This is a genomic window from Nocardia seriolae NBRC 15557 (genome assembly GCF_007990715.1).
Lineage (GTDB): Bacteria > Actinomycetota > Actinomycetes > Mycobacteriales > Mycobacteriaceae > Nocardia > Nocardia seriolae.
On the sequence record NZ_BJWY01000003.1, the window covers coordinates 57,672 to 114,697 of the forward strand.

Sequence of the window (57,026 nt, forward strand, 5' to 3'; positions counted from 1 at the left end):
GTCACCCCGCAGGTGGCCACCCAGATCACCAATCTGATGCTGGAGTCGGAGAAGAACACGCAGGGAGGGACGCAGCCGCGCTCGTACCAGATCGCGTCCAAGACGGGTACGGCCGAGCACGGCAGCGATCCGCGCAACACTCCCCCGCACGCCTGGTACATCGCGTTCGCGCCGGCGCAGAACCCGAAGATCGCGATCGCGGTCATCGTGGAGAACGGTGGCGACCGGGCGCTGGCCGCGACGGGTGGCTCGGTCGCCGCGCCCATCGCGCGCGCCGTGCTGGACGCCGGGCTGGGGGGCTGACGATATGAAGGTGCAAGAAGGCGTGAGTGGGTCAGGGCTCGGAGGAGGCAGCTTGCGTAACCACGCAGAGCCCCCACTCACGCCATGTGTATGCAGACAGGGTCTCGAATGCTGAACAACGGAGCGATGATCGCGGACCGGTACCGGCTGCAGCGGCTGATCGCCACCGGTGGCATGGGCCAGGTCTGGGAAGCGCTGGACACCCGGCTGGACCGCCGGGTCGCGGTGAAGGTACTGAAGGCGGAATTCTCGACGGATCCGACCTTCCGGCAGCGTTTCCGCACCGAAGCGCGGACCACCGCGCAGCTGAACCACCCCGGCATCGCGAGCATCTACGACTACGGCGAGACGCAGGACCCGTCCGGCGGTGAGATCGCCTATCTGGTGATGGAATTCGTGCAGGGCGAGCCGCTCAACGCGGTGCTGTCGCGGCTGAACCGGCTCTCGGTCGCGCAGGGCCTGGACATGCTCGAGCAGACCGGGCGCGCACTACAGGTCGCGCACCTGGCGGGCGTGGTGCACCGGGATGTGAAGCCGGGCAACATTCTCGTGACGCCCACCGGCCAGGTGAAGATCACCGACTTCGGCATCGCCAAGGCGGTGGACGCCTCCCCGGTCACCAAGACCGGCATGGTGATGGGCACCGCCCAGTACATCGCCCCCGAGCAGGCCACCGGCGAGGACGCCACCGCGGCCTCGGACGTGTACTCGCTGGGTGTGGTCGGCTACGAGGCGCTTTCGGGCGCGCGGCCGTTCACCGGCGACGGCGCGCTGACGGTGGCCATGAAGCACGTGCGGGAGGCCCCGCCGCCGCTGCCCGCCGATCTGCCGCCGAATGTGCGCGAGCTCATCGAGATCACCATGGCCAAGGATCCGGGCCAGCGCTATACCGACGGCGGCGAGTTCGCCGACGCGGTGGCCGCGGTCCGTTCCGGCCGCAGACCCACCCCGCCCGGCGGCCTGCCGGTCGCGCCGGCCAATATGACCGGCGCCACCCGGGTGCTGCCGCCCGGACCGACCATGATCATTCCGGGCGCGCGGGCCGACCAGGCCACCACGCGGTATCAGACCCCGCCGCAGCCCATGCGGCAACCGGCCGAGCCCCCGGCGAGCGCGACCCAGGTGATGTCCGGTCCGCGAACCCCGGTGGGCCCGATGACCTTCACCGGCCCCGCGGACCACGAGACCGGTCGCTTCACCGCCGGGCAGAAGGCCATGGCCGGGCTGGCCGTGGGCGCGCTGATCCTCATCGCGGGCGTCGGAATCGTGCTGGCCAGCAACAACTCCCACGAGACCACGCCGCCCGCCCGCACCAGCGCGGTGGTGGCGCCCCCGTTGAACCCGCCGACCACCACGACCACGCCGACCACGACCACCCGGGAACGGCCGGTGCCGCCACCCCCGGTGACCACCTACGAGCCGCCGCCGACCACCACCCCGGAGCCGACGACCACGCCGCCGCCGACCACGACGACTCCGCCGAAGACCACCACGACCACGCCGAAGACCACCACGACCACGCCGAAGACCACCACCGGTCGCTGGCCGTGGCAGCCGGGCGACATACCATCGTGGCCGGTGACTCCCGGCGCGAACCCCGGCGGCGCGAACCCGGGCGGAGCGGTGAGTCCGGGCAGTAACCGCAATCCGGTGTATCCCCAGGACGCCGACCCCTATTCGCCCTATTCATCCACGGTCCCGCAGCAAGGATTGCCATGACGACCCCGAAGAACCTGTCCTCGCGCTACGAGCTGGGCGAGATCATCGGGTTCGGCGGCATGTCCGAGGTGCACAAGGCCCGGGATCTGCGGCTCGGCCGGGATGTGGCGATCAAGGTGCTGCGCGCCGATCTGGCCCGCGACCCCACGTTCTACCTGCGCTTCAAGCGGGAGGCGCAGAACGTGGCGGCGCTGAATCATCCGGCCATCGTGGCGGTGTACGACACCGGCGAGGCCGAGATCGACGGCGGCCCGCTGCCCTACATCGTCATGGAGTACGTGGACGGCGACACCCTGCGCGACATCGTGCGCGGCAAGGGCCCGCTGCCGCCCCGGCGCGCCATGGAGGTCATCGCCGATGTGTGTGCGGCGCTGGACTTCTCGCACCGCAACGGCATCGTGCACCGGGACATGAAGCCCGCCAACATCATGATCAACCGCGCGGGCGCGGTGAAGGTGATGGACTTCGGCATCGCCCGGGCCATCGCCGACAGCTCCAACCCCATGACGCAGACGGCCGCCGTCATCGGCACCGCCCAGTACCTCTCGCCCGAGCAGGCCCGCGGCGAGCAGGTGGACGCGCGCTCGGACGTGTACTCGGTGGGCTGCGTGCTCTACGAGATCCTCACCGGCGAACCGCCTTTCACCGGTGATTCGCCGGTCGCGGTGGCCTACCAGCACGTCCGGGAGGATCCGCGGCTGCCCTCGCAGGTGCATCCGGGCGTACCACGCGAACTCGACTCGGTCGTGCTCAAGGCCATGAGCAAGAACCCGGCCAACCGGTACCAGACCGCCGCCGAGATGCGCGCGGACCTGATTCGGGTGCTGGGCGGGCAGAAGCCGACCGCGCCCATGGTCATGACCGACGAGGACCGCACCGGTTTCCTCGACGACGAACTGCCGCCGCCGCGCAGCTACCGCACCGTCGAACGCCGCGACGACACCACCGAACAGGAGATCGTCGAGGCCAATCCGCGCCGGCGCACCGCGCTGATCGCCGTGCTCGCGGCGGTCGCGGTCGCGGCGGTGGCCGGGCTACTGTTCATGCTGGTCGGTCCCGGCGCGCGGCCGGATCAGGTGGCGGTGCCGGATGTCGCCAACCAGAACTACCAACTCGCGCAACGGGATCTGGAGAAGGCCGGCTTCGTGGTCGCCATCCAGCAGAAGAACGATCCCAAGGTGGCGCAGGGCAATGTGATCGCCACCCAGCCGCTGGGCGGTTCGCGAGTGGACAAGGGCAGCACCGTCACCCTCCAGGTGTCGGCGGGCCCGCAGCAGGTGACGGTGCCGAAGCTGGCGGGCCTGACCCAGGCCCAGGCCGAGCAGTCACTCAATTCGCAAGGGTTGCGGCTGAATCCGGAGATCAAGAAGGAAGCCTCGAGCACCGACGACAAGGACAAGGTCGTCGCGCAGACGCCCGACGGGGGCCAGAAGATCGATTCCGACGGGCAGGTCACCATCACCCTGGGCTCCGGCCCGGACAAGGTGCGGGTGCCCGACGTGGTCGGCCAGACCGTCGACGTCGCGCAGTCCACGCTGGCCGACACCGCGGGCTTCAAGGTGACCGTCCAGGAGGTGCCGAACAACCAGCCCAAGGGCACGGTCATCGCGACCAATCCGGCCGCGGGCACCCAGGCCGACAAGGGCTCGAACATCACCGTCCAGGTCTCCACCGGCGACCAGTTGACCATGCCCGACCTGCGCGGCCTGACCCCGGCCCAGGCCGTGGACATGCTGCGGCAGAAGGGCTGGAACGGTCAGGTCAGCCAGAACACCATGAGCACGCTGAACGCGGGCGAGGTCGGGCGCATCCTGGCCCAGCAGCCGACCGCGGGCTCGGCGCTGGGCAAGTCGCAGACGGTGACGATCACCACCGGGGTGTTGTCGCTCGGCCCGCCGTGATCGGAATTCGACACTGAGAAAAGGGGTCCGCGGCATTGCCGCGGACCCCTTTTGTTTCATGTGAAACCTTGCCGGTTGAAAATCAAAGGCGCAGATGCCGGTTCATCGACATGGCCTCGTCGGCCAGATCGGGCAGCTCGACCACCTCGATCTTGTGCTCGCGCAGCTTCTCCACCCCGACGCAGTTCTCCACGAAGGTGCCCGGCTCCCGCCACGCGATGACCACCCGCCGGATCCCGGCCGCCAGAATGCGATCCGTGCACGGCGCGCGATCCTGGCTCGCCCGCTGCGAACACGGTTCCAGCGTGCTGTACAGCGTGGCGTACGGCAGCCGCGGGTCGTCGGCCGCCAGCTTGTTCAGCGCCGATTCCTCGGCGTGCACCTTGGCGTCGGTCTCCCGCGACCACCCGTGCTCGATCTCGACCCCGTCCGCCCCCACGATGACCGCACCCACCGCGAAGGCGGTCTCGCTGTGCGGGCACAGCCGGGCCAGGCCGATGGCGTGCCGCATCCAGCCGCGGTCCCCCCGCGTCTCATCCGACATCGGAATCCTCCTTCGGCAGATAGCGCAGCAGCGCGATATCACCGATCCGGCCCACATCGGCCAGCTGCATGCGGTGATTGGGGCCGCCCGGGAAGTCGGCGGGCCCGAGGAAGCGCGGGGCGGCCGGATCGCCGACCACCACGGGCGCGACGGCCATCCAGATCTCGTCGGCCAGCCCCGCGGACAGGAAGGCCGTGTGGATGCTGCCCCCGCCCTCGACCATGAGCCGCGCGATGCCGCGCTTGCCGAGGTCGTCCAGCAGGGCCGCGAAATCGATTGCCGGGCCCAGCGATATCACCTCGGCGAGGCCGTGCAGCCGCTCGCCGAGCCGGGTGGCTCCGGAATCGGTGGTGTAGACCAGTCTTTCGCCGCCGCTGTGCCAGAACCGCAGCCTCGGATCTAGATCGCCGCCCGCGGTGACGATCACCCGCACCGGGTAGTCGGGTTTGCCCGTGGCGACCCGGTGCAGCCGCCGGTCCATGCTGTTGACCAGCAGCCGCGGATTGTCCCGGCGCAGGGTTTGCGCACCGATGAGAATCGCGTCCGACTCCGCGCGCAGCGCGTCGACGCGGTCGAAATCGGCGGCGTTGGAAAGCAACAGCCGGTCCGGGCTCGCGTCGTCGATGTAGCCGTCGATGCTGACGGCCACCGACAGCATGACGTGCGGCCTCATGACGTGAGTGCCGCGACCTCCGCCTCCAAGGTCCGCACCAGTCCCTCCGCCGGCCGCTCGCCGCACACGCCCAGCCAGTTGGCGAGCATGCGGTGCCCGCCCTGGGTGAGCACGGATTCGGGGTGGAACTGCACACCGTGGATGGGCAGGTCGCGATGCCGCATGGCCATGACGATGCCGGATTCGGTGCGGCCCAGCACCTCCAGCTCCGGCGGCATGGTCTCCTCGAGGACGGTCAGCGAGTGGTAGCGGGTGGCGGTGAAGGGGTCGGGCAGTCCGGCCAGTACGCCCGCGCCGATGTGGAAAACGTCACTGGTCTTGCCGTGCAGGAGTTCCGGAGCACGGGTCACGGTGGCGCCGAAGGCCTCTCCGATGGCCTGATGCCCGAGGCAGACGCCGAGCAGCGGGGTGGCGTGCTTCGCGGCGGCGTGCACCAGCGGAATGCTCGCGCCCGCGCGGTCCGGGCTGCCGGGTCCGGGGCTGATCAGCACCCCGTCGAAGTCCTGCACGACCTGATCCACATCCGCGAGCCGCTCATCGTCGTTGCGCCAGACCTCGGTCTCCACACCCAGCTGTCCGAGATACTGGACAAGGTTGAACACGAAGCTGTCGTAGTTGTCGACGACCAGTACACGCATGATTCGAGAGTAGTCACCGCGGCGGCGTGCGTCGCATGCAATACCGCCGAAGCGTGTCACCACAATCGCCCGGGGCCTCCCCAACGACACTTTCCACAGGGTTGCCGGGATAATGTCTACGCAGACAGAACGCCGAATACGAGGACGTCATGCCTAAGTCAAAGGTCCGGAAGAAGACCGACTACACGATCAACCCGGCCAGCCGCACCCCCGTGCGGGTGAAGTCGGCAGGCCCGTCGCCGGTCTGGTACGTCGCCATCATGCTGGGCTTCATGCTGGCCGGGCTGGCCTGGCTGCTCGTCTACTACCTGGCGAACGAGCAGATCAAGTGGATGAGCGATCTGGGCGCCTGGAACTTCCTGATCGGATTCGGCCTGATGGTGGTCGGTCTGATCATGACCATGCGCTGGCGCTGACCGCGCCGACACGCCTGACCGCGCCGACACGCCTGACCGCGCCGACACGCCTGGCGGCGTGTGCCTTACATCATTGTTATTCATACACACCTGTGGATGAGCCTGTGGACAACTCGAGGAGGGAGTGGGGACAGTGACGAGCACCGATCCCTCCTCCCGGCTGAGCTGGTCCACACCCCCGGCGGCGCTCACGATCTGCGGCATCGGCGGCCTGGTACTGGCCGGCGCCACTTTCCTCTCGAACGACGGTCCCGGCCGCCTGCTCATCGGGCTGGCCGCGCTGGGACTGCTCTTCCTGACCGGCGTGGGCCTGCGACAGCGGCCGCGGCTGGCGATCGAACCCGGCAATCCGGTGCATGTCGTGGTGCGCGGGCTGGCCGGGGCACAGCGCTACACCCCCCAGCAGATCCTCCGCGTCCGCGTGGTGAACTACCGGCGACTGGGCCGGCGCATGCCGATGCTGGAAATGGATGTGGATCACGACGGCGACGAGAGGCTGATCATCTTCGGCCGCTGGGATCTGGGCGCGCACCCCGAGGATGTCCTCGAGGTGCTGCGGATCCACCTGTCGCGATAGCTCACACGAGACTGGGCGCGCCGAGCGCCGTCACCAGTACGGCGGCCAACGCCACCGCCACGATTGCGGCCCAGCCGATGTTCAAGGCCATGCGGGTGTCCCTGGTGCCGAGCCAGCGCGGCAGATACAGGATCCCGACGGTGGCGACCGTGCCCGCCAGCAGCCCGCCCAGGTGCGCCCAGATCGAGATGCCGGGCACCGAGAACGTGATGATCAGGTTGACCGCCAGCAGGATCGCGATCTGGGTCAGGTTCTGCCGGGTGCGCAGCATGATCACGCCCACCGCGCCGAAGATGCCGAAGATCGCGCCGGACGCGCCCGCCGAGGCGGTGAGCGGATCCGAGAGCGCGGTCACCGCCGCCGAACCGCCGAGCAGCGCGGCCAGGTAGACGGCCACGAAACGGCCGCGGCCCAGCGCCACCTCGCAGTACGGGCCGAGCACGTAGAGCGCGAACATGTTGGCCAGCAGGTGGATCGGACCGTAGTGCAGGAAGCCGGAGCCGAGCACCCGCATCCAGCCGCCGCCCTGATCGACCAGGCCCGGCACCAGCACCCAGTCGTAGAACAGCCGCGAGCGGTTGTTGTTCATCACGCTGTGCGCCTGGAAGGCGGTGGCCGCGAAGACGATCACGTTGATCGCGATCAGCGAATAGGTGACATACGGGGTCGGTATCTGCGACACCCGGGTCCCGGCCGCATTGCGGACCGGCCGGACGTCATTGCGGCCCTGCTGGACGCACTCCACGCAGTGCTGCCCGACAGCGGCCGGGGTGAGGCACTCCGGGCAGGCCGGACGCCCGCACCGGGTGCAGGCCAGACCGGTGGGCCGGTCGGGGTGGCGGTAGCAGGTGGGTGCGGGCGTCTGGGGTTGCATGTGAGTTCTCTTCGGCTGTGGCCTGATTCAGGAGGTATGACCGGATTCAGGAGATGGTGATGTTGTTGATCACGATCTCGTCCTTGGGCCGGTCTTCGCGATCGGTGGGGGTGGTGGCGATGGCGTCGACCACCTTGCGGGAGTCCGGGTCGAGGACCTCGCCGAAAATGGTGTGTTTGCGGTTCAGGTGCGGCTGCGGGCCGAGCGTGATGAAGAACTGGGAACCGTTGGTGCCCGGCCCGGAATTGGCCATGGCCAGCAGGTATCCGCGGTCGAAGCGCAGTTCCGGGTGGAACTCGTCCTTGAATTCGTAGCCCGGGCCGCCGCGACTGGTGCCGAGCGGGTCGCCGGTCTGGATCATGAATCCGTCGATCACCCGGTGGAAGGTGACGCCGTCGTAGAAGGGCCCGGAGTCGGTGCCCGACGCGTTCTCGGTGGTGTACGGCGCGGAACCGTCGGCCAGGCCGAGGAAGTTGGCGACCGTGCGGGGAGCGTGGTTACCGAAGAGCGAGATCTTGATGTCGCCGAGGTTGGTGTGCAACGTCGCGACGGCGGTCTGGTTCGGTGAGGTCACGACCGCCAGCCTAAATGCAGGTCCTGAGCAGCCCCTGAATCGGCACACTCCCAGCAGGGAAAATCGCGGCAATGTGTGATTCCCTGCCCGAATTCGGGCAGAAAAGTGGCGGAAGCGGGCGCGGCATGGCAAGTTCGTTCGGGTGAATGACGGGGATCCGGTCGATCTGGTGCGCCACGTGGCGGCCTCCACCGGCCTGCCGCCCGCCGTCGCGGCCCGTGTGGTCGCCGACGTCGTCGGATACTTCGACGAGACCGCCGAGCAGTTCGTGCGCCGCAGACATGCCGAACTACAGGGCCGCCAGGTCCGCAATGCCGAGATCTGGCAGCGCTTGGCGGACGAGCTGGCGGGGCGCCCGGTGGCCGCCCCCGACTTCACCGAACGACAACTGCGTCGCATCGTCTACGGGTAGGAGTCCGTCGCGCAATGTGTGGAATCGTCGGTTACATCGGGCACCGTGAGGCCGTCCCGGTCCTGTTGGAGGGCCTGCACCGGCTCGAATACCGGGGTTACGACTCCGCGGGCCTGGCCGTGCCGCACCGGGGTCGGTTGCGCGTCACCAAGACCCAGGGCCGGGTCCAGGACCTGCGCGACCGGGTCGACGCCGAGGGGGCGCGGCTCAAGGGCAGCGTCGGCATCGCCCACACCCGCTGGGCCACCCACGGCGAGCCCTCCGACGTGAACGCGCACCCGCACCTGGACGGCTCCGGCCGGATCGCGGTGGTGCACAACGGCATTGTGGAGAACGCCGAGGAACTGCGCGCGGTGCTCGGCGCCGAGGGCGTGGAATTCGTCTCCGACACCGACACCGAGGCCATCGCGCATCTGGTGGCCGCCGCGCTGGATCAGACCGACAGCCTCGAGGACGCCGTCCGCACCGCCATGCGCCGGGTCGAGGGCACCTTCGGCCTGCTGGTGCTCGACGCCCGCCGCCCCGACGAACTGGTGGTGGCCCGCAACGGCTCCCCCATCGTGCTCGGCGTCGGCGACGGCGAGATGTTCGTGGCCTCCGACGTGGCCGCCCTGGTGCATCACACCCAGCGCGTGGTATTCCTCGACGACGGCGAGCTGGCCACCGTGCGCGCCGGCGAATTCCGCACCAGCACACTGGGTCTCGAGGCGCGCCGCACCGACAAGATTCCGACCACCATCGATATGGCGGCCGAGGACTACGCGCTGGGCGGGTACCCCGACTTCATGCGCAAAGAAATGGCCGAACAGCCCGACGCCGTGCGCCGGGCACTGCGCGGCCGCTTGGACGAACGGTTCGCCACCGCCCATCTGGGTGGGCTCAATATGGACGCGCGGGAGCTGCGCGGCATCAGCAAGGTGGTGTTCCTGGGCTGCGGCTCGGCCTACTACGCGGGCCAGCTGGGCGCGCAGCTGGTCGAGGAGCTGGCCCGGATTCCGGCCACCGCCGAACCCGCCTCGGAGTTCCGCTACCGCAATCCGGTGGTGGATCCGGACGCGCTGTACGTCGCCATCAGCCAGTCCGGCGAGACCATCGATACCCTTGCGGCCGTTCAGGAATTGCAGCGCAAGGGCGGGCGGGTGATCGGCGCGGTGAATGTGGTCGGCAGCGCCATCGCCCGGGAATGCGGTGCGGGCGTGTTCCTGCACGCGGGCCCGGAGGTGTCGGTGGCCTCCACCAAGGCGCTGACCAATATGACGGTCTCCTTCGCCATGCTGGCGCTGCTGCTGGGCCGGGTGCGGGATCTGTCCGCGGCCGGCGGCGAGCGCATCGTGAACGGCCTGCGCGCGCTGCCCGAGGCCATCGACGCGGTGCTGGCCGCCGATGCCGCCATCGCCGATATCGCGGCCCGCTACGCCAAGGCGCGCAGCATGTTCTTCATCGGCCGGGTGCGGGCCTGGCCGGTGGCGCGCGAGGGCGCGCAGAAGCTCAAGGAGATCTCCTACATTCACGCCGAGGCGTACCAGGGCTCCGAGCTCAAGCACGGCCCGCTGGCGCTGATCGACGCGGAGATGCCGAGCATCGTGCTGGTGCCCGGCGACGAGCTGCTGGCCAAGAACATCACCACCATCGAGCAGATCAAGGCGCGCGGCGGCCCGGTCATCGCGGTCACCAATACCGATCTGCCGGATGGTCTGGCGGACGCGGTGATTCGGGTTCCGGCCGTGTGCCCGGAACTGGACCCGATCATCCTGACGATTCCGCTGCAACTGCTGGCCTATCACACGGCCATGGCCCTGGGGCGCGACGTCGACAAGCCCCGCAACCTCGCCAAGAGCGTCACCGTCGAATGAGAACCGGGGTGTGGGCACCGCGCCCACACCCCGTCCGTGCGCGAATTCCTTTGCTGTGCCAGCATGGTCGGATGGAGCTGGGGAGCGTTCGTAACAAGGTCATCGTGGCCGCCCTTTTCGCGATTGCGGGCGGCGTCATCGCATTCTTCGTGAGCAAGCGCCCGCAGCCGCAGGCCCCGGCCGCGGAGCCGCCGCGCCTGGGTTATTCGCGCAACGGCTCCGCGCCCACCGCGGATCTGTCAGCGGCTCACTGACCGCCGGTACCGATTCAGCGCCAGCGGCACGAAGACCGCCAGGATCGCGACCACCCACATCAGGGTCGTCGCGACCGGATGCCGCATGGGCCACACATCGGCCGCCGGGCCCAGCGGACTGGTGTTCCCGAACAGGTCGCGAGTCGCCTGCGTCACCGCCGACACCGGATTCCATTCCGCCACAACGCGAAGCACCGTGGGCAGGTTCTGCGACGGCACGAAGGTATTGGCGATGAAGGTGAGCGGGAAGATCACCATGAAGTTGGCGTTGTTGTACAACTCCGGCGTCCGCACCAGCAGGCCGATCACGGCCAGGATCCACGACACCGCGTAGGCGAACAACAGCAGCAGGACATACGCCAGCACCGCGTCGAAGAACGACCCGCGGATGCGCCACCCCACCACCAGTCCGGTCAGCGACATCACCAGCAGGCTGACCACATTCATCACCATGTCGGCCACGGTGCGCCCGATCAGCACCGCGGACGGCGCCATGGGCAGCGAGCGGAACCGGTCGATGATGCCCTTCTGCATGTCCTCGGCCAGGCTCAGACCGGTGTAGGTGGCGCCGAACACCACGGTCTGGGCGAAGATGCCCGCGATCAGGAATTCGCGATAGGACGTGCCCGGCAGCGTGATCGCCGAACCGAAGACGTAGGCGAACAACAGCACGAACATGATCGGCGACAGCGTGGAGAAGACGAGCACGTCGGGCACGCGCCGGATCTTGATGACATTGCGCTTGGTGATGGTGATGCTGTCGGCGACCAGCATGGCGAGTCGCTGTGCGAGCGAGGGACTTTCGGCGACGGCGAGGGCGGAACTCATCGGGCCCCACCCCCGACCTTCGCGTCGGCGTCCCGGTTCCCGTTGATCAGCTCCTCGGCCTCGTGACCGGTCAGGGATAGGAAGACGTCATCGAGGGAGGGCCTGCGCAGCCCGACATCGTGGATCTTCACCTCGTATTCGGTGAGCTGCCCGATGGCGTCCACCAGGGCCTGCGACCCGTCCTCGACCGGGACGATGATCCGGCGCATCCCCGGCTCCAGCCGAATCTCGCCGTGCGCCAAGCCTTCCAGCGCCTGCTGCGCGAGGGCGAGATTGTCGGCGTGGTCCACCACCAGCTCGATGCGGTCACCGCCGACCATGGCCTTGAGCTCGTCGGAGGTGCCCTCGGCGATGACGCGGCCGTGGTCGATGACCGCGATGGAATCGGCCAGCCGATCGGCCTCCTCCAGGTACTGGGTGGTCAGCAGCAGGGTGGTGCCACCCGCCACCAGTTCCTCGATCACATCCCAGAGGTCAAGGCGCGCACGGGGATCCAGTCCGGTGGTGGGCTCGTCCAGGAACAGCACCGGCGGATTGGCCACCAGCGCGCCCGCCAGGTCGAGGCGGCGGCGCATACCGCCGGAATAGCCCTTGACCGGCCGGTCGGCGGCGTCGGCGAGACGGAAGCGCTCCAGCAGCTCGCGGGCGCGCTCCTTACTGCGCTGCACGCCCATGTGATAGAGCCGCCCGAACATCTCGAGATTCTCGAAACCCGTGAGGTATTCGTCAACGGCCGCGTACTGGCCGGAGGTGCCGATGCGGGAGCGCAGCAGCTGCGGATCCTTCAATACGTCCACCCCGGCGACGGTGGCGTGGCCCGAATCCGGGACCAGCAGGGTAGTGAGAACGCGCACGGTGGTGGTCTTGCCCGCGCCATTGGGGCCGAGCAATGCGGTTACGGTGCCTTCGGGTACGGAAAGGTCCAGACCATCGAGCGCGATCAGATGGCCGTATTTCTTGACCAGACCCTCGGCGACAATGGCGTCGGCCATGATTCTCCTCACTGCAGACCGGTTCTGAACTGCACGGATAGGGACGAACAAGACCAAACGCTCTCGGTCAGTATGGCCGGGCACGCGAAAGGCCGCATCCCATTGGGGGTCCGGCGGTGCTCGGGGGTGCCGGTATGGGATGCGGCCGATTCGATGATCCGCCCGGCCACCGGCCTCGATCGCGAGTAGCGAGCTACTCGAATCGAATTCGGCGAAGGACGCAATTCGGTCACGGAGTCATGCTGCCACTCGGGTACGACACTTTTTCCTCGAAAAAATCTTGGAACGCGGTGCCCCGATACCCACACAATCCGAATTCGTCGCGTAGGATCGTTCCCGTCGGCCCCTCCCCCCCCGGGCCGACCTTACGCGGGCCTCGGCTAACTCCCCCCCTTCGCCGAGGCCCGCCCCTATGCCCGGGGTCGGTTACTTCTCACAGGTCGGTTACTGCTCACACCAGTGGCCGAATGACATTGCGGCGCAGCACATGGCCGTGCAGCCGATTGATGCCCTTCACCCGCACGGTGGCCAGATGCCGCAGCGTGAATTCCGGTTCGTCCGTGATCGCCTCCGCCGCACCGTCATCCACCAGCACGGTGCCCGGCCGCGCCACACCGGTCAGGCGCGCCGCGGTATTCACCACCGACCCGTACAGATCGCCGAAGCGTTGCAGCACTTCGCCATACGCCAGCCCCACCCGCAATTCCTGGGTGACGCCGTGCGAGGCGATGGCGGCCTCCTGCACCGCGAGCGCGATGCGCGCGCCGTCGGCGGCGGTATCGGCCGCGAACATGACTTCATCGCCGACGTTCTTGATCACCCAGCCGCCGTTCGCCACGATCGCATTACTGGTGGCCGTCTCGAACGCCTCCAGCAATGCGGACAATTCGTCCGGCTCCAAATGGCGGGTCAATCGGGTGTACCCGACCATGTCGGCGAATCCGATGGCCAGCTCCCGCAGCGTGTCCCCCGCGACCGCGCCCCCGTCCAGCGACCGGGCCAGCGCGGCGTCCAGGTGCCGGCGGAAGGCGTAGCGCTGCAAGGTCTCGAATTCGGTGACCACCTCGTCGGTGGCGATCCGCGCGGCCTGCTTCGGATCGGTGTCCGGGGCCTCGCGGGTGATGGTCGCGATCCGGTCCAGGATCTCCTCGGTCACCAGGTCGACCTGCCATTCGGCCAGCCGCGCCATGGACCGCCCCAGCGTGCGCGCCGCGGTGGTCTGCCGGTGAATGTCCGCACCGGAGAGCACGTGCAGCTTGGCGAAGGTCTTGGCGGCCTCGACATCGGAGTCGCTGTACTCCACGGCCTTGTCGTCCGGGTCGGCCGGGAAGCCCAGCGCCACCCACAGCCGCCGGGTGACATGGTTGGGCAGGCCGGTCAGATCCGCGACCTGTTCGCGGTCATACTTGCGCGGCCCGCTCAGCAGGTACGGCTCCACCACGGACTGCACCAGGTCGGAGATCTCAGTGGACGCCATGCCTCGACGATACGGCGTGAATCGGGCCGCAAACCGCCGCTTGTTCCGTGTCACAGTGCGGAAGTTTCCGGCCCCGCGGCGGCGGTCCACCGATGATTTGCGGGGACGCCGGAATCAGCGCCCCCGCAGCGACTTTCAGCGGGTGGTGACCTCGTGCCAGAGGTCTGCGTCATTGCGCTGACGCAGCTTGCTGATTCCGAAGACCACGGCGGCGACCAGGACCAGGGTGAGCACAAATTTCATGTCCCCCACCCTACTTGGCGGAGTCTTGACGGACAAACATAGGACTCCTATCGTTCTCGGCATGACCAGCACCATACCCGCCGGATACCGCTACGACGATCCGGCGCTCGCGCCCTCGCCCCTGTCCCTCGACGATCTCGCCGAACTCCAGCGCTCGGTGCTGTGGAGCGAGGCCGACGCCGCCGCCCTGCGCCGCGCCGGGGAAATCCTTGTGCCGCAAACCGATCGGATCCTCGACGTCTGGTACGGATTCGTCGGGGCCAACCCCCATCTGGTGGCCGCCTTCGCCGGGAGCGACGGGCAACCCGACGCGGCGTACCTGGCCGCGGTGCGCGGGCGATTCGGGCAGTGGATCTCGGACGTGTGCACGCGCGAGTACGACGCGAAATGGCTGGCCTACCAAGAGGAGATCGCGCGGCGGCACCACACCTCCGGCAAAAACCGCACGGACGGCGTGGATTCGCCCTCGACCCACATCCCCATGCGGCACCTGCTTGCACTCATCGTGCCGATCACCGTGACCGTCCGGGACTTCCTGGGCGCGACCGGAGCACCCGCGGCCGAGGTCGACGTCATGTATCACGCCTGGTTCAAGGCGATCACCCTGTCGGCGGCGCTGTGGGCCAGGCCGTACAGTCCTGACCTGTGGTGAATGCGGGAAACGAGCACGAGGTCGCGGACAAGGTGGTCGCGGCGCTGGACCGGATCGCCCGCGGCGTCCGCGCCCACCGCCAGGCCATCGCCTCCCGCACCGGTCTGACGCCCCTGCAACTGGAACTGCTGCGCACCCTGGCCGAGGGTCCGCCGCCCGAACCCCTCACCGGGCTGCTGGCCACCGAACTCGGGGTCAGCCAGCCCACGGTGTCGGATTCGCTGCTGGCACTGGAACGCAAGGGCCACGTGGCCCGGCAGCCCGCCCCCGGCGACCGCCGCCGCAGCGCCATCGTGCTCACCCCGGACGGCAGCGCAGTGGCCGCCGAGATCCGCGCCGCGGACGAGGTCCTGCGCGCCTGCGTCGCGGAGCTGCCGAGCGATCGGCAGGACCAGACCCTGCACACGCTGCTCGAGCTCATCGGCGGCCTGCTGCACGCCGGCGTGGTGCAGGTGGCCCGCACCTGCACCACCTGCCGCTTCTACCGGACCGACGACTCCACCACCGCCCACTGCGAGCTGCTCGGGCAGCCGCTCCCCCCGCGCGACCTCCGCGTGAACTGCCCCGAACACCAACCGGCAGCCGACTGAGCACGGGGTTTGACCTGGGCCAACTCCGACATGTACCTTCGTGCAGGTCTGGGGCCTTAGCTCAATTGGCAGAGCACTGCCTTTGCAAGGCAGGGGTTAGGGGTTCGATTCCCCTAGGCTCCACAACGAAAAGCCGCGAGTTGCAATGCAACCCGCGGCTTTTTTCGCAGCTACGTCCGGTACGGGTCCGGATATGAAAAAAGCCCCCCGGGATTCCCGTAAGGCGTTTTCGATCTTATGGAGTGGGCCTAGGAGGACTTGAACCTCCGACCTCTTCGTTATCAGCGAAGCGCTCTAACCGCCTGAGCTATAGGCCCTTAGTGGGTGTTCGAAGTGTGTCACTCGAACGAGGCAGAAGATTACCGCACCGAAGCGCCGATAACCAAAACGGCCGGTCAGCGGGCTGCACGAGGCAGACCCGGACCGGCCGTCACGGGGATCGAAAGAGCGGTTTCCTAGTCGGGATCGGCCAGGGTGACCTGGATGCCGCCGACCAGATCGGTGCACTGGTTGTAGACGAAGACGCCCACGGTGGACAGCGCTGTCAGCAACACCACATTGATGAGGCCGATCACGCCGGCGTAGCCGAAGACCGTGCCCGCGTCGATGAGCGACGAGGACGAGTTGTCCGAGACCATGTCGGTGAAGGTGGAGTTCAGGCGCTCCCACACGCCCATGCCCTCCAGCACCAGGTACAGCAGGCCGACCGCCAGCATCCACACGAAGAACATGGCCACGCTGATCACCAGCGAGACCTTCAGCGTGGACCACGGATCGATGTGGCGCAGCTGCACGGTGGCGCGCAGCGGCTCACCGGTGGCCGCGGCCTGCGCCACCGCCGCGGGGGCGGACGGCGCGACCGGACCGGCCGGTGCGATCGGCTCCGGCGGCGGCAGCGGGTGCCGCAGCTCGGACAGATCCTGCAGATCCTTGACCAGTTCCGGACGGGAAATGCTGCGGGTGGGCCCGTCGATGCCGACGGACTTCACCATGGCCGCCTCCTTGCGCGCCGCCTTGGCCGCCAGGTCGGCGGTGGTGCGCGCATTGGAGACACCGGCGTTCAGGCCGCCGCCCTGGAGGCCGCCGCCACCCTGCAGCCCGCCACCCTTGAGGCTGGCGGTGCTGCCCGGCGTCGGGGCCTGGCCCGGGCGGTACAGGTTGGACTGCGGCTCCCGCTGCGGCAGCTGCGACCAGCCATCCTGGAAGGGCGAACCGCCCTGCTCGGCCGCGGAATCCGCAGCCGCCTCTGCCGAATTGTTACCTTCCGGCCCGAATTCGCCGGACTGGTCCGACAATTCGGGTGCTTGCGGCGCGCCGCCGTCGTTCCCGCCGGTCCGCGGAATGGGCCGCGGCGGAATCGGGGACGGGGCGATTCTCTCGGTCACGCCATTGGCATGACCGCGCTGGTCATTCGGCTGATTCGTGGTCAATGGTGAATCCTTCGATCCGTGTGTGCCGCCGCTGCTGTGGTGAAACTACTGCTTCGCCGAACCGCTGGTGTCATCTTCGGCAACCTGGTCGGGCTCATCCGCGTTCCGAGCGATCGCGAGCAAAGTATCGCCCTCGCCGAGGTTCATCAACCGCACGCCCTTGGTTTGACGGCCGGCCTTGCGAACCTGGTGTGCGAGCGTGCGAATGACACCGCCGCCCGACGTGATCGCATACAGCTCATCATCGTCATTGACGATGAGCGCTCCGACAAGACTGCCACGCTTCTCGTCGTACTGAATCGTCAGCACGCCCTTGCCGCCACGACCCTGCGCGGTGTACTCCTCGATGGCCGTGCGCTTGGAGTACCCACCCGCGGTCGCGACAAGCAGATAGATGCCCTCCTCGTCGCGAACCACATTGAGCGACAACAGTTCATCGTCGGCATTGAAGCGCATGCCCTGCACGCCGGAGGTGGCCCGGCCCATGGGGCGCAGCACCTCGTCATTGGCGGAGAAGCGGATGGACTGGCCGTGCGCCGAGACGAGCAGCAGGTCGTCCTCGGCCGAACACAGTGCCGCGCCGACCAATTCGTCCTCGTCGCGCAGATTGACCGCCACGATGCCGCCGGTGCGGTTGGAGTCGAAGTCGGTCAGCTTGGACTTCTTCACCAGGCCCTTGCGGGTGGCCAGCACCAGGTAGGGCGCGTCCTCGTAGGACTTGATCTGGATGACCTGGGCGATCTTCTCGTCCGGCTGGAAGGCCAACAGGTTGGCCACGTGCTGGCCGCGCGCGGTGCGGTTGGCCTCGGGCAGCTCGTACGCCTTGGCCCGGTAGACCCGGCCCTTGTTGGTGAAGAAGAGCAGCCAGTCGTGGGTCGAGGTGATGAAGAAGTGCTTGACGATGTCGTCCTGCTTGAGGCCCGCGCCCTGCACGCCCTTGCCGCCGCGCTTCTGCGAACGGTAGAGGTCGGTCTTGGTGCGCTTGGCGTAGCCGGTCTCGGTGATCGTCACGACCACGTCCTCGCGGGCGATCAGATCCTCGTCCTGCACGTCGCCGTCGGCCGCGATGATCTTGGTGCGGCGCTCGTCGCCGTACTTGTCGACGATCTCGGCCAATTCGGCACGGACGATCGAGCGCTGGCGCTCCGGCTTGGCCAGAATGTCGTTCAAATCGGCGATCTCGGCCTCGATCTGGGCCAACTCGTCGAGGATCTTCTGCCGCTCCAGGGCCGACAGGCGGCGCAGCTGCATGTCGAGGATCGCGGTCGCCTGGACCTCGTCGATCTCCAGCAGCTGCATCAGGCCGGTGCGGGCGGTCTCGGTGTCGGCCGAGCGGCGGATCAAGGCGATGACCGCGTCCAGCTGATCGAGCGCCTTCACCAAACCGCGCAGGATGTGGGCCCGCTGCTCCGCCTTGCGCAGCAGGTAGCGGGTACGCCGGACGATCACTTCCAACTGGTGATTCACATACAGCCGGATCATCTGATCCAGGCGCAGCGTGCGCGGCACCTTGTCGACGATCGAGAGCATGTTGCAGCCGAAGGAGGTCTGCAGCTGGGTGTGCTTGTAGAGGTTGTTCAGCACCACCTTGGCGATGGCGTCGCGCTTCACCGTGACGACGATGCGCAGACCCACGCGGTCGGAGGACTCGTCGTGGATGTCGGAGACGCCCGCGATCTTGCCGTCCTTCACCTGCTCGGCGATCGCGTTGATGAAGTTGTCGGTATTGACCTGGTACGGCAGCTCGGTGATGACGATCGTGGTGCGACCCCGGTTGTCCTCCTCGATCTCCACCACACCGCGCATGCGGACCGAACCGCGACCGGTGGTGTAGGCGTCGATGATGCCCTGGGTGCCCACGATCAGGCCCGCGGTCGGGAAGTCCGGGCCCTTCACGCGCTCGATGCACGCGGCGAGGGTGGCCTCCTCGTCGGCGTCGTGATTGTCCAGCGCCCAGTAGATGGCCTCGGCCAGCTCGTTCAGGTTGTGCGGCGGGATGTTCGTCGCCATACCGACGGCAATACCGTTGGAGCCGTTCATGAGCAGGGCGGGCACCCGGCTCGGCAGAACGGTCGGCTCCTGGGTCTTGCCGTCGTAGTTCGGGATGAAATCGACCGTCTCGTGGTCGATTTCGCGCAGCATCTCCATCGCCAGCGGGGTCAGGCGGCACTCGGTGTAGCGCATGGCGGCCGCGCCGTCGTTGCCGCGGGAACCGAAGTTGCCCTGGCCGTCGACCAGCGGGTAGCGCAGCGCCCACGGCTGCGCCATGCGCACCAGGGTGTCGTAGATCGCGGTGTCACCGTGCGGGTGGTAGTTACCCATGGTGTCGGCGACCGGGCGCGCGGACTTCACGTAGCCGCGGTCCGGGCGGTAGCCGTTGTCGTACATCGCGTACAGGATTCGCCGGTGCACCGGCTTGAGGCCGTCGCGCACCTCGGGCAGCGCGCGGCCCACGATCACGCTCATGGCGTAGTCGATGTAGGAGTTCTGCATCTCCTGCTGGATGTCGACCGGCTCGATGCGGTCGCCACCCGAAGGCGGAAGCGAAGTCTCAGTCATGAATTGTCTCCGTCAGAAGTTGTGGATGGTCCTCGCGGCGCGCACGCAGCAACCCGAAAGGCCGCTGCCAGCGCGAATTACACGTCGAGGAACCGGACGTCCTTGGCGTTCCGAGTGATGAAGCTGCGGCGAGCTTCGACGTCCTCACCCATGAGGATGGAGAACAGCTCGTCGGCCGCGGCGGCGTCGTCCAGAGTCACGAGCCGCAGCACGCGCACGCTCGGATCCATGGTGGTCTCCCACAGCTCCTTCGGGTTCATCTCGCCGAGACCCTTGTAGCGCTGGATGCCGTCGTCCTTGTTGATCTTCTTGCCGGCGGACAGGCCGCGCTCGAGCAGACCGTCGCGCTCCTTGTCGGAGTAGGCGAACTCCGGCTCGGAACGCTGCCACTTCAGCTTGTACAGCGGCGGCATGGCCAAATACACGTGACCGTGCTCGACCAGCGGACGCATGAAGCGGAACAGCAGGGTGAGCAGCAGCGTCGAGATGTGCTGGCCGTCCACATCGGCGTCGGCCATCAGCACGATCTTGTGATAGCGCAGCTTGGCGATATCGAACTCGTCGTGGATGCCGGTGCCGAAGGCCGTGATGATGGACTGGACTTCGGTGTTCTTCAGCACGCGGTCGATGCGCGCCTTCTCCACATTGATGATCTTGCCGCGCAGCGGCAGGATCGCCTGGTACATGGAGTCGCGGCCGGACTTGGCCGAGCCACCGGCGGAGTCGCCCTCCACGATGTAGATCTCGGACTTGCTCGGATCCTTGGACCGGCAGTCGGCCAGCTTGCCCGGCAGGCCACCCAGATCGGTAGCGGACTTGCGGCGCACCAGCTCTCGCGCCTTGCGCGCGGCCACGCGGGCCTGAGCCGAAGAAACCGCCTTCTGCACAATGGTCTTCGCATCGGCCGGGTTGGCCTCGAACCAGTGCGAGATGTGCTCGTTGCAGGTGCGCTGGACGAAAGACTTCACCTCGGTATTGCCGAGCTTGGTCTTGGTCTGGCCCTCGAACTGCGGGTCGGCGATCTTCACGCTCACGATGGCGGCGAGACCCTCGCGGATGTCATCACCGGTGAGGTTGCCTTCTTTCTCCTTGAGGAGCTTCTTGTCCTTCGCGTACTTGTTCACCACCGTGGTGAGCGCCGCGCGGAAGCCCTCCTCGTGGGTGCCGCCCTCGTGGGTGTTGATGGTGTTGGCGAAGGTGTGGACCGACTCGGAGTAGCCCGAGTTCCACTGCATCGCGACCTCGACCTCGTGGCCGGTGCCCTTGCCGGTGAACGCCACGATCGAGTTGTGGATCGGCGTCTTGGTCCGGTTGATGTGCTTGACGAAGTCCTCGAGCCCGCCCGGGTAGTGGTAGGTGCGGGTCTTGATCTTCGGCGCCGCGACCGCAGCGTTCTCGTCGAGATGCTTGGGGGCCTCGGCGGTTTCGCTCACCACCTCGTCGATCACGTCGCCCTCGGCCACCCGCTGATCGGTCAGCGTGATGGTCAGGCCCTTGTTCAGGAACGCCATCTCCTGCAGACGCCGCGCGACCGTCTCGAAGCTGAAGGTGGTGGTCTCGAAGATCTCCGGATCCGGCCAGAACTTGATGGTGGTGCCGGTGCGCTTGGTCGGACCGCCCTGCACCAGCTTGCCCGGCTTGGAGTCCTTGTACTCCTGCGTCCAGTGGAATCCGTCGGTGTCCACATCGGCCTGGAGCCGGGTCGACAGCGCGTTCACCACGGAGATGCCGACACCGTGCAGACCACCCGACACCGCATACGACTCGCCGTCGAACTTGCCGCCCGCGTGCAGCTGGGTCATGACCACCTCGATGGTGGGCACACCCTGCGCGTGCATGGCGACCGGGATGCCACGGCCGTCGTCGACGACCTCGACACCGCCGTCGGCCAGCAGCGTGACGTCGACGCGCGAGGCGTACCCGGCCATCGCCTCGTCGACCGAGTTGTCGACGACCTCCCAGATCAGGTGGTGCAGGCCGCGCTCACCGGTGGAACCGATGTACATGCCGGGGCGTTTGCGTACCGCCTCGAGGCCCTCGAGCACGGTGATGGATTCGGCACCGTAGTTCGACGGCTTGCCGTTCTTGGGCGGGGTCGAGCCTTCTGCGTTGGAGTCCATGGCAGCCACTGGTGGGTAGCTCTCCTTACTTGCTGATCCTCCCGGCACAGTGCAGTGGCACGCGTGGAGCCCTCAGACACAGTCTGCTCGAGCAATCAGACAGTGTCTGCTCGAGAATTACGGGGGCTCACGCGCAGGCGCTGCGGAACGCGCCGGGAGGTATCGCCGCTAGTTACTCCCCCATCCTACTGGTACGACCGACAGAGAACGCACCTATGACACCCCTGAGTGGGCCGTACGGTCATGAAATCGACCAGCGATATGACCCGTTATGGGCACAGGGGGTTCCGAGGGCGCCAGCGGGCGATGCGAGCGTGCCCGCGAGATCGTTTGCGCGAGGGTTCGCGGCGATCTTCCGAAGGTTCCACGTGAAACCGAAAACTATCCGTACGTGTCTCGCGGACCTCTGCCTTTGACGTGGCGGTCGCCGTGCCGCCAACTCGGCGCGGTCGGGCCGTTGATCTTCAGCTGTTTGACCACGCCGTTGCCCACCGCGGCGGCGATCTTGGCCAGGATCTGCGACTGGAACATGCGCAGCTGGGTCGCCCAGGCCGTGGACTCGGCCTGAATGCTCAGAATTCCGTTCTCCAGCGAGATGGGGGTGGCATGCGAGGCGATGTCCTCACCGACCACGCTGGCCCAGCGGCCGAAGACCGTGCCCTCGGCGACCTTGCCCGACCAGCCGCGCCCCTTCGCCAACTGCATGGCCAGGGACGAAAGAGTCTGGGGATCGCGATCATCCGGGTGCGCACCCGACCAGCCGGAGCGGCGACGCAGCGAGCGGATGCCGCCCTTGCGCGGCGAGGCCCGGCCCTGACCGACCGATTTACCGGCCGCCCGGGCTGCCGCGCGAGCCTCCTCGAGGGCGCGGCGCGCGAGGTCGACACCGCGCAATTCGGGCTCGGGACCGGCCGCGGAATTCGGCTCGGAACTCATGCGGTCGTCGGCTTCCGGCTGGTCGGCCATCCACAGTTCCTTCCACATCTGGGAATCCCGATGATCACTCTCGGTTCGTCACGTGATCTCTGGGTTCGTCAGGTGATTCTGCCTCATGGCACCGACGGACTCGCCGCATCGGCGATCCGCGACGCGCGATGATCGGCCTCGCCCGTGGTTTCCACGCGCAGCGGCGCGGCCTCCAATTCGGCGGGGACGTCCTCGGGCACCGCGGCCGTGATCAAGACCTGCTCGGCCCCGGCCGCCACCGCGGCCAGTGCGGCGCGGCGGCGGCGGTCGAGTTCGGCGAACACGTCGTCGAGGATCAGCACCGGATCGGATCCGGCCGTGCGCAGCAGTTCGAACGCGCCGAGCCGCAGCGCCAGCGCGAAGGACCAGGATTCGCCGTGACTCGCGAAGCCCTTGGCGGGGGCCGAGCCCAGCATCAGCTCCAGATCATCGCGATGCGGGCCGACCAGGCAGACCCCGCGCTCCAATTCCTTGGAACGTGCGGCGGCCAACTCCCGCAACAGGATCGCTTCCAGTTCCGATTCGTCCTCAGGCTGTGGAGAACGGGCGGGATCCAGCAGCTCCGGCGGCAAACTCGCACTTCGGTAACCGATTGTGGCGGGCCGGGATTCGGGAGCGATACCTGAATAAGCCTGTGCAAGATGTGGATAAAGCTCGTGCACCAACCGCAGCCGCTGCGCCAGCAACACCGCCCCGTGCGCGGCCAGGTGCCCGTCCCACACGTCGAGAGTGCTCAGCTCCGAGCCGGATTCCGAGCCGGCCCGGAGGCCGCGCGACCCCGAACGGGCATTGCGCCCAGCGGTTTTCAACAGTGCCGAGCGCTGCCGCAGCACCTTGTCGTAATCCGCGCGCACCCCGGCCAGCCGGGGCAGCCGGGCGGTGGCCAGCTCGTCCAGGAAGCGCCGCCGCTCCCCCGGATCCCCGCGCACCAGCGATAGATCCTCCGGGGCGAACAGGACCGTCTGCAGGATCCCCAGGATCTCCCGTGGCCGCCGCACCGGGGAGCGATTGATCTGAGCGCGATTGGCCGTGCCCTGATTCAGCTCCATGTCCACCCGGAGCTCGCGGCCGGTATTGACGACCGTCGCACCGATGCGCGCCTTCGGCGCACCGATGCGGATCAGCGGGGCATCGGCCGCCACCCGGTTTGAACCGAGTGTGGACAGATAGCCGATGGCCTCGATCAGGTTGGTCTTGCCGTTCCCGTTCGACCCCAGGAAAACCGTTCTACCGGGTGAAAGTTCGAGCTCGGCGGCTTCCCAGGAGCGGAAATCGCGCAGCGACAGCGCACGCACGTGCATCCGGTCAGTCCATGTTTTTCACAGGTTTGTCAACACTGTGCACAGGTGAGTCGCCTGATCAGCCCGGCAACCGCACCGGCATCAGCAGGTAGATGTAGTTGCCGGACAGCGCGGAGAACGCACCGGACTCCAGCTGCGCGGGCTCCTCCTCCGGAGCCGGCAGGAACACCGCCGGACGGCTGGGAGTCGTGAATCCGAAGGTCACCCGGTCCGAATGCGCGGCGGACAGGCCGTCGAGCAGGTAGCCCGGGTTGAAGGCGATGGTCAGCGGCTCACCGCGGAAGTCGGCCTCCAGCCACTCCTCGGCGCGGCCGGCGTCGTCGCCACCGGCGGAGAGCAGCAGGCCCTCCTCCGAGAACTCCAGCCGCACCTGGGCGCCGCGCTCGGCCACCAGGGCCACGCGCTTGATGGCCTCGGTCAGCGTGCTCACCGCGAGGGTGGCGATGGAGGTGTGCTCCTTGGGGAGCAACTGGCGGAACTTGGGGAATTCCGCGTCGAGCAGGCGGGTGGTGGTGCGGCGGCCGCCGTTCACGATGCCGAGCAGGCCGTCGGTGCCGGTTCCGAAGGCCAGCTGCACCGGCTGATCGGACGCACCGAGGGTTTTCGCGGACTCGGACAGGGTGCGGGCCGGGATCAGCACCGCGGTCTCCACATCGGCGCGGCCCGGCTGCCATTCCAGCTCGCGCACGGCCAGACGGAAACGGTCGGTCGCGGCCAGGACCACCTTGGGGCCCTCGATCTCGACACGGATGCCGGTGAGCATGGGGAGCGTGTCATCGCGCCCGGCGGCCACGGCCACCTGGGAGACCGCCGCGGAGAACAGGTCCACCGCGAGCTCGCCCGTCTGGGGAGGAAGCTCGGGAAGCTGGGGGTAATCCTCGACCGGCATGGTCGGCAGCGAGAACTTCGCACTGCCGCAGGCGATCAGCACGCGGGTGCCGTCCACCGACACATCGACGGGCTTGTTGGAAAGCGCCTTGGTGATGTCGGCCAGCAGGCGGCCCGACACCAGCACCTGACCCGGACCGGCGACCTCGGCGGCCACGCGCATCTGCGCGGAGACCTCGTAGTCGAAGCCGGAGACCGTCAGGCCGTCCTCGTCAGCCACGAGGAGCACACCACCGAGCACAGGGACCGGAGGCCGCGACGGCAGGCTGCGGGCCACCCAGGCTACGGATTCGGCGAAGTCCTCGCGGGCGACCCGAAACTTCATGCTTGCAAGCTCCATCGCCCGGTCTGTCCTCTCCCAGTGGATTTCGTGAACTCTGCTGATGCTGAATCAGCCGCCTACGCAGTCTCGCACAGGGGACTGACAGTGAACCGTACCCGCGTGAGCCTCGAACGCCTACGCCGACCCTCCGGGCCATCCGATGCGCCGGGATCGACTCCCCTCCTTACTCCCTGCCTCCCGATCGAGTGTGGAGGAGCTGCCCATCGAACCGTGCTCTCCCAACCCTTGTTTCCACACACCCTGTTTTAGAAAGACCTTCTCTAGATGAAGAACTGAAGTAGTAGTAGGTCCTGTTAGTTCTGTGGACTGCGGCCGTTTTCGCAGGTCCGGCGGTGCGGCGGCGTGGGGATGTCGTTTGGGTGGCTCGAGGATGAACAGCGGATGGCTGTGGAGTTGATCCGCTGTTCCACATTCATCCTCGAGCCATCCTCGAGTTGCTCCCCCATTCGAGGCCCGGTAGCCAACATCAGGATGAAACCGGGGACTACCTCGAGGATTCCTCGAGGAGCTGACAAGGACTCCTCGAGGAATCCACAGGGCACAACTGCCATCCGGCCTGCTCAGGCCTCGAGGATGAATTCACCTGTTAGTTCTGTGGACTACCACCTGTGCACCACTGTGAGTGGCGACCTGGGGGCAACCCCGTGGACAACAGTGGGAATCCTCGAGGAGTCCACAACCTTTCCTCGAGGACTCCTTGAGGAATCCACAACCCCGGAAAACAAAGAACCCCACGTCAGACGACGTGGGGCCCTGTGGACTGTGGATCAGCGCGAACGCTGTTTAATTCGGGCTGTGAGTTCCTGAACCTGGTCGTACACGCGGCGGCGCTCGGTCATCTCCTTGCGCACCTTCTTCTCCGCGTACATGACCGTCGTGTGGTCGCGGCCGAAGGCCTGACCGATCTTGGGTAGGGATAGGTCGGTGAGCTCTCGGCACAGGTACATGGCGATCTGCCGGGCCTGCGCGAGCGGGCGGGCCTTGCCGGGACCGGTGAGCTCCTCGAGCGTGGTGTTGAAGTACTCCGCGGTCACGGCCATGATCGTGGCCGCCGTGATCTCCAGCGTCGCGGTATCCGGCATGAGATCGCGCAGAACCACCTCTGCCAGTGACAGATCCAGCGGCTGCCCGTTCAAGGACGCGAACGCCGTGACCCGGATCAGCGCACCTTCCAGCTCGCGGATATTGCGTTCCACCCGGCTGGCGATCAGCTCGAGCACGTCGTGCGGCACGTCCAGGCGGTCCATGCGCGCCTTCTTGCGCAGGATCGCGATGCGGGTCTCGAGCTCCGGTGGCTGCACATCGGTGATCAGGCCCCACTCGAAGCGGGTGCGCAGCCGCTCCTCCAGCGTCGCCAGCTGCTTGGGCGGGCGGTCCGAGGACACCACGATCTGCTTGTTGGCGTTGTGCAGGGTGTTGAAGGTGTGGAAGAACTCCTCCTGGATGCCTTCCTTGCCCTCGATGAACTGGATGTCGTCCACCAGCAGGATGTCGGTCTCGCGGTAGCGGCGCTTGAACGCCACCTTCCGGTCGTCACGCAGCGAGTTGATGAAGTCGTTGGTGAATTCCTCGGTCGAGACGTACTTCACCCGCATGCCCGGGAACAGCCGCTGGGCGTAGTGACCGGCCGCGTGCAGCAGGTGGGTCTTGCCCAAACCCGAGGCGCCCCAGACGAACAGCGGGTTGTAGGCGCGCGCCGGGGCCTCCGCGATGGCCACCGCCGCGGCGTGCGCGAAGCGGTTGGAGGCGCCGATGACGAAGGTGTCGAAGGTGTACTTGGCGTTCAGGCTGGCCGAGGCGGACGCGGCGGGTGCGGGCTCGCGCTCGGGCGTCCGGTTGAAATAGGTCGGCCACGAGTTGCGGACATTGACCACCGGCTCGTCGTCGTGCGCCTCGTCCACCGGGCGGCGCGCGGGCTCGTCCGAATAGCGCGGCGGGGCCGGTTCATCGGAATAGCGCTGGGGAGCGGGTTCGTCCGAGTAGCGCTGGGGTGCGGGCTCATCGGCGTAGCGCTGCGGTGCGGGCCGGGCCGGTTCGTCGTCGGGGTCCGGCGAGAACAGCGACTCCTGTCCCGGCGGCATGGGCGCGCTGCGGTGATTCTCGCGGCGCCGGGGCGGCGCGGCCGGCTCGCCGACCGGCATCGGCCGCTCCTGCCCGGCCATCTGACGCTCCGGCGCGGACATCGGCAACTCTTCGGCCATCGGCGGCTGCCCGTAATCCACAGGTGGATAAGCATCGCGCTCGTCGTACTCGGCCGGATAGTCCTGTGGAGGCAGGTAACGGGGTGCCGCGTACTCCTGGGGCGCCTGGTACATGGGCTGTGGACGCTCGGCGGCCTGCGGCTCCGGCGGGTACGCGGCGGGTTCGGGCTCGCGCGGACGTTCCGGGCGGGAGGTCATGCGGGCGTGCCGGGGCGTATTTCCGGAGCGCCCCGCGGGCGGATTCTGCTGCGCGCGAATGCGCACGCCCAGGCCCTCGACCTGGAGTCCGCGCCGGGCCAGGGAGCGCAGAATGAGTTCCCGCAGATCGCGTTCGACGGTGACCTGCGCCATCGTGCCCGGCACCGAGAGCAGGGCGAATCCCTGCGCGAAGGTGATCGGTTCGATAGTGTTCAGCCACGCCTTGTGCGCCTTGCTGACCGGCTGGATCTCCCCATCCGAGGAGCCGCTCGCCAGTTCGGCGATCACCTCCGGCCAGACAGCGGTCAGCACATTCTGCTCGTCGTCCACGAACGTAGTCCTCCCCGGATGTAGGTCGATAGAAGCAGACGGTCTCGCTGCTCGGCTCCCCCAGTCACCGGGCGTCGGCGAGGCACCGTCGGCCCTACGAATATGCCACTCCAGGGGTCTTTCCACACAATTATCCACAGATGTGGAAAACCTGGGGATACACGTGTCCGCGTGTCTGATTCCCCGAATCGGGCGCGTACCTGCGGGTTCACAGCTATCAGCTGGCAAAGTCAACCGCGGCGCGCAGTGGCAGCGTCTCCAAGGACTGGAAAGGACCGTACACGACCACCGCCCCGCGACACGAACCCCCAGCAAGCGCCACGCGGAACGATCGATCCAGCTTCGAAATCGGTCGCCTACCCCCGAGTTTGACCCTCGTCCAGGGGGTAAGTACCCTTCTACAGTCACCCTATGGTGCGGTGGCGGCTGTCTGCTGCCCGTGCCGACAAGGGTATTGCGCCGAGGGACGCCCGTCCGTCGAGAGCACCGTTTCACCGAACAGCTTCGGGCGTCAACCGACGCCCACCACCTAGAGGAGTGTTGACCGTGGCCAAGGGCAAGCGGACGTTCCAGCCGAACAACCGTCGTCGGGCGCGCGTCCACGGCTTCCGTCTCCGGATGCGCACCCGTGCGGGTCGCGCCATCGTGTCGGCGCGCCGTGGCAAGGGCCGCGCCAAGCTGACCGCCTGATTCGGCTATCCCGGATGCGGCGTCGTATGTGCGCCTCGCCGTCCGGTCTCCGGTCCCCCATCCGCCCGCAATCCGCTGGATGCTCAGGTGCTGCCTGAGCCCTACCGGCTGCACCGGCGCACCGACTTTTCCCGGACGGTGCGCCAGGGCCGGCGGATCGGGAGACGGGACCTCGTTGTGCACGTACTGCTACACGACGACCAAGCCAGCGGACCGACCCCGGCCATCCGGGTGGGCGGTCCGCATTTCGGCTTGATCGTCAGCAAGGCGGTGGGTCCGGCGGTGGTACGCCACCGGGTGGCCCGCCGCCTGCGTCATATCTGCGCGACCCTGACCGACGAATTGCCCGGGGGCGCAGACGTTGTCATTCGCGCCCTGCCGGGTGCCGCCGACGCGCCCTCCGAAGAACTGCTGCGGCAGCTGCGGAGCGGCCTGCGCAAGCTCGGCACCCTCCCGTCGGCAGCGAATCATGAAGTGTGAGAACGACTCCATGGACGCACTGCGCGCCGCTGCCCGGATACCGGCCAAAGCTCTGATATTCCTCATCGAGCTGTATCGGACCTATATCTCCCCCACCCGTATGCCGGTGTGCCGCTTCACTCCTACCTGTAGCGAGTACGCGGTGACGGCGTTGCGCACCCGCGGACTGTTCGTCGGGCTCGGAGTGACGGCCGTCCGATTGGCGAAATGTGCGCCCTGGCACCCTGGTGGGTGGGACCCCGTGCCGGAGCGTAAGCACCGGCACGCGGCATCGACTTACGAAGGGTCATCGCCCGCGGTGACCGGCGACACGAACGACGGGAGTGCATAGCGCCGTGCTCGACTTCATCTATTACCCGGTGTCGGCCATTCTGTGGTTCTGGCACCAGGCATTCGGGTATGTGCTGGGCAAGAACAGCGGATTCGCCTGGGCCTTGGCCGTGGTGTTCCTGGTGTTCACACTGCGGCTGGTGCTCTACAAGCCGTTCGTGAAGCAGGTCCGGACCACCCGGCAGATGCAGGAACTGCAGCCGCAGATCAAGGAACTGCAGAAGAAGTACAAGAACGACCGGCAGCAGATGACGGTCGAGATGCAGAAGCTGCAGAAGGAACACGGCTTCAACCCGCTCATGGGCTGCCTGCCCGTGCTGCTGCAGGTGCCGGTGTTCATCGGTCTGTTCCACGTGCTGCGCTCGTTCAACCGCGTCGGTTCCGGTGGTTTCGGTGGCTTCGGCAGCAGCAACGGCATGACGGCGGAGCAGAACGCGAACACCGCGAACTACATCTTCAGCCCGGCCGACGTCCAGTCCTTCCTGTCCGCACGGCTTTTCGGCGCTCCGCTGTCGTCGTACATCACCCAGCCCATGGCGCAGCTGCAGTCCTTCGCCGAGTGGGGCGGTGTGCCGAGCAAGGTTGCCATCGCCGCGGTGTCGATTCCGTTGATGATCATCGCCGGTGTCGCGACCCACATGAACGCGCGCGCTTCGGTGGCCCGCCAGTCGGCGGAGGCCGCGGCCAACCCGCAGGCCGCCATGATGAACAAGCTGGCGCTGTACGTGTTCCCGCTCGGCGTGCTCGTCGGTGGTCCATTCCTGCCCGTCGCCATCCTGCTCTACTGGGTGTCCAACAACATCTGGACCTACGGTCAGCAGCACCTCGTCTTCGGCAAGATCGAGAAAGAGGAAGAGGAGAAGAAGCAGGCGGCCCTCGAGCGCCGCGCGCAGAACGCTCCGAAGCCGGGCGCGAAGCCGGTCGACGTACGCAAGAAGCAGGCGGCCGCCAAGGTCGAGGACGCTTCGAGCGATGCCGTCGAGGACGCGAAGACCGATGCGCCGCAGGCCTCCCAGAACGGCTCCAAGCCCGCGCCCGGCGCGAAGCCCGGCCAGGCCAAGAAGCGGTCCGGTAATCGTGGTCGCGCCAATCAGAAGCGGCGTCGCTGAGGCTTACAACTCCAGATGAAGGAAACAACCATGACTGTTGAAACCGACGGAGGGGATCCCACTGTGACGGCTGCGACGGCGGCACCGGACGCGACCGACGCCGAGGAAGCGCTCATCGAGGAGGGTGAGATCGCGGGCGACTACCTCGAGCAGTTGCTGGACGTGCTCGACTTCGACGGTGATATCGACCTCGACGTCGAGGGCGACCGCGCCGTGGTGAGCATCGACGGCGGCAAGGATCTGGCGAAGCTGGTCGGCCGTCGCGGCGAGGTCCTGGACGCGCTCCAGGAGCTGACCCGGCTGGCCGTGCAGCAAGCGACCGGCGTGCGCAGCCGGCTCATGCTCGACGTCGCGGGCTGGCGCGCCAAGCGTCGCTCCGAGCTGAGCGCGCTCGGCACCGAGGCGGCCAAGCGCGTGCTGGAAACCGGTGAGCGCGAGGCCCTCTCCCCCATGACCCCGTTCGAGCGCAAGATCGTCCACGATGCCGTGGCCGCGCTGGACGGCGTGGTGAGCGAGAGTGAGGGCGTGGAGCCGAACCGCCGCGTGGTGGTGCTTCCCGCCTGACACGCGGAACACTCGAGGCAGGGCCCCCGGATCGAAATGACCGGGGGCCTACTCTTATCCGGGGACAGGTTCGGGGGTAGTGAAGTTCGGTCGGGGGCAAGGCGTTCGGAAGGGATGTTTCACGTGGAACCAGAGACCGAGATGACCGCGCCCGGTCCGGTCGAACCTCCGGCTGCGGCCGCGGTGGTTTTCGGCGATCGGCTGGACAAGGCCCGGCTCTATTACACGGCTCTGGCGACCGCGGGCGTGGAGCGCGGATTGATCGGTCCCCGTGAGGTTCCCCGGCTCTGGGATCGCCACATCCTCAACTGTGCGGTGATCGGCGACCTCATCCCGCACGGCGTCCGCGTGGTCGATATCGGCAGCGGCGCGGGCCTGCCCGGCATTCCCCTCGCCATCGCGCGACCCGATCTCCGAATCACCTTGGTGGAGCCGCTGCTTCGCCGGACCGTCTTCCTGGCCGAGTTCGTGTCCGAGGCCGGACTCGACAATGTGCTCATCGTGCGCGGCCGGGCCGAGCAGGCGGGGGTGAAGAAGGAGGCAGGCGGCGCGGACATCGTTACCTCGCGTGCGGTCGCTCCCCTGGCGAAGCTGGCCGGCTGGTCCATGCCGCTGGTGCACGAGCACGGACGGATGCTGGCGCTCAAGGGAATCAGTGCCGCCGAGGAACTCGAGCGTGATCGCGAGGATCTGACCAAGGCGGGCGCGGGGCACGCCGAGGTCCTGGAATGCGGTGCGGGAGTGCTGGAGACACCCACCTTTGTGATCAGTGCCGAGCGACTGGCGCGCGCCGAGCGCCGTGCCGAGCGCAAGGATGCCCGACGCGGGACCAGTCACCCGAAGCGTCACTGACGAAGCTCTCCGCCCGCTAAGGTTTGCTGCACCCCTGCGGGTTCGCGATTGTTTCCCGTGAAACATGAACGGCTTTGCCCGGTTTGGGTGTGTCGTGCCGCGAAGGTGGCCGTTCAACTTCCGTATTGTGTCCCCTACTGGCAAGCTAGTGAACGTCGAGCGTGAGCGCAGACTTGCGATGCCCGGCACCGGCTCGAATCGGCTGAATGTCAGCGGAACGGCTTCGGAATGGGTATCGATCTCGCACCTCGCATCTCCTCGGTGACAACGCAGCGTCGCGGCTGCTGCTGCCAGGTGCGCGAAATTCTGCTCGGCCACGTGTCTTTGAGTTCTCGGGGTTAGGAGCCTGTATGTCCAACGGTCCGGCGAATGTTTCACGGGAAACAACGTCCAGGGTGCCCGGCATGCTCGATAGCGGTCCCTTCGACACCGACGAGTTCAGCCGCACCCCGTTCGGGAACATCTCCCCCACCGAGACTCCGATCGCCGCCGAGGCGCAGCGCGCGAGTCAGGTGCTGTCGGGCACCAAGGCCCACATTCCGCGCCCGCACGAACAGCGCATCATCACCATCGCCAATCAGAAGGGCGGCGTGGGCAAGACCACCACCGCCGTGAACCTGGCCGCCGCGCTCGCCATTCAGGGCATGCGGGTGCTCGTCATCGATCTCGACCCCCAGGGCAATGCCAGCACCGCGCTCGGCATCGAGCACCACTCGGGCATTCCCTCCAGCTACGAACTCCTCATCGGCGAGTGCTCGGTGCGCGACGCCATCCAGCAGAGCCCCCACAATGAGCGGCTGCTGTGCATCCCGGCCACTATCGATCTGGCCGGCGCCGAGATCGAACTCGTCTCCATGGTCGCCCGCGAGGGCCGGCTCAAGGCCGCCATTCAGGAGGCCAACCTCGCCGGGTACGACATCGACTACGTGATGATCGACTGCCCGCCGTCGCTGGGTCTGCTCACCGTCAATGCGCTCGTCGCCGCCAAGGAGGTGCTGATCCCCATTCAGTGCGAGTACTACGCACTCGAGGGCGTGGGTCAGCTGCTCCGCAATATCGGTCTGGTGCAGGCGCACCTGAATCCCGAATTGCACGTCTCCACCGTCGTTCTCACCATGTACGACGGCCGCACCAAGCTCGCCGACCAGGTGGCCGAGGAGGTCCGCGGGCACTTCGGCGACGCGGTGCTGCGCTCAGTCATCCCCCGCAGCGTCAAGGTGTCGGAGGCGCCCGGCTACGGCATGACCGTGCTCGATTACGATCCGGGCTCGCGGGGTGCGATGAGCTACCTCGACGCCGGACGAGAGATTGCGGCGAAGTCGGCGCGCCAGACCGCGGTTGCGCCGGTTTCCGACGCACAATCCGGTGTGTAAGTGATTTTTTCGGTGGCGGTGAACAACGGAAGGGGTCGGTAGGCCGATGAGTCAGGCGAAGAAGGGTGGACTGGGGCGCGGCCTCGCGGCATTGATCCCGACTGGTCCGGCAGCCACACCCGGCGGGCTCGGCAGTGCCGCCGCCAATGTCGTCATCGGTCTCGACCCGATCGGGCAGCAGTCCGCCGGGGCGGCGCATCTGCATCGGGTCCCCGATCCGGTAGATGCCCTCGACGCGACCACTGTCGGCTCCGCCGATGCGGGCGCGGTGTACCGGGAGATCCCGCCGGCGCAGATCGAGCCGAATCCGAAGCAGCCGCGCAGCGTCTTCGAGGAGGAGGCGCTCGCCGAACTGGTGCACTCCATCAAGGAATTCGGTCTGATGCAGCCCATCGTGGTGCGTCAGGTCGAGTCCGGTCCCCTCCCCCGCTATCAGCTCATCATGGGCGAGCGGCGCTGGCGGGCCAGCCAGGAGGCGGGCCTGGAGGCCATCCCGGCCATCGTGCGCGAGACCGCGGACGACTCCATGCTGCGGGACGCGTTGCTGGAGAACATCCATCGCGTGCAGCTGAATCCGCTCGAGGAGGCGGCCGCATATCAGCAGCTGCTCGAGGAGTTCGGCGTCACCCACGAGGAATTGGCCTCGCGCATCGGGCGCTCGCGTCCGGTCGTCACCAATATGATTCGGCTGCTGAAGCTTCCGATTCCGGTGCAGCGCCGGGTCGCCGCGGGCGTGCTGTCGGCCGGGCATGCCCGCGCCGTGCTCGCGCTGGAGGCCGGAGCCGATGCGCAGGAGGCGCTCGCGGCGCGCATTGTCGCGGAGGGCATGTCGGTCCGCGCGACCGAGGAAGCGGTGACGCTGGCCAACCGGAATCCGGACGCGGCCGCTCCCCCGGCGCCCAAGCGCAAGCCGATTCAGATGCCCGGTTTGCAGGATGTGGCGGAGCGGTTGTCGGAGTCCTTCGACACCCGCGTGACGGTCCAGCTCGGCAAGCGCAAGGGCAAGATCACTGTCGAGTTCGGCTCCATCGACGATCTGGAGCGCATCGTCAGTCTCATGGAGCAGTCCAAGCCCTAGAGTGGGTCCACTTCGAGGGTCGCAGTGGAAAAGTCACTGTGACGTTCGGGTTTATGGCCCTGGAGAGGCGTAAAGCGTTGATCGCTTATTCTTGCTGGCGAGCACTGTGTGATGCGGCGTGAGTGTGGATGAATCGGACAGCTGGAGGCTGAGCAGAGCGGTGTCGACCAGCGTGACCGCACTTACCCTCGGCGGACTCGACAAACTTCCGGTACATGCGCGGCGGTGCGTGTTCTGGGAGATCGATCCGGCGGTGGCGGCGGATTCCCATGACTTCAGCGACCCGGTCTTCGAAAAGGAGGCCTGGCTATCCACCGTGATGTTGCAGTGGGGCTCCTGCGGGCAGGTCGCCATGGTGGACGACAAATCGGCCGGGTGCGCGCTCTACGCGCCGCCCAGCGCGGTACCGCGGGCCGGACTGTTCCCCACCTCCCCCGTGAGCCCGGACGCGGTGCTGCTGACCACGCTGAGCGCCGAAACGCCCTTTGCCGGTAACGACATAGCCAATCAGCTGATTCAGGCCGTGGTGGCCGATCTGGTGCGGCGAGGCGTGCGGGCCATCGAGGCGTTCGGCATTCGCAAGGAACCGCCGACCAGTCCGATGCCCGCCGTCGGTTCCATGACGCTGCGCGAGCGGATCGGCACGCCCCTGCGCTCCCCCGCACCGGCGCCGTCCGGGTGCTCGCCGGAGAATTGCATGATCGAGGCCGACTTCCTGGAGGACGTCGGATTCAAGGTGGTCTCCTCGCATCATCGATTCCCGCGCCTGCGTCTGGAACTGGATCACGAGCACCTGTGGAAGGAAGATGTCGAGCGCGCGCTCGATCAGCTGCTCGCCGCGGCGGCGCTGACCATGCCGACTCGCATCGCCACCCGCTAGCTCCACTCCCTCGACGAAAAACCCCTCCGGCCCGAATGGGTCGGAGGGGTTTGTTTCATGTGAAACATCAGAGCCGATCGGCGGCGGCCAATTCCTCGGCGAGCAACTCGGCGAATGTGTAAGTCCCCGTGGGCTGGTCGTCCTGGCCCAGCAGATACAGCCGCTTCACCGAGATCAGGATGGCCTCGGCGATCACGTCGCGCATGCGCGGATTGGTCAGCACCGAGGAGTCGTAATCGTTGGTGAGGTAACCGATGTCGACCTGGACGGTGGGCATCTTGGTGAGCCGCAACAGGTCCCAGGTGCGGGCGTGGGTGCGGCAGTCCTGCAGGGAGGTCCGCGCCACGATCTCGCGCTGGATGAACCCGGCCAGCACCTGCCCGATCATGGAGGTCGAGCCGTGCGAATTGCCGAAGTGGAAGCTGGCGATGCCGCTGGCGGAACCGCTGTCATTGCTGGCGCAGCGCAGCGAGATCATCAGGTCGGCGTCGAAGGTGTTGGAGGTCTCGGCCCGCTCGGCGTCGGAGGGGTTGGCGCCCCACGGCCGGGACAGGAAGGTCTCCATACCCGTTGCGGCCATGCGCCCTTCGAGGCGGCTGGCCAGATCCCAGAGGATCTCCGACTCGTAGACGTCGCCGTACTCGGTGGGCACCGCGGAGCCCTTGTCCGGGCCGCCCAGGCCCGGATCGATGACGATGCGCTTGCCGGTGAGCTGCGGCCCGGCCCGGTGCACCACCTCTTCCTCGGCGATGCGGTGCGGGTTGCCGCCGGTGACGCGCGCGCCCAGCAGATCCAGCGAGCGCAGCGTGTCGGGACCGCAGATGCCGTCCGAGGACAGCCCGATCTCGCGCTGGAACGAGGTGAGCGCGTCGTGGGTGTGCGGGCCGAAATAGCCGTCCACCCGGTGCACGTAGAAGCCCAGATCCTGCAGTCGCCGCTGCAGGGTGGCGACATCGTCGCCGTACAGCGGCGCGGACAGCTGGTAGATGAGGGTGCGCGCACCCAGGCGGTAGCTGGCTTCCTTCAGCGCGCGGTAGGTGGCCGGACCGACCACGCCGTCGACCAGCAGACCGCGGTGCTGCTGAAAGGCACGCACCGCGGAGTCCAGCTGATGATCGAAGGTGGCGTCGGAATCCTTCCAGTACTCCCCCATCTGGGGGTCGCTGTTGGGATGGGAATGCAGGAACCCGAGGCTTGCCAGGGTGCTCCGAACCTCTGCTACGGCTGGTCCTGTATCGCCGTGACGAAGTCGGTGCATGCGTGAGAGCCCTTTCCTTCCGCCAACCCGGGTACCCACTCATGCGTCGGTTCACACCTACGCACGACCGGAGCGTCGAACGATTGTTTCAGACCCGGACCGATATTCGGCAACTGTCGAGTGCAGGCATCCTAACCCCGGTGCTGGGGTCAGGGGCCGAAGGCGGAAGCCTGCGTAACCACGTAGGCCCCCGCCAGCGCCGAAATTCTATCCAGCGTCGTTAAAGAACTTCTTGTAGTTCACGCAAGAGGGCCGCTTTGCCCTTTGCTCCGACGATCCGCTTGGTTTCCTTGCCCCCTTGGAACAGGACCATCGTAGGCAACGACAGGATGCCGTAGTGCTTCGAAGTCTCGGGGTTGTTGTCGGCGTCGAGCTTGGCGATGGTGATCTTGTCGCCATTGGCGGCGGCGATCTCCTCCAGCACGGGGGCGACCATCTTGCACGGGCCGCACCAGGCCGCCCAGAAGTCGACGAGAACGGGCTTCTCGCTGAGCAATACCTCGTCGGCGAAGGTGGCGTCGGTCACCGTCTTGGTGGCGCTGGTCTTGGCGTCGGACATGCCTAGCTCCTTTTAGTTGTTCACTTCGACCGGCTGACCGGCGTGATCGAGGGTGTTGGTGGTGATGTCACCCTGCTCGGCGAGCCAGCGCTCGGCGTCGATGGCCGCGCGGCAGCCGGTGCCCGCGGCGGTGATGGCCTGGCGGTAGGTGTGGTCGACCAGATCGCCGGCGGCGAAGACGCCCGGCACCGAGGTGTAGGTGCTCTGGCCCTTGACCTCCACGTAGCCCTCGCCGTCCAGATCGACCTGGCCGCGCACCAATTCGCTGCGCGGGTCGTGGCCGATGGCGACGAACAGGCCGGTGGCGGCCAGCTCGGAGGTCTCGCCGGTGCGGGTGTCACGGACGGTCAGGTGGGTGACACTCGTATCGCCGTGTACGCCAATGACTTCCGAGTTCAGCAGGAAGCGGATCTTGTCGTTGTTCTTGGCGCGCTCGAGCATGATGCGGGAGGCGCGGAACTCCTCGCGGCGATGGATGATGGTCACCGAGCTGGCGAACTTGGTGAGGAAGGTCGCCTCCTCCATGGCCGAGTCGCCGCCGCCGACCACCACGATGTCCTGGCCCTTGAAGAAGAAGCCGTCGCAGGTGGCACAGGCGCTGACGCCGCGGCCGAGCAGCTCCTGCTCGCCGGCGACGTTCAGGTAGCGGGCCGCGGAGCCCATGGCGAGGATCACGGCGTGGGCCAGGTGGACCTCGCCGCCCACGGTCACCTTCTTGATGGGACCGGACAGGTCGAGCTCGTCCACGTCCTCGGTGCGGATGTCGGTGCCGAAGCGCTTGGCCTGCTCCCGCATCTCCTCCATGAGGTCCGGGCCCATGATGCCCTCGCGGAAGCCCGGGAAGTTCTCCACCTCGGTGGTGGTCATGAGCGCGCCGCCGAACTGGGTGCCCTCGAAGAGGAGCGGTTCGAGTTCCGCGCGGGCGGCGTACACCGCAGCGGTGTAGCCGGCCGGACCGGAACCGACGATGATCAGGTCGCGAACAGGCGTGCTCAAGGGGCCCTCCGAAGCTGTGTGCAGACTGGCTCGATTTGTTCGAGCGTGAGCGTGTCGGTCAACAACAGCGTAAACGGTGTTGTTCCCGGGCCCCTTCGCCCTCGGACGTCAGCCGATATCGGCGCGTCCGAGCACCTGGGGATTGCCTGGGGCGCAGGCGGTTCCGAGGACGGCCGCGGTGATCTGCGGAGGTTTCGGTCCCGCCAGCAGGACCAGGACGCCGGGTGTGCCGGAGAACACTACGCTGCGCGAGCCGAGTATCGGGCGGTCCAGACCGGCTGCTTGTAGGCAGGCGGCCAGGGCGTTGCCGGTGGCGAGCGGGCCGGTGATGTCGTGGTGGCCCATGACGCTGAGCACGCTGGCCGGCGACAGGCTGGCGTCCAATTGGACGTCGGCCGTGGATTGGGCGGTGGGGGTCCTGGTGTGGCTGCTCAGGGCGTCCACGGCCACCACCGCGCCCGCTACCACCGCGGCTGCGGCCGCGGCGACGGTGAGCCAGCGCAGGCGGCGGGAGGGCCGCTCGTCGAGCCGGGAGGGCTCGGTGAGGTCGGCGTCCGGCTCGAGCTCCGGCACCGGTTCGAGGTCGGACTCGAGCTCGCGGGGGTCGAGGCGGCCGGTGTCGAAGATGGCGGAGCCGTTGAGGATCGGCATCGGCGCGGTGTTGGCCGGGGCCGGATGGGTGGAGCGGGTGACCGGTGGCGGCGCGACGGGGAGCCGCGTCACGGTGGCCAGTCGTTCGGGGTCGTCGGGGACGGCCAGGTCGGAAATCATGCGTTCGAGGCGGGCGGCCACCTCGGCGGGCATGGGGTGGGCGATGTGCTCGTCGCGGCCGAGGTCGCGCAGGCGCGCGTCGACGCGGTCGAGGGAGCTCAGATAGCGCATCGCCTCGGGGTCCTGTCTGACCACGGGCCAGAGCCGTTCGGATTCGTCCGGCGGCAGACTGCCGCCGTGCAGATCGGCGAGCAGTTCGGTGGAGAAGGGCGGCATGGGCAGCGTGCCCGCCATTGCTCCTCCTGTTTCCTCCATTGCCCCTCCAGGGCTTCGAGTGGGGATCGCAGACCTGTCTTTGTATCCGACGCAGCGGAACCGTACAAGGTTCCCTCGAAATCGCGCTGTTCTAGTTCATTTCACGCAGGTGTGCCTCGAGCCGACGCCGCCCGCGGGCACACCGGCTCTTGACCGTGCCCTCCGGAATTCCCAGCAGCACAGCGGCATCCGCGATGGAGTAGCCCTCCAGCTCCACCGCGACCAGGGCGGTGCGCTGGTCGGCGGGCAGCACGAACAGCGCCGCATCGACCAGCAGGGCGGCCTCGAGCGCCGCGAAATCGTCGCGGGGGCAGCGGGGTTCGTCCGCAGGGTGCTCGGACAGCGGTTCGGTGCGGCGCAGTTTGTTGCGGCGGATGCGGTCCAGGCAGGCGTTCACCACGATCCGGTGCAGCCAGCTGCGCACCTCCGCGTCACCCCGGTAGGCCCCGGTGCCCCGATGCGCCGAGAACAGCGCGTCCTGGAGCGAGTCGGCGGCGTCCTCGGGACCGTAGGAGGCGCGTAGCGCGGTCTGCCAGAGATGGTCGTAGTGGCGGCGGAGCAGTTCGGCGAAGGCGTACGGCGCGCCGCCGACGTGAGCGGCCAGCAGGTCGCGATCGCTGACCTGCCTCGCTGCCACGAGTTCGTTCGCTGACGACAATGCATCCCCTCAGACCGGCGGGCACGGCCTGAACACGGCCGAGCTTCACCGAGTTTTATGGCTGTCATCCGGGACCGCTGACGCACGACCTATGCCGGTGCCCGGGAGCTCCCCTTGCCGAGAGTACGCAAGATCATATCGAAGATAACGATTCGATAGCAACGAATCGAGAGAAAAAGTGCTGGTAGCGAGCGTTTGGTCCGAATCGCGCAATCTACTTGTGACCGGCGCTCAGAGGGCTCAACTCACGTGGTTCGCGGCCCGTCTCGTTCTGGACTGAGTGGAGCGGGGGAGCGAAGCGGAGGGAGGAGCGGAGGGAGGGAAGAACGAGACCTTCAGGGCCGCGAACCCGCCCGGAGCGAAGCGGAGGGCAAATTAAACACTGGCTTCGAAGTGGATTTCCGCGATCGAGGACTGGAACTGACCCCCGTTGTTGGCGAGCTGGGTGATCCAAATAAGTACGTACCGGGCGGGCTGGTCGGCCCGCACCGGGATCTCGGTGGTGCCGTCGCCGAGCACCGCCGACCCGATCAGCTGGGTCTGATCGAGGGTCGGCGAGGCGGTCGGCGAGCTGCGGATCTCGACCTGCGTTCCGGGCGAAGGCGATTCGATGATCACCTTGGTCAGCTTGCTGGGGCTGCCCAAGGTGGTCAGCACGCCCACGCCCTTCTTCAGGGCCGGGAACTGCTGGAAGTAGGCGTCGGTGCGCCAGGTGGTGGCCGGGTTGTTGTCCAGTACCGCCCCGACGCTGCCGACATTGTCCGGGGTGCCCTCCGGGGAGAACACCGTCGCGCCGGTGACCGGCACCGGCACGCCGCCGGTGGCCGGAGCCCCGGCGGGCGTCTGGGACGAGCCCGGGGTCGGCGGCGGCGTGGCCGAGGTGGTGAGGCCGATATTGCGCTGTTCGTTGAGCGGCGCATTGGACGAGCCGGGCGCGAAGACGCTGAGCAGCCACCAGATGATGACGCCGACCACCAGCGCGGCCAGCACGCCCAGACCGACCAGGATCCACATCATCCGCTGCGAGCGTTCCTTCTCGGCGGCGAGCAGTTCCGGATCGGCGAGCGTCTCGTCCGGTGCGCTGGGCGGCTTCTGGCCCAGTCTCAGCACCGGGATGAAGTCGGTCTTCTGGTCGACCACCGACGCCTGCTCCAGCACGTGCTGGACGGTGGCGGCGGTGCGCACGCCCTTGTTGGACTCCAGCGACCGCACCGCGACCGCGGAGATCTCGAAGGGCACCTCGGGCCGAATCGTCCTGGGCTCCACCGGGGTTCCGTCCGGCCCGAAATCGGCCGGCGGGAGTCCGCCCACGGTGGCCGCGGTGCCGGAGATGCCGGGGGTGCGGATGGGCCAGTGCGCGGTGATGAGCGCGTAGAGCATGGCGCCGAGACCACGCACATCGGACTGGGCGTCCGAGTCGGACAGCGTGCCGGGGAAGGCCAGCACGGCGTCGCCGGAGGCGCTGATGCGCACCCGATCCGGATGGTCGATGGACAGCGAACCGCCACCGCGATGCGCCATTTCGGCCGCCGCGGCCAGCGCCCGGATGGCCCGGGCCGCGCCGATCGGCGAGGGCACGGTCTCGGCCATCTCCTTGAGCGAGCGACCGGGCGTCCATTCGGCCACCACGATGCCGCCGGAGGAACCGCGCACCACGTCCAGCACGCGGGCCAGGCCGGGCGAGTTGATCCGGCCCAGGCGCAGCGTGCGGGACAGAATGGCCTGCGGCCCATCGTGTCCGGAGTTGTCGGTGGCCTGCTGGTCGGCGTCCACGAAGGTGAGCGCGACCTCGCGGTCGAGTTTCACATCCAGCGCCTGCCAGAACTTGAGTCCGCGCGCGCCGCCGTGACCGGCCAGCAGCCGGTACCGGCCGCCCGCCACGGACGCGCCGGGGGTCAGCTTGGGGCCGCGCTGGATGCGCTTGCTCGGCGATTCCACCCGCATGGGCGGCATCTGCGGCGAGACGGCCTCGTACACACCGGTTTCGGGACCGGGATGGTCCCCTTCCTCCGGTAGGTTGTCGGGTTCCGCCTGGTCGCCGCCGCCGGTGCGGGCCTGGGATTCGGGGCGCGCCCCGGATTCCGCACGGCCACCGGACTTTCCGCCGGACTTGCCGGGTGGAGGGGTGTCCGTGGAGAGCCCGCCGCCCGCGGCCGTCGTTGATTCGGCGGCCGGGACACCGCCCGCCGCGTCGTCGCTCACCCTGGTTCCTCCTTCGCCGTGGTGTGTCGAAGACCGATGTGTCGGACCCGGAACCGCCGCGCCGGTATCCGAAGTGGTGCGGATGCCGGAGTCCGGCCTGCCGCGGGGGCTGTCCGCGGGCACGCCGGATCGGGCAGTTGCGTTTGCCTGCGGAACAGGGTACGGGAACTCGCCCGTGCCGGTGATGTCAACCGCATCGGGCCGGATGACGGGCAGCACCATGGTCTGCGCGTCGAGGTACGGGTCGAAGCGGTAGTAGTACGGCGCGGCGCGCAGATCCGGCTTGGGCAGCAGCGTGGTCTCGTGGATGTCCTCGAGCGGCGTGCCGTCGAGGTCGAGATCCGGTGCGGGCGGCGTGATGCCGAGCCGCCGCGAGATGGCCACGGTGATGGCAACGATCTCGGGGATGCCGAGCAGGCGCATCAGGCCGAAGGCCACGCCGAACATGACGATCGCGGTGAGACCGACCCGGACCAGCGAGCCGACGCCGCCGAAGGAGTCGGTAAGCCGTTGCAGCCGCAGCACTTTGTCCACGATGAGCATGACCGCGCCGCCGGCCAGCGAGGTCAGCACGACCCGGGTGATGGTGCGCCCGACATTGGTCATGTGCAGATCGCCCAGGCTGCGGTGCAGCAGCCAGCCGCCGATGATGGCTCCCGCCAGGAAGCCGAGGCCGTTGGCGACGCCGAGCGCGATGACCACGTGCCGGTCGTCGACGACGTAGGGCGCGAGCGCGGACAGCACGATCTTGACGCTGGTGATGCCGAGGATGATCCAGGTCGGCGTCCAGGCCTGTTCACGCGCGTAGAACACGCGCAGGTGAATCAGCACCAGCGCGTACGGGATCAGCGTGAAGGCCGACCACGACACGGCCTCGCCGAGCCGTCCGGCGTCGCCGCCGAAACGGCCGTATCCGTAGAGGGCAGTGCCGATCTGGGGCCCGGCGAAGGTCAGGAAGGTGACGATCGGGACCAGCGCGATCATGGTGAGTCGCGTCGCCGCGCCGAGATCGTCGACCACGGCGGGCGTGTCGTCGGCGGCGGCATTGCGGCTCAGCCGCGGCATGATCGCGGTCAGCAGCGTCACACCGATCACGCCGTACGGCAATTGCAGCAGCAGCCAGGCATTTTGGTAGATGGCCGGGCCGCCGACATCGGCGTGCGAGGAGATGCGGGTGGCGAAGGTCCAGCCGAGCTGGCTGATGAAGACATAGAGCAGGATGGCCGCGCCCATGCCCGCGAACTGCTTGAGCCGCGCGTCCACTCCCCACAGTGGCCGCAGATCGATGCCCGCCCGGCGGATGGCCGGCACCAGGCTCGCCATCTGCACGATGACGCCGAGCGTGACGCCGATGCCGAGCAGCAGCAGCTTCGGTTCGCCCATGCGAACCGGGTCCAGGGTGATCTCGCCCGGTGTCAGCGCGTAGAGGCCGAGCACCACCAGCACCACCAGGTTGTTCAGCACCGGTGCCCACGCGCCGGGCCGGAATATCTGATGGGTGTTGAGGATCGCCATCAGCAACGCCGACAGGCCGTAGAACAGCAGCGCCGGCAGCAGCAGATAGGTGAGTGCCGTGGTGAGACCGGTGTTGACCTTGCCGTCGTTGGAGAGGAAGACGTGCGTGGTCAGCACGGGCGCCAGCGCGGTGGTGACGATCGTGCCGGTGGCCAGGATGGTGAAGGCCGCGGTGACGAGTTGCCGCACGAAGGCCGCGCCCCCGTCGGCGTCCTCCTTCTCCGCGCGCACCAGGGTGGGCACCACGATGGCGGTGAGTACCGCGCCGAGCAGCAGCTCGGAGATCATGGTCGGAATGGTGCTGGCGACGGTGAAGGCCGAGGCGATGGCCGGGCCCAGCACGGTCAGCAGCATCAGCTGCTTGGCGAATCCGGTGATGCGGCTGATCAGAGTCGCGATGGCGATCGATCCGGAGTCGCGGACCAGCCGGGCGTTGGAGCTTTCGGCCTTCTCCTCGACCCGCTGCCCGACCGGCGTTCCACGTGAAACCACTTGGCGCTGCTGGCCGCTCGGCGGGCCCGGGCGCGGGTTCGACATCGGGGGTGTCGGATAGCGCTGGGGGCCGGGGGCGGGTTGGCGATTGCCCTCATTGCCCGGGTGACCCCAGTGGTAGCGCTCTTCGGCCGGAACGCGCCCGGCCGCAGCGGGATCGGGGCGGCCCTGCGGCTGCCGGGGCCGGTGCATGATGGGCCCGGATTCGGGTCCGGGCGGCACCGGGCGCGGACGGCCCTGACCGCCTTGCGGATTCGGTCCCCCGTACTGGTTCGGCGGCACTTGCCGCTGTGCTCCGGAGGGCGGCGGACCCTGCGGCGGTACCCGGTATTGCTGGCCCGAGGCGGGCCCCTGCGGTCCGCGCGGTCCGGGTCGAGGCGGGACGCCGCGTTCCCAAGGTGCCGAGGGCGCGCGCCGCGGCGGCGGCCCGTCGGGTCCCTCTGGTCGGCCGGATGAGCGCGGCCCGCCGTACTCGCTCACCGTGACTCCTGTCGTTTCAAATCCCGCTTACCCGCGCGCCCCTGCTGTGTGCCCGGATCGAACCCTTCGTCGGCCGGGTCCGGCTTCCCGCGGAAGCGGTGCCACAGTCGGCGACCGACCAGCAGGAGCAACAGCGCACAGGCGCACGCGGTAATTATTGCCAACACCTGACCGTAAGCGTTGGACCGCACCGATACCGATACCGCATTGCCGAGCGGCACCCCGTCGGGTGTGGTAAGCGCGATGGGAATGACCAGGTTTCGGCTGTCGGAGACCTCGGTGGGGATCTGGAAGGACCGATTTCCCTTGGCGGGCAGCTGCTGTTCGCCGATATCGGTGATGTTCGTCTCGGCCGGCTGGTCGATCTTGAACTTCACCCGGATGGCCACCGGCAGGTCGTTGCGGGCCACCAGCAGCAGCGGACTCTGTTCGGAGGCCAGGGTGTAGACGCCGCCCGGCGGCAGCACCGTGACCGATCCGAACAGGTTGTCCATGGTTTTGGTGGTCTGGTCCAGCCGGCGCTGGGCACTGGTGTCCGCGGCCGCGGTGGACGCCCAGCGATCCGAGAGCGACAGCACCCGGATCAGGTCGTCGCGCAGCGGGGTGAGGAAGGCGCGCGGGCTGAGTTCCTGCTGCGGCACGTCCACCAGCGCGCTCATCAGTTCGGTGATGCGCTGGGCCTGCTGGCGCACCGGTTCGGCGAAGTGCGCGGGCACCGCCTCGTCGGCCGCGTCGGCGAGGTAGTCGAGTTCGTAGGGCTGGGAATCCGGCTGCTGCGCAACCAGTTCGGTGAAGGGCCGCGCGGTGGCGAGATTGTTGTGCAGCAGCAGGTCCAGCTGGGTGAGCACGGCGGAGGCCTCGTCGCGATTGGCTCCCCACTGCTGCGGCGGCACGAGCAGCGCCGAGCGGGCCCGTCCGGGTTGCGGATTCAGCGCGGTCCAGGCGATCGCGCCCAGCGCGTCCTGCAACCGGGCGGCGCGGGAGTCGACGGTGACGTCGTAGCGGACCTTGTCCGGGGTGAAAGGCGGTGTGGGCGGATTGGATCCGATGGCGGCCAGCGCGGTCGCGGCCCAGATGTCGAAGGTGGTGGCACGCAGCGCGGCGGGCGCGGGCGGCGGTGGCGTGCCCGCGGCGGGCGGCACGGTGACGTCGGCGAGGTTCACCACGTCCGGTGTCCCCGGCTCGGTACCTCCGGCGGGTGCGCCGGGGGTCTTGGCGGCGGTGAGGTTGCTCCGGCCGTCGACCGGTGCGACCGCGTTGTCGGCGAGCACGGTGCCGGTGAATCCGTGGTGCGCGAACAGGGTGGCCGCCTCGGTGTCCACCGCGCCCGCGTCCGGAATGGCCACGCCGCGCACCGATTTCACCGAGAGCAGGTTGTCCACCAGGTCGGCGGGTGCGTTGAGCGCCCGGTCGGCCAGGGTGACGTCGCCCGCGGCGGCCAGGGCGGTGGCGTCGACCTGCGCGAACGGCAGTGCCACCACGCACATTCCGGGCGCCAGCGCGCGCAGTCGTTCCAGCCATGCCTTGGCGGCGTGGCTGCCGCTCCCGGCGCGGGTGGGCCCTTCCGGATCCGACGGGCTGGCCAGCACCAGGTAGTCCCTGGTCATATCGGACACGGTGAGCAGCAGGTCGGGGTCGACGGCCAGACAGATGGCGTTGATCAGCCCGCGGTCGCGGCCGCTGTCGGGTTTGACCACGCTCTCCAGCGCCGAGAGCAGTTGGTCGAGTCGTCCGCCCTGGGCCAGCGAGGCGGCCAGGTCGTCATCGGTGAGCAGGGCCGGGCCGTCGGGCGAGCCGGGGCGTCCGGCCACCAGGCGGGGGCGGTCGGCCAGCGGCCACAGCATGGTGGTGGCCACCGGCGCGGCGTCGGCGGGCGGGGCGACCGGATGTTTGGGGTCGCCGCCGGGCACGCCGAGCACGGGCAGCAGGAAGCGGGCGTCGTCGAGGCGGGCCTGGCCGCCGTAGGCGGGCTGGCCGTTCACATTGAGCAGCAAGGGGTAGACGCCCGGCGCGGTGATGTCGACCGACGAGATCCCGCTGGGCAGTTCGGTTCCGGAGTGCAGGGCGACGGTGAGGCTGAACTGCTTGCGCTGCCCGGAGGTCAATCGGTCGGCGACATCCTGGAATTCGCCGTTGATGTCGTAGTTGATCTGGTCCAGGCGCAGCGTGGAGCGCAGTCCGCTCGGACTGGTGACCGCGGCGCCGCGCTGGATGCGGACGCTGACCTCGTCGACGGGCCGGTCGCCGATATTGGTGACGGTCCCGGACACCACGAAATACGGATCACTGGTGGCGGTGATGGCGGTGGGCGTGACCGAATCCAGCGACAGTTTCAGGAATTTCGGCCCGCTGGGCTGGCCGTTGCCATTGCCGCTCCCATTGCCGTTGCCGCTGCCGGTGGGTTCGGCGGCGGCAACGGGCGTGCCGATCCCGGGTCCGATTCCCAGTGTCGTGAGCACCGCCAGCATTACCGCGACGAGTGAAAGCAGCGTGCGCTGCGATCCCGCACGCGTCATTGTCTGCCGTTCTCCATCCGGTCGATCAGCCGGTTGGCGACCTCGGCCAGCCTGCGCTCGTCAGCGTAGGCGAGCCGGGAGTCTAGTTCGCTCAAGGGAACCCAGGCCACCTTGGTGACCTCGACATCGGCGTCGGAGAGCTCACCGCCCAGGCAGCGCATCAGATAGTGGTGCACGGTCTTGTGTACCCGCCGGCCCTCGGTGACGAACCAGTAGTCGATGCTGCCGAGTTCGGCGACCACGGTGCCGTGGATGCCGGTCTCCTCCTGCACTTCGCGAATGGCGGTCTGCTCGGCGGTCTCGCCCTCTTCGATGTGGCCCTTGGGCAGCGACCAGAGCAAACGTCCACGCCGGTCGGTTCGTCCGATGAGGGCGGCGCAGCGCTTCTCGCTGGGACCGTCGAGGCCGTCGACCACGAGTCCGCCCGCGGAGGTTTCGCGCACGGTGCGCATGCGGGGTTTCCGCTCCGCCTCCCCGCGCTTCGCACCGGTGGATTTCGCCGCTGCCGCATTACCGGCCGAACCACGCCGCCGGGGCTGGCGGCGTCGACTGTTCGCGCGATCGGCCGGGGACACTGCGCCAGTCTATAGGGGACGGCCCGGGTGACCGCCCCACCGCGGTGGCTCCCATATATACGGAGGTCTCGTAGCAGGTAGACACCCGTCGCGGCGCGGCACGCCGGATGGGCTCCGGTGCGGTGCTCGTCTCGGCCGAGGTGCCGGGCGGACGCTTTTCGGAGATCGCACCCCCGAGCGACTAAGCTGCGTCTTCGTGGTTTCGCCGAAGTCCGAGGAAGTAGCCGTGGAGGATCGCCGTACCCGCCTGCTGGCGGCGGCCGCGATAACCCTGGGGCGGTACTCGGATGTGCTGACCCCGCTGGGTGAACTGTTCGCCCAGCACGGGCATCAGCTGTATCTGGTCGGCGGCAGTGTCCGCGACGCGGTGCTGGGTCGGCTCGGCACGGATCTGGATTTCACCACCGATGCCCGCCCGGAGGTCGTGCAGGAGCTGATGCGCGGCTGGGCCGATCAGCTGTGGGACACCGGCGGCCTGGCCTTCGGCACGGTCAGCGCGGCCAAGGCCGGGCAGCAGGTCGAGATCACCACCTTCCGTTCCGATTCCTACGATCGCGTCTCGCGCAATCCCGAGGTCACCTTCGGCGACACCCTCGAGGGTGATCTGGTGCGCCGTGACTTCACCGTCAACGCCATGGCGGTCCGCATCGGCGAACTGGGCGAACTGGAGTTCGTCGATCCCCTCGACGGCCTGTCCGCCCTGCTGGACGGGGTGCTGGATACCCCTGCGCTGCCGCATGATTCGTTCCACGACGACCCGCTGCGCATGCTGCGCGCCGCGCGCTTCGTCTCGCAGCTGGGTTTCGAGCTGGCGCCGCGGGTGCGGGAGGCGATCATCGGCATGGTCTCCGAGATCGATCGCATCACCGCCGAGCGGGTGCACACCGAGCTGGACAAGCTGATCGGCGGCGAGTATCCGACCGAGGGCATCGACATCATGGTCGAGACCGGTTTGGCCGAGCGGGTGCTGCCCGAGGTTCCGGCCATGCAGTTGGAGATCGACGAGCACCATCAGCACAAGGACGTCTACCAGCATTCGCTGACCGTGCTGCGCCAGGCCATCGATCAGGAGCAGGGCGATCCGGACCTGGTGCTGCGCTGGGCCGCGCTGCTGCACGACATCGGCAAGCCGCCCACCAAGCGCAATGAGCCCGGCGGCGGCGTCAGCTTCCACCACCACGAGGTGGTGGGCGCGAAGATGGTGCGAAAGCGGCTGCGCGCCTTGAAGTATCCCAAGCAGTTCACCGAGGATGTGGCGCGGCTGGTGTACCTGCACCTGCGCTTCCACGGCTACGGCAAGGGCCAGTGGACCGATTCCGCGGTGCGCCGCTACGTGACCGACGGCGGCGAGCTGCTGCCCCGCCTGCACAAGCTGGTCCGCGCGGACTGCACGACCCGCAACAAGCGCCGCGCCGCGCTGCTGCGCTCCACCTACGACGATCTCGAGGTTCGCATCGAGCGGCTGGCCGAGCAGGAGGATCTGGCGCGGGTGCGCCCGGATCTGGACGGCAACGCCATCATGGAACTCCTCGACCTGCAACCGGGTCCGGATGTCGGCAGGGCGTGGCGCTTCCTGAAGGAGCTGCGCCTGGACCGCGGGCCGATGAGTCGCGACGAGGCCGAGGCCGCGCTGCTCGAATGGTGGCCGACCCAGAAGTCCTAGGCCGGGTATCCGCTCAGAAAATAATGAGCGTCGTCCCGGCGACGATGGCCGAGCGCATCTGAGCCAGGTCGAACGAGCCGGTGACCGCCGGTAGGTCGGCGCTGAAAATCACTTGGTCGCCGACTCTTTCGGCGCGGCTGATGCGTGCCTTGCTGGGCAGGCCGGTCAGGGGGATCGGGTTCAGCGTGGTGAATCGCTTGGGCGCGCGCACTTTTCGCCAGTGCGCGCGATGCACGGTTATCGACAGCACGTTGTCGGTGATCTCGGCCGCGGCCAGCGCCCGGATGCGCCGACGGCGGTGCTTGGCGAGGACCAGCCCGTCCTCGGCCGGTTCCAGCTCCCAGTCGGGCTGCCAGCTGTTGATCCATTCCAGCAGTGCGGCAACCGATATCACGCCGTTGAGGTCGAGCTGCGCGGCGCGCACCTTGGTGGGCACGCCGGGGATGAGTCGCACGCCGTGTGCGATGACGGTCAATTCCTCGATCGGATGCCGATTCCAATACAGCCCGGTCAGTACGGTTTTGGTCTGGAAGTGCGCCCCACGCCGGCGCACCTTCAGCGTTTGCAGGGTGGCCCGCAGGTCGTGGCCGAGCAGCGTGGCGCTGACCTCCTGCCCGCCGAACCGGCTGAGAATCCCCTCCGACAGCAGCGTCATCAGCACATCGGGCATCAGCGCGGTGACTGTCCCGGCTCCGAAGTCGGCGGCTGGTTCGCGCCAGGCGGAGGTGAAACTCGTCCACTGATCCAGCCAGCTCTGGTCGAACAAGCGTCTTCCGAGGTCCATGCCCAGGTCGACCGCGCGCAGAGGTGACCAGGCCTTCGGATCGAAATACGTGGCCATGATTGCTTCGAGCGTACTGGGCGACGGTGCCCGCGCCAGCGTCGAAAAAGTGAACAGGAACACTATTCCGGCGGGTGCGTTCCGCATCCACGGATATATACGATTCGTGGTTCCGCATCTGCGGATTTATCCTGCTATCCATGCCCGAAATTCGGATTCGTGACGCGGCCCGGCTGCTGGGTGTCAGCGATGACACCGTGCGCCGCTGGATCGACAGCGGCACCCTGTCGGCGCGCAAGGACGAATCCGGTCGCCTGGTGGTGGACGGCGAGCAGCTGGCGGCCCTGGCCGTCGAGCAGGCCCGCACTCCGCAGACCCGGATGGGTAGTGCCAGTTCGGCACGCAATCGGTTTCCGGGACTGGTCACCAGGGTGGTGGCCGATACCGTGATGGCACAGGTGGAGATGCAATGCGGACCATTCACAGTCGTTTCGCTGATGAGCAGCGAGTCGGTGCGCGAGCGGGGCTTGCAACCGGGCAGCGTGGCGTGGGCCAGCGTGAAGGCCACCACGGTGGTGGTCGAGACGGCGGCCGAAACCGGTGGCACCGCCTAGGTTCCAAGTCCGGCGCGGCGCTGGCCGCGACCGCGGTACTGGGCGCGGGCCTGCTGTCGGGCTGTGGTTCGTCCTCGACCAGCGGTGACACCAAGACGATCACGGTGTTCGCCGCCGCCTCGCTCAAGCAGGTGTTCACCCAGCTGGGCACCCGGTACGAGAGCGCGCACCCCGGCACCAAGGTGACTTTCTCGTTCGCGGGTTCCTCGGATCTGGTGGCGCAGTTGAACAATGGCGCGCCCGCCGACGTCTTCGCCGCCGCCGACCAGGCGAATATGGACAAGGCGGTGAAGGGCGGTCGCATCACCGACAAGCCGCAGGTCTTCGCCACCAATACGCTGACCATTGTGACGCCGCCGGGCAATCCGGCGCACATCGACTCGCTGGCGGACCTGTCGAAGTCCGGTCTGCGGCTGGTGGTGTGCGCGCCGCAGGTGCCGTGCGGTTCGGCCACCAAGAAGGTGACTTCCGATGCCGGAGTGTCGATCTCGCCGGTGAGCGAGGAGTCCTCGGTGACCGACGTGCTGGCCAAGGTCACCTCGGGTCAGGCCGATGCCGGTCTGGTCTACGTGACCGACGCGACCGGTGCGGGCAACAAGGTGACCACGGTGAACTTCCCGGAGTCCGCCAAGGCCGTGAACTCCTACCCCATTGCCGCCGTGGCCGATTCGAAGAACTCCGGTGCCGCGAAGGACTTCGTCGCCCTGGTCACCGGCCCGGACGGTCAGCAGGCGTTGCGGCAGGCCGGTTTCGGGAAGCCCTGATGAAACCACCGGTCTGGCTGCTGCTGCCGGCGGCCATCGGCTTCGCGCTGGTGGCCGGACCGCTGGTGGCGCTGACCGGGGCGGTGGACCGGTCGCACTTCTTCGGCCTGATCACCTCCGAATCCTCGCGGGTGGCACTGGAATTGAGCCTGCGCACCTCGCTCGCCGCCGCCGCGCTGTGTGTCCTGATGGGCGTGCCCATGGCGGCGGTGCTGGCCCGCTCGAACTGGCGGATCATGCCGGCGCTGCGGGCATTGGTCCTGCTGCCCTTGGTATTACCGCCCGTGGTGGGCGGTTTGGCGCTGCTGTACCTGTTCGGCCGCCACGGTTTGATCGGCCGGGAGCTGGAGTCGATGGGCATCCGGATCGCGTTCAGCACCACGGCCGTGGTGCTGGCCCAGACCTTCGTGGCCCTGCCCTTCCTGGTGATCACGTTGGAAGGCGCGATGCGCACCGCGGGCGATCGCTACGAGCGGATCGCCGCGACCCTGGGCGCGCGTCCGTCGATCGTGTGGTGGCGGGTGACGCTGCCGCTGCTGCGCCCCGCGCTGGTGTCGGGGACCGTCCTGGCCTTCGCGCGAGCGCTCGGCGAGTTCGGCGCGACGCTCACCTTCGCGGGCAGTCTGCAGGGGAGGACACGCACCCTGCCCCTGGAGATCTATCTGCAACGCGAGTCCGATCCCGATGCGGCGGTGGCGCTTTCGCTGTTGCTGGTGCTGGTGGCGGCCGTGATCGTGCTGGTCGCCCATCGCCGGCCGGGTATCACGGCGGACCGGGTGCCCGCCGGTGCGAGCTAGCGTGGCTGACATGTCGTCGATTTTCGTGCCCCGCGCGCAGCGCATCGTCGATGCGCTGCTGACCGCCGATCCGCACCTGGCCGCCTCGGTCGGCGACCACCGGGCCGACGATCGGCTCCCGGACTGGTCGCGGGCCGCGGTGCGGGGCCGGGTCGCCATGCTGCGGGAGGCCTCGCACGCCCTGGCCGAGATCGATGACGAGGACCTCGACGCCGCCGACCGCGTCGACCTGGCCCTGCTGCAACAGCGGGTCGACGGCATGCTGTTCGAGCTCGTCGATGTGCGCGAGCACGAGTGGAATCCCTTGCCGCACAATCCCGGACCGCTGCTGTACCACCTGCTGGCGCGCCCGTTCACGCCCGCCGAGGTGCGGCTGGAGGCGCTGCGCGCCCGGCTCGGGGCCCTGCCCGACGCGCTGGCCACGGCCCGCGCGGTGCTCGGCGACGCGCCGCGCGTGCACGTGCAGACCGCGATCGGGCAGTTCGGCGGGGTGGCGGCGCTGGTGCGCGAGCAGGTTCCGGCGTTGGCGGCCGAGGTGCCCGGGTTCGATATCGAACCGGCCGTGGCCGCGGCGATCTCGGCGCTGACCGAGTTCACCGCGTGGCTCACCGAGCGCCTGGACGGATCGGACCGCGATCCGCGGCTGGGCCGCCGGTTGTGGGAGGCCAAGCTGTGGCACACCCTCGACACCAATCTGAGCTCGCGCGAGATCCTGGAGCGCGCCCAGCGCCATCTGGATCAGCTGACCGGTGAAATCCGGTCCGCCGCAGGCGAATTCCTCGGTGTCGCGCATCCGGACGACGAGACCGTGCGCAAGGCCATGGACCGGTTGTCGGCCGAGCATCCCGCGAACGACACCGTGGTCGGTGTCGCCGCGGACGCGCTGGCGGAGGCCACCGCCTTCGTCCGGGCCCACGATCTGGTGGGCCTGGTCGAGGATCCGCTGGTGATCCAGGAGATGCCGGAGTTCGCGCGCGGTGTCGCCATCGCCTACTGCGATCCGGTCGGCCCGCTCGAAACCGCCGAGCTGCCGACGTTCTTCGCCATCGCGCCCACCCCGGCCGACTGGGCCGCCGACCGCGTCACCTCGTTCTACCGCGAATACAACAACCACATGATGCGGAATCTGACCGTGCACGAGGCCGTGCCCGGCCACCATCTGCAACTGGCCCGGGCCCGCCGCTACCGCGGTGCCACCCCGACCCGCGCCCTGTGCCGGAGCGGCACCTTCATCGAGGGCTGGGCCGTCTACACCGAGAAGCTCATGGCCGACACCGGTTTCGGTGGCCTCCCGGTGCGCCTGCAACAGCTGAAGTCCCACCTCCGCATGACCGTCAACGCCATCCTCGACCAGTCCGTGCACTGCGACGGCATGACCAAGGCCGAGGCCATGCGCCTCATGCTGGAGCGCGGCTTCCAGGAGGAGGGCGAGGCCGCGGGCAAGTGGCGGCGCACCCTGCTCAGCTCCACCCAGCTGTCCACCTATTTCGTCGGCTACACCGAGGTCGCCGCCCTCGCCGCCGCCCGCCCGGTCGTCACCCCGCCCCGCGAATGGCACGATGCCATGCTCGCCCACGGCTCCCCCGCCCCTCGCCACCTGCGCACCCTGCTCGGAGTCGACGATGGCTGAACCGGTGTCGGCGATGGCCGCGGGCGGCCTGCGGGTGGCGGCCGCGCTGGCCGATCGCGATCTCGAGCTGGAGCTGGAGGTTCCGGTCGGCGAGGTGCTCGCGGTGCTCGGACCGAACGGCGCGGGCAAGTCGAGTCTGCTGGATGTGGTTGCGGGCCTGGTGGTTCCGGATCGCGGCGAGGTGCGGCTGGGCGACCGGGTGCTGACCGATACCGCGCAGGGCATTGCGGTGCCGCCGCATCAGCGGGCGGTGTCGCTGCTGGCGCAGGACGCGCTGCTGTTTCCGCACCTGTCGGTCGAGGCGAATGTGGCGTTCGGGCCGCGCAGCCGGGGTGTGCGGGGCCGGGCGGCGACGCGGCTGGCACGGGATTGGCTGCGGGCCGTGGATGCCGAGCGGTTCGCGAACCGGTCGCCGGGTTCCCTGTCCGGTGGCCAGGCCCAGCGGGTGGCGCTGGCCCGGGCACTGGCGGTGCATCCGCGGGTGCTGCTGCTGGACGAGCCCATGGCCGCGCTGGATGTGACCGCGGCTCCGGCCATGCGGGCGCTGTTGCGCCGGGTACTGCGGGAGAACATCGCGGACAATGCGCCGGAACAGCTTGCGCCGCTGCCCGATTCACGTCCGGTCGCGACCGTCCTGGTCACCCACGACATCATCGACGCCGTCACCCTGGCGGATCGGGTCGCGGTGATCGAGGCCGGGCGGGTCATCGAATCCGGGCCGGTGGCAATGGTGCTGGCGCGCCCGCGCAGCCGGTTCGCCGCGCGGATCGCCGGGGTGAACCTGATCCTGGGTAGCGCGGTGAGCGGCGGCAGTGCCGGATTGGGTGCGGTGAGCGACGGCGCGGTGGAGGTCTTCGGCAGATCCGAGGCCGACTGGCCGACCGGTGGCCGGGCGGCGGCGGTGTTCTCGCCGGTGGCCGTGGCGGTGCACCTCGCGCATCCGGAGGGCAGCCCCCGCAATGTGTTCCGGGTGCGAGTGGCCGAGCTCGAGGATCGGGGCGGTCTGGTGCGGGTGCGCGCGGCGGACGGCCCGGGGGCGGCCGCGGGCCTGGCCGCGGATCTGACTCCCGCCGCCGTGGCCCAACTGGGGGTGGCCCCCGGTATGGAGGTGTATTTCGCGGTGAAGGCCACCGAGGTCGACGTCTACCCCTATTGATCATGGTGTCGTTCTTGGCCGTGGGCCGGAGGGGGACCATGGAAAGTGACACCGCATCCGTGTGATCCATGACACAGTTTTCGGCGTGAGATTCTTGTCGGCGGATGCGGGCGCGCCCACAATCGGATCACGAACGACGGCTGGAGGACGTATATGACGCTGGATCTGAACAGCGACCTCGGCGAGGGCTTCGGCGACTACGCGCTGGCCGATGACGCCGCCATGCTCGATGTGGTCACCAGCGCCAATATCGCCTGCGGCTTCCATGCCGGAGACCCGGCCATCATGCGCCGCACCTGCGCGCTGGCCGTCGAGAAGGGCGTCCGCATCGGCGCGCACGTCGGGCACCGCGACCTATCGGGTTTCGGCCGCCGGGCCATCGCCATCACTCCGGCCGACCTGCGTGACGAGACGCTGTATCAGATCGGCGCCCTGGACGGCTTCGCCCGCGCCGCCGGTGACCGGGTGCGCTACGTGAAACCCCATGGCGCGCTGTATCACCAGGCCGCCGCCGACCCCGCGCTGGCGGACGCGATCGTGGCGGCCATGCGCGAACTGGGCGCCGAGCTGATGCTGCTCGGTCCCGCGGCCACCGCACTGGAGCGGGCCGCGGTCGCCGCCGGAATCCAGTTCATCGGTGAGGGTTTCGCCGATCGCGCTTACACGCCCGAGGGACTGCTGGCCCCGCGCGGGCTGCCCGGCGCGGTGCTCGGCGCGGATGCGGCGGTGGCGCAGGCGCTCTCGATCGCCCACGCCGGCAAGGCCGTCGGCGTGGACGGCGGCCAGGTGGCGGTGTCGGCGGTCAGTATCTGCGTGCACGGCGACACCCCCGCGGCGGTCGAGATGGCGCGCCGGATCCGGGCCGCCCTCGACGAATCCGGCACGCCCGTCCGGGCTTTCACCTGATCGCGGGTGCACGGACATGACCGATCCGAGACCATTCGACACCTCCGCGGGGCAATCCGATTTCACCGGCGAGGTGCGGGCGGCCGGTGATCTCGCGCTGCTGGTGATTCCGCCGTTGCGCGCCATGATCGCCGACCTGGTGTCGGCACTGCGCACCCGGCCCGCCGGGGTGGTGGATGTGCTGCCCGCCGCGGAGACCGTCCTGGTGATCCTGGCCTCTCCGGCCGCGGCCGAGTCGGTGCGAAAACAGTTGCGGGAATTGCTCACTCGTCTCGACGAGCGGGCCCGGGTCGGCGCGGGCGATCGCCGTCTGCCCGGGTGGCGGCCGGATCGGGGCGACCGTCCGGTCGACGCGGTGGGCGGGAACGGGCTGCCGGGCGAACCGCTGCTGATCCCGGTCCGCTACGACGGCGCGGATCTGGCGGCGGTGGCCCGGCTGCTCGGGCTCACCGTGGACGAGGTGATCGCCCTGCACACCGGCACCGTATGGCGATGCGCCTTCGCGGGTTTCGCGCCCGGCTTCGGCTATCTGGAATCCTCGGACGGCCGGTTGACGGTGCCGCGCCGCACGCAGTCCCGCACCTCGATCCCGGCGGGCGCGGTGGCTCTGGCGGGCGGCTATTCGGCCGTCTACCCGCGCAGCAGCCCGGGCGGCTGGCAGTTGATCGGCACCACCGCACTCGCCATGTGGGATGTCGATCGGGAGCCGCCCGCCCTGGTTCGGGCCGGCGCCCGGGTCCGGTTCGTCGAGGTGGGGGTGCGGTCATGACCGGATTGCGGGTCGAGCGGGTGGGGCCGCTGGCCACCATTCAGGACCTGGGCCGCCCCGGCTGGTTCGAATCCGGCGTCGGCACCGCCGGGGCCGCGGATCGGGCCTCGCTGCGGCTGGCCAATCGCCTGGTCGGGAATCCGGAGGGCGCGGCCGGTATCGAGGTGCTGCTGGGCGGTCTGGAACTGCTGGCGGTGCGGCACGTGACGGTGGCGGTCACCGGCGCGTCGTCCCCCGTCACCGTGGACGGCCGCCCGATGGGCCCGGCCAGCGTGCTGGAAGTGGAAGAGGGGCAACGACTCCGGCTGGGCTACGCGAATACCGGCCTGCGCACCTATGTGGCGGTGCGCGGCGGCATCGAGGTGCCGCCGGTGCTGGGTTCCCGTAGCCGCGACACGCTGTCCGGCATCGGCCCGGACCCCTTGCGCCCGGGTGATGCGCTGCCGGTGGGCAAGCC

The 57,026-nt window shown here is 68.3% G+C and carries 53 protein-coding genes and 2 tRNA genes (2 of these 55 cut by a window edge); 29 read left to right on the plus strand and 26 right to left on the minus strand.

The features are described 5' to 3' along the window. From NS2_RS01375 to pknB, 3 genes are all read left to right on the plus strand, one after another. A protein-coding gene (locus tag NS2_RS01375; protein WP_033085204.1) for a peptidoglycan D,D-transpeptidase FtsI family protein crosses the window boundary here: on the plus strand, window positions 1–303 show its final stretch. It extends 1,173 nt beyond the left edge of the window; the window shows 303 of its 1,476 coding nt (coding positions 1,174–1,476); its start codon lies beyond the left edge, outside the window; its stop codon occupies window positions 301–303. A gap of 108 nt (window positions 304–411) precedes the next feature. Next, window positions 412–2,022 (plus strand): protein kinase domain-containing protein, encoded by a 1,611-nt coding sequence (locus NS2_RS01380; protein WP_063864920.1) that lies wholly within the window; start codon window positions 412–414, stop codon window positions 2,020–2,022. Then, on the plus strand, window positions 2,019–3,923 hold the full coding sequence (gene pknB, locus NS2_RS01385) for a Stk1 family PASTA domain-containing Ser/Thr kinase (RefSeq protein WP_033085203.1): 1,905 nt from the start codon (window positions 2,019–2,021) through the stop codon (window positions 3,921–3,923). Before NS2_RS01380 ends, pknB begins: the two co-directional genes overlap by 4 nt. Window positions 3,924–4,005: 82 nt before the next feature. On the opposite strand, the gene NS2_RS01390 is transcribed toward pknB, so the two are convergent. From NS2_RS01390 to NS2_RS01400, 3 genes are read right to left on the minus strand one after another with little or no spacing between them, the layout of a single operon-like run. Further along, the gene (locus NS2_RS01390; protein WP_033085202.1) at window positions 4,006–4,467 is read right to left on the minus strand and encodes a cytidine/deoxycytidylate deaminase family protein; all 462 of its coding nucleotides are present in this window, start codon (window positions 4,465–4,467) and stop codon (window positions 4,006–4,008) included. After that, window positions 4,457–5,140, minus strand: coding sequence for a RibD family protein (locus tag NS2_RS01395; protein ID WP_033085201.1), 684 nt, complete (start codon window positions 5,138–5,140; stop codon window positions 4,457–4,459). Before NS2_RS01395 ends, NS2_RS01390 begins: the two co-directional genes overlap by 11 nt. Then, entirely contained in the window at window positions 5,137–5,778 is a 642-nt protein-coding gene (locus NS2_RS01400) for an aminodeoxychorismate/anthranilate synthase component II (protein ID WP_033085200.1), read from the minus strand. Before NS2_RS01400 ends, NS2_RS01395 begins: the two co-directional genes overlap by 4 nt. A 149-nt stretch (window positions 5,779–5,927) precedes the next feature. On the opposite strand from NS2_RS01400, the gene crgA reads away from it, so the two are divergent. Next, window positions 5,928–6,194: a cell division protein CrgA gene (gene crgA / locus NS2_RS01405; protein WP_033085199.1), complete on the plus strand. Its 267-nt coding sequence runs from the start codon at window positions 5,928–5,930 to the stop codon at window positions 6,192–6,194. Between the two features lie 133 nt (window positions 6,195–6,327). Further along, a complete protein-coding gene (locus NS2_RS01410) occupies window positions 6,328–6,771 on the plus strand; it encodes a PH domain-containing protein (RefSeq protein ID WP_033085198.1) in 444 nt (147 codons plus the stop codon). Between the two features lies 1 nt (window position 6,772). Here NS2_RS01410 and NS2_RS01415 read toward each other — a convergent pair whose 3' ends face one another. Next, window positions 6,773–7,645 (minus strand): rhomboid family intramembrane serine protease, encoded by an 873-nt coding sequence (locus NS2_RS01415; RefSeq protein ID WP_033085197.1) that lies wholly within the window; start codon window positions 7,643–7,645, stop codon window positions 6,773–6,775. A gap of 46 nt (window positions 7,646–7,691) precedes the next feature. Further along, entirely contained in the window at window positions 7,692–8,219 is a 528-nt protein-coding gene (locus NS2_RS01420) for a peptidylprolyl isomerase (protein WP_033085196.1), read from the minus strand. 142 nt (window positions 8,220–8,361) lie between these two features. On the opposite strand from NS2_RS01420, the gene NS2_RS01425 reads away from it, so the two are divergent. The 3 genes from NS2_RS01425 to NS2_RS01435 all read left to right on the plus strand — a co-directional run bounded on the left by NS2_RS01425 (window position 8,362) and on the right by NS2_RS01435 (window position 10,738). Further along, window positions 8,362–8,631: a hypothetical protein gene (locus NS2_RS01425; RefSeq protein ID WP_033085195.1), complete on the plus strand. Its 270-nt coding sequence runs from the start codon at window positions 8,362–8,364 to the stop codon at window positions 8,629–8,631. Window positions 8,632–8,645: 14 nt separating this feature from the next. Beyond that, window positions 8,646–10,484, plus strand: a complete 1,839-nt coding sequence (gene glmS / locus NS2_RS01430; protein WP_033085194.1) for a glutamine--fructose-6-phosphate transaminase (isomerizing) — start codon at window positions 8,646–8,648, stop codon at window positions 10,482–10,484. A gap of 71 nt (window positions 10,485–10,555) precedes the next feature. Further along, a complete protein-coding gene (locus NS2_RS01435; protein WP_033085193.1) occupies window positions 10,556–10,738 on the plus strand; it encodes a hypothetical protein in 183 nt (60 codons plus the stop codon). Here the strand turns inward: NS2_RS01435 and NS2_RS01440 are convergent. The 4 genes from NS2_RS01440 to NS2_RS36655 all read right to left on the minus strand — a co-directional run bounded on the left by NS2_RS01440 (window position 10,724) and on the right by NS2_RS36655 (window position 14,278). After that, complete coding sequence (locus NS2_RS01440; RefSeq protein WP_081985540.1) at window positions 10,724–11,566, minus strand: ABC transporter permease; 843 nt, start codon at window positions 11,564–11,566, stop codon at window positions 10,724–10,726. The two genes, NS2_RS01435 and NS2_RS01440, sit on opposite strands and share 15 nt — an antisense overlap. Further along, complete coding sequence (locus NS2_RS01445; protein ID WP_147207051.1) at window positions 11,563–12,558, minus strand: ATP-binding cassette domain-containing protein; 996 nt, start codon at window positions 12,556–12,558, stop codon at window positions 11,563–11,565. Before NS2_RS01445 ends, NS2_RS01440 begins: the two co-directional genes overlap by 4 nt. A gap of 451 nt (window positions 12,559–13,009) precedes the next feature. Then, the gene (locus tag NS2_RS01450; protein ID WP_033085191.1) at window positions 13,010–14,035 is read right to left on the minus strand and encodes an adenylate/guanylate cyclase domain-containing protein; all 1,026 of its coding nucleotides are present in this window, start codon (window positions 14,033–14,035) and stop codon (window positions 13,010–13,012) included. A gap of 135 nt (window positions 14,036–14,170) precedes the next feature. Beyond that, complete coding sequence (locus tag NS2_RS36655; RefSeq protein WP_211724353.1) at window positions 14,171–14,278, minus strand: DLW-39 family protein; 108 nt, start codon at window positions 14,276–14,278, stop codon at window positions 14,171–14,173. Window positions 14,279–14,339: 61 nt separating this feature from the next. On the opposite strand from NS2_RS36655, the gene NS2_RS01455 reads away from it, so the two are divergent. The 3 genes from NS2_RS01455 (at window position 14,340) to NS2_RS01465 (ending at window position 15,643) form a co-directional block, all read left to right on the plus strand. Next, window positions 14,340–14,930, plus strand: coding sequence for a protoglobin domain-containing protein (locus tag NS2_RS01455; RefSeq protein ID WP_033085190.1), 591 nt, complete (start codon window positions 14,340–14,342; stop codon window positions 14,928–14,930). After that, on the plus strand, window positions 14,924–15,520 hold the full coding sequence (locus NS2_RS01460; protein WP_033085189.1) for a MarR family winged helix-turn-helix transcriptional regulator: 597 nt from the start codon (window positions 14,924–14,926) through the stop codon (window positions 15,518–15,520). The genes NS2_RS01455 and NS2_RS01460 overlap by 7 nt, the downstream gene beginning before the upstream one ends. Before the next feature lie 50 nt (window positions 15,521–15,570). Beyond that, window positions 15,571–15,643 (plus strand) — tRNA-Ala (locus NS2_RS01465). A 120-nt stretch (window positions 15,644–15,763) separates the two neighbouring features. On the opposite strand, the gene NS2_RS01470 is transcribed toward NS2_RS01465, so the two are convergent. The 8 genes from NS2_RS01470 to dnaA all read right to left on the minus strand — a co-directional run bounded on the left by NS2_RS01470 (window position 15,764) and on the right by dnaA (window position 27,679). Further along, window positions 15,764–15,837: transfer RNA gene (locus NS2_RS01470), tRNA-Ile, on the minus strand. A 138-nt stretch (window positions 15,838–15,975) separates the two neighbouring features. Continuing rightward, window positions 15,976–16,950: a DUF3566 domain-containing protein gene (locus NS2_RS01475; protein WP_261772252.1), complete on the minus strand. Its 975-nt coding sequence runs from the start codon at window positions 16,948–16,950 to the stop codon at window positions 15,976–15,978. Window positions 16,951–16,995: 45 nt separating this feature from the next. After that, window positions 16,996–19,509 carry a DNA gyrase subunit A gene (gene gyrA / locus NS2_RS01480; protein ID WP_033085187.1) on the minus strand — a complete coding sequence of 838 codons (2,514 nt, stop codon included), beginning with the start codon at window positions 19,507–19,509 and terminating at the stop codon, window positions 16,996–16,998. A gap of 77 nt (window positions 19,510–19,586) precedes the next feature. Next, complete coding sequence (gene gyrB / locus NS2_RS01485) at window positions 19,587–21,629, minus strand: DNA topoisomerase (ATP-hydrolyzing) subunit B (protein WP_033085186.1); 2,043 nt, start codon at window positions 21,627–21,629, stop codon at window positions 19,587–19,589. 381 nt (window positions 21,630–22,010) lie between these two features. Then, window positions 22,011–22,565, minus strand: a complete 555-nt coding sequence (locus NS2_RS01490) for a DUF721 family protein (RefSeq protein WP_033085251.1) — start codon at window positions 22,563–22,565, stop codon at window positions 22,011–22,013. Between the two features lie 113 nt (window positions 22,566–22,678). After that, window positions 22,679–23,896 carry a DNA replication/repair protein RecF gene (gene recF / locus NS2_RS01495; protein ID WP_033085185.1) on the minus strand — a complete coding sequence of 406 codons (1,218 nt, stop codon included), beginning with the start codon at window positions 23,894–23,896 and terminating at the stop codon, window positions 22,679–22,681. A 58-nt stretch (window positions 23,897–23,954) separates the two neighbouring features. Further along, window positions 23,955–25,124, minus strand: a complete 1,170-nt coding sequence (dnaN, locus tag NS2_RS01500; RefSeq protein WP_033085184.1) for a DNA polymerase III subunit beta — start codon at window positions 25,122–25,124, stop codon at window positions 23,955–23,957. 770 nt (window positions 25,125–25,894) lie between these two features. Next, entirely contained in the window at window positions 25,895–27,679 is a 1,785-nt protein-coding gene (gene dnaA / locus NS2_RS01505; protein WP_491844342.1) for a chromosomal replication initiator protein DnaA, read from the minus strand. A gap of 723 nt (window positions 27,680–28,402) precedes the next feature. Between dnaA and rpmH the strand changes: the two genes are divergently transcribed. From rpmH to NS2_RS01550, 9 genes are all read left to right on the plus strand, one after another. Then, window positions 28,403–28,546: a 50S ribosomal protein L34 gene (rpmH, locus tag NS2_RS01510; protein ID WP_033085250.1), complete on the plus strand. Its 144-nt coding sequence runs from the start codon at window positions 28,403–28,405 to the stop codon at window positions 28,544–28,546. Between the two features lie 87 nt (window positions 28,547–28,633). Then, window positions 28,634–29,026 (plus strand): ribonuclease P protein component, encoded by a 393-nt coding sequence (gene rnpA / locus NS2_RS01515; RefSeq protein ID WP_071812227.1) that lies wholly within the window; start codon window positions 28,634–28,636, stop codon window positions 29,024–29,026. Between the two features lie 10 nt (window positions 29,027–29,036). After that, window positions 29,037–29,357 carry a membrane protein insertion efficiency factor YidD gene (yidD, locus tag NS2_RS01520; RefSeq protein WP_081985551.1) on the plus strand — a complete coding sequence of 107 codons (321 nt, stop codon included), beginning with the start codon at window positions 29,037–29,039 and terminating at the stop codon, window positions 29,355–29,357. 4 nt (window positions 29,358–29,361) lie between these two features. Then, window positions 29,362–30,465 (plus strand): membrane protein insertase YidC, encoded by a 1,104-nt coding sequence (gene yidC, locus NS2_RS01525; protein ID WP_033085182.1) that lies wholly within the window; start codon window positions 29,362–29,364, stop codon window positions 30,463–30,465. Between the two features lie 30 nt (window positions 30,466–30,495). After that, window positions 30,496–31,029, plus strand: a complete 534-nt coding sequence (locus NS2_RS01530) for a Jag family protein (protein ID WP_045435950.1) — start codon at window positions 30,496–30,498, stop codon at window positions 31,027–31,029. Between the two features lie 114 nt (window positions 31,030–31,143). Then, window positions 31,144–31,881: a 16S rRNA (guanine(527)-N(7))-methyltransferase RsmG gene (rsmG, locus tag NS2_RS01535; protein ID WP_033085180.1), complete on the plus strand. Its 738-nt coding sequence runs from the start codon at window positions 31,144–31,146 to the stop codon at window positions 31,879–31,881. A 404-nt stretch (window positions 31,882–32,285) separates the two neighbouring features. Continuing rightward, window positions 32,286–33,254, plus strand: coding sequence for a ParA family protein (locus NS2_RS01540; RefSeq protein ID WP_370737268.1), 969 nt, complete (start codon window positions 32,286–32,288; stop codon window positions 33,252–33,254). A 46-nt stretch (window positions 33,255–33,300) separates the two neighbouring features. Next, window positions 33,301–34,332, plus strand: coding sequence for a ParB/RepB/Spo0J family partition protein (locus NS2_RS01545; RefSeq protein ID WP_036548468.1), 1,032 nt, complete (start codon window positions 33,301–33,303; stop codon window positions 34,330–34,332). A gap of 160 nt (window positions 34,333–34,492) precedes the next feature. Continuing rightward, window positions 34,493–35,212, plus strand: a complete 720-nt coding sequence (locus NS2_RS01550) for a GNAT family N-acetyltransferase (RefSeq protein WP_147207052.1) — start codon at window positions 34,493–34,495, stop codon at window positions 35,210–35,212. 67 nt (window positions 35,213–35,279) lie between these two features. Here NS2_RS01550 and NS2_RS01555 read toward each other — a convergent pair whose 3' ends face one another. The 8 genes from NS2_RS01555 to NS2_RS01590 all read right to left on the minus strand — a co-directional run bounded on the left by NS2_RS01555 (window position 35,280) and on the right by NS2_RS01590 (window position 47,489). Beyond that, window positions 35,280–36,470 carry an N-acetylmuramoyl-L-alanine amidase gene (locus NS2_RS01555; protein ID WP_033085177.1) on the minus strand — a complete coding sequence of 397 codons (1,191 nt, stop codon included), beginning with the start codon at window positions 36,468–36,470 and terminating at the stop codon, window positions 35,280–35,282. Between the two features lie 220 nt (window positions 36,471–36,690). After that, window positions 36,691–37,029: a thioredoxin gene (trxA, locus tag NS2_RS01560; RefSeq protein WP_033085176.1), complete on the minus strand. Its 339-nt coding sequence runs from the start codon at window positions 37,027–37,029 to the stop codon at window positions 36,691–36,693. A 12-nt stretch (window positions 37,030–37,041) separates the two neighbouring features. Next, window positions 37,042–38,025, minus strand: coding sequence for a thioredoxin-disulfide reductase (gene trxB / locus NS2_RS01565; RefSeq protein WP_033085175.1), 984 nt, complete (start codon window positions 38,023–38,025; stop codon window positions 37,042–37,044). A 108-nt stretch (window positions 38,026–38,133) separates the two neighbouring features. Further along, the gene (locus tag NS2_RS01570) at window positions 38,134–39,030 is read right to left on the minus strand and encodes an RsmA family anti-sigma factor (RefSeq protein ID WP_036548462.1); all 897 of its coding nucleotides are present in this window, start codon (window positions 39,028–39,030) and stop codon (window positions 38,134–38,136) included. Between the two features lie 112 nt (window positions 39,031–39,142). Then, window positions 39,143–39,688 (minus strand): RNA polymerase sigma factor SigM, encoded by a 546-nt coding sequence (sigM, locus tag NS2_RS01575; RefSeq protein ID WP_033085174.1) that lies wholly within the window; start codon window positions 39,686–39,688, stop codon window positions 39,143–39,145. 396 nt (window positions 39,689–40,084) lie between these two features. Beyond that, window positions 40,085–43,963 carry a murein biosynthesis integral membrane protein MurJ gene (murJ, locus tag NS2_RS01580; RefSeq protein WP_071812438.1) on the minus strand — a complete coding sequence of 1,293 codons (3,879 nt, stop codon included), beginning with the start codon at window positions 43,961–43,963 and terminating at the stop codon, window positions 40,085–40,087. 431 nt (window positions 43,964–44,394) lie between these two features. Beyond that, a complete protein-coding gene (locus NS2_RS01585; protein ID WP_033085172.1) occupies window positions 44,395–46,914 on the minus strand; it encodes a DUF6049 family protein in 2,520 nt (839 codons plus the stop codon). Next, window positions 46,911–47,489 carry an NUDIX hydrolase gene (locus NS2_RS01590; protein WP_033085171.1) on the minus strand — a complete coding sequence of 193 codons (579 nt, stop codon included), beginning with the start codon at window positions 47,487–47,489 and terminating at the stop codon, window positions 46,911–46,913. The genes NS2_RS01585 and NS2_RS01590 overlap by 4 nt, the downstream gene beginning before the upstream one ends. A gap of 196 nt (window positions 47,490–47,685) precedes the next feature. Here NS2_RS01590 and NS2_RS01595 point away from each other — a divergent pair, with 196 nt between their 5' ends. Then, window positions 47,686–49,152, plus strand: a complete 1,467-nt coding sequence (locus NS2_RS01595; protein ID WP_045435922.1) for a CCA tRNA nucleotidyltransferase — start codon at window positions 47,686–47,688, stop codon at window positions 49,150–49,152. 13 nt (window positions 49,153–49,165) lie between these two features. On the opposite strand, the gene NS2_RS01600 is transcribed toward NS2_RS01595, so the two are convergent. Then, complete coding sequence (locus NS2_RS01600; protein WP_033085169.1) at window positions 49,166–49,993, minus strand: hypothetical protein; 828 nt, start codon at window positions 49,991–49,993, stop codon at window positions 49,166–49,168. A gap of 140 nt (window positions 49,994–50,133) precedes the next feature. On the opposite strand from NS2_RS01600, the gene NS2_RS37090 reads away from it, so the two are divergent. From NS2_RS37090 to NS2_RS01640, 8 genes are all read left to right on the plus strand, one after another. Continuing rightward, entirely contained in the window at window positions 50,134–50,547 is a 414-nt protein-coding gene (locus tag NS2_RS37090) for a TOBE domain-containing protein (RefSeq protein ID WP_033085168.1), read from the plus strand. 20 nt (window positions 50,548–50,567) lie between these two features. Further along, window positions 50,568–51,311: a molybdate ABC transporter substrate-binding protein gene (gene modA, locus NS2_RS01610; RefSeq protein ID WP_033085246.1), complete on the plus strand. Its 744-nt coding sequence runs from the start codon at window positions 50,568–50,570 to the stop codon at window positions 51,309–51,311. After that, entirely contained in the window at window positions 51,311–52,108 is a 798-nt protein-coding gene (locus tag NS2_RS01615) for an ABC transporter permease (RefSeq protein ID WP_045435925.1), read from the plus strand. Before modA ends, NS2_RS01615 begins: the two co-directional genes overlap by 1 nt. 10 nt (window positions 52,109–52,118) lie before the next feature. After that, window positions 52,119–53,738: a DUF885 domain-containing protein gene (locus NS2_RS01620; protein ID WP_036550260.1), complete on the plus strand. Its 1,620-nt coding sequence runs from the start codon at window positions 52,119–52,121 to the stop codon at window positions 53,736–53,738. After that, the gene (locus NS2_RS01625) at window positions 53,731–54,894 is read left to right on the plus strand and encodes a sulfate/molybdate ABC transporter ATP-binding protein (RefSeq protein ID WP_228102569.1); all 1,164 of its coding nucleotides are present in this window, start codon (window positions 53,731–53,733) and stop codon (window positions 54,892–54,894) included. Before NS2_RS01620 ends, NS2_RS01625 begins: the two co-directional genes overlap by 8 nt. A gap of 153 nt (window positions 54,895–55,047) precedes the next feature. Further along, window positions 55,048–55,800 carry a LamB/YcsF family protein gene (locus NS2_RS01630; protein WP_033085166.1) on the plus strand — a complete coding sequence of 251 codons (753 nt, stop codon included), beginning with the start codon at window positions 55,048–55,050 and terminating at the stop codon, window positions 55,798–55,800. A 16-nt stretch (window positions 55,801–55,816) separates the two neighbouring features. Continuing rightward, window positions 55,817–56,569, plus strand: coding sequence for a 5-oxoprolinase subunit B family protein (locus tag NS2_RS01635; RefSeq protein WP_081985537.1), 753 nt, complete (start codon window positions 55,817–55,819; stop codon window positions 56,567–56,569). Then, on the plus strand, window positions 56,566–57,026 hold the 5' portion of the coding sequence (locus NS2_RS01640; RefSeq protein WP_147207053.1) for a 5-oxoprolinase subunit C family protein. It continues 403 nt past the right edge of the window; only the first 461 of its 864 coding nucleotides appear in the window; the start codon lies at window positions 56,566–56,568; its stop codon lies beyond the right edge, outside the window. Before NS2_RS01635 ends, NS2_RS01640 begins: the two co-directional genes overlap by 4 nt.

Bases quoted from the DNA above. Each gene is read 5' to 3' on its own strand.
- NS2_RS01455 (WP_033085190.1), top strand. From the start codon at position 14,340: ATGACCAGCACCATACCCGCCGGATACCGCTACGACGATCCGGCGCTC.
- NS2_RS01620 (WP_036550260.1), top strand. From the start codon at position 52,119: ATGTCGTCGATTTTCGTGCCCCGCGCGCAGCGCATCGTCGATGCGCTG.
- NS2_RS01490 (WP_033085251.1), bottom strand. From the start codon at position 22,565: ATGAGTTCCGAGCCGAATTCCGCGGCCGGTCCCGAGCCCGAATTGCGC.
- NS2_RS01450 (WP_033085191.1), bottom strand. From the start codon at position 14,035: ATGGCGTCCACTGAGATCTCCGACCTGGTGCAGTCCGTGGTGGAGCCG.
- NS2_RS01570 (WP_036548462.1), bottom strand. From the start codon at position 39,030: ATGGCGGGCACGCTGCCCATGCCGCCCTTCTCCACCGAACTGCTCGCC.
- NS2_RS01545 (WP_036548468.1), top strand. From the start codon at position 33,301: ATGAGTCAGGCGAAGAAGGGTGGACTGGGGCGCGGCCTCGCGGCATTG.
- recF (WP_033085185.1), bottom strand. From the start codon at position 23,896: ATGCACGTGCGTGCGCTGTCGCTGCGCGATTTCCGCTCCTGGGAAGCC.
- NS2_RS36655 (WP_211724353.1), bottom strand. From the start codon at position 14,278: ATGAAATTTGTGCTCACCCTGGTCCTGGTCGCCGCCGTGGTCTTCGGA.
- trxA (WP_033085176.1), bottom strand. From the start codon at position 37,029: ATGTCCGACGCCAAGACCAGCGCCACCAAGACGGTGACCGACGCCACC.
- NS2_RS01630 (WP_033085166.1), top strand. From the start codon at position 55,048: ATGACGCTGGATCTGAACAGCGACCTCGGCGAGGGCTTCGGCGACTAC.
- gyrA (WP_033085187.1), bottom strand. From the start codon at position 19,509: ATGACTGAGACTTCGCTTCCGCCTTCGGGTGGCGACCGCATCGAGCCG.
- NS2_RS01380 (WP_063864920.1), top strand. From the start codon at position 412: ATGCTGAACAACGGAGCGATGATCGCGGACCGGTACCGGCTGCAGCGG.
- NS2_RS01435 (WP_033085193.1), top strand. From the start codon at position 10,556: ATGGAGCTGGGGAGCGTTCGTAACAAGGTCATCGTGGCCGCCCTTTTC.
- pknB (WP_033085203.1), top strand. From the start codon at position 2,019: ATGACGACCCCGAAGAACCTGTCCTCGCGCTACGAGCTGGGCGAGATC.
- NS2_RS01395 (WP_033085201.1), bottom strand. From the start codon at position 5,140: ATGAGGCCGCACGTCATGCTGTCGGTGGCCGTCAGCATCGACGGCTAC.
- rsmG (WP_033085180.1), top strand. From the start codon at position 31,144: ATGTTTCACGTGGAACCAGAGACCGAGATGACCGCGCCCGGTCCGGTC.
- NS2_RS01600 (WP_033085169.1), bottom strand. From the start codon at position 49,993: ATGGCCACGTATTTCGATCCGAAGGCCTGGTCACCTCTGCGCGCGGTC.
- dnaN (WP_033085184.1), bottom strand. From the start codon at position 25,124: ATGGAGCTTGCAAGCATGAAGTTTCGGGTCGCCCGCGAGGACTTCGCC.
- NS2_RS01415 (WP_033085197.1), bottom strand. From the start codon at position 7,645: ATGCAACCCCAGACGCCCGCACCCACCTGCTACCGCCACCCCGACCGG.
- NS2_RS01615 (WP_045435925.1), top strand. From the start codon at position 51,311: ATGAAACCACCGGTCTGGCTGCTGCTGCCGGCGGCCATCGGCTTCGCG.
- NS2_RS01540 (WP_370737268.1), top strand. From the start codon at position 32,286: ATGCTCGATAGCGGTCCCTTCGACACCGACGAGTTCAGCCGCACCCCG.
- NS2_RS01585 (WP_033085172.1), bottom strand. From the start codon at position 46,914: ATGACGCGTGCGGGATCGCAGCGCACGCTGCTTTCACTCGTCGCGGTA.
- NS2_RS37090 (WP_033085168.1), top strand. From the start codon at position 50,134: ATGCCCGAAATTCGGATTCGTGACGCGGCCCGGCTGCTGGGTGTCAGC.
- crgA (WP_033085199.1), top strand. From the start codon at position 5,928: ATGCCTAAGTCAAAGGTCCGGAAGAAGACCGACTACACGATCAACCCG.
- NS2_RS01555 (WP_033085177.1), bottom strand. From the start codon at position 36,470: ATGCACCGACTTCGTCACGGCGATACAGGACCAGCCGTAGCAGAGGTT.
- NS2_RS01440 (WP_081985540.1), bottom strand. From the start codon at position 11,566: ATGAGTTCCGCCCTCGCCGTCGCCGAAAGTCCCTCGCTCGCACAGCGA.
- NS2_RS01625 (WP_228102569.1), top strand. From the start codon at position 53,731: ATGGCTGAACCGGTGTCGGCGATGGCCGCGGGCGGCCTGCGGGTGGCG.
- NS2_RS01635 (WP_081985537.1), top strand. From the start codon at position 55,817: ATGACCGATCCGAGACCATTCGACACCTCCGCGGGGCAATCCGATTTC.
- NS2_RS01530 (WP_045435950.1), top strand. From the start codon at position 30,496: ATGACTGTTGAAACCGACGGAGGGGATCCCACTGTGACGGCTGCGACG.
- dnaA (WP_491844342.1), bottom strand. From the start codon at position 27,679: ATGGCGCAGGTCACCGTCGAACGCGATCTGCGGGAACTCATTCTGCGC.
- NS2_RS01390 (WP_033085202.1), bottom strand. From the start codon at position 4,467: ATGTCGGATGAGACGCGGGGGGACCGCGGCTGGATGCGGCACGCCATC.
- yidD (WP_081985551.1), top strand. From the start codon at position 29,037: ATGGACGCACTGCGCGCCGCTGCCCGGATACCGGCCAAAGCTCTGATA.
- murJ (WP_071812438.1), bottom strand. From the start codon at position 43,963: ATGTCGAACCCGCGCCCGGGCCCGCCGAGCGGCCAGCAGCGCCAAGTG.
- NS2_RS01400 (WP_033085200.1), bottom strand. From the start codon at position 5,778: ATGCGTGTACTGGTCGTCGACAACTACGACAGCTTCGTGTTCAACCTT.
- gyrB (WP_033085186.1), bottom strand. From the start codon at position 21,629: ATGGACTCCAACGCAGAAGGCTCGACCCCGCCCAAGAACGGCAAGCCG.
- glmS (WP_033085194.1), top strand. From the start codon at position 8,646: ATGTGTGGAATCGTCGGTTACATCGGGCACCGTGAGGCCGTCCCGGTC.
- NS2_RS01445 (WP_147207051.1), bottom strand. From the start codon at position 12,558: ATGGCCGACGCCATTGTCGCCGAGGGTCTGGTCAAGAAATACGGCCAT.